40 protein-coding genes and 1 tRNA gene are annotated in these 41,551 nt (G+C 51.9%); 18 read left to right on the forward strand and 23 right to left on the reverse strand.

What is annotated here, in order from left to right; all coding sequences use genetic code 11:
* The 3 genes from P3X23_RS07140 to P3X23_RS07150 form a co-directional block, all read right to left on the reverse strand.
* Window positions 1-354: translation initiation factor IF-2 N-terminal domain-containing protein (locus tag P3X23_RS07140; protein ID WP_300874722.1), on the reverse strand; the 354-nt coding region annotated here is incomplete at its 3' end.
* A 194-nt stretch (window positions 355-548) separates the two neighbouring features.
* Window positions 549-1,100 (reverse strand): ribosome maturation factor RimM, encoded by a 552-nt coding sequence (rimM, locus tag P3X23_RS07145; protein WP_300874724.1) that lies wholly within the window; start codon window positions 1,098-1,100, stop codon window positions 549-551.
* Window positions 1,081-1,695 (reverse strand): precorrin-8X methylmutase, encoded by a 615-nt coding sequence (locus P3X23_RS07150; protein WP_300874726.1) that lies wholly within the window; start codon window positions 1,693-1,695, stop codon window positions 1,081-1,083. Before P3X23_RS07150 ends, rimM begins: the two co-directional genes overlap by 20 nt.
* A gap of 176 nt (window positions 1,696-1,871) precedes the next feature.
* Here P3X23_RS07150 and P3X23_RS07155 point away from each other — a divergent pair, with 176 nt between their 5' ends.
* The 3 genes from P3X23_RS07155 to mtnA all read left to right on the forward strand — a co-directional run bounded on the left by P3X23_RS07155 (window position 1,872) and on the right by mtnA (window position 4,510).
* Entirely contained in the window at window positions 1,872-2,363 is a 492-nt protein-coding gene (locus P3X23_RS07155) for a CGLD27 family protein (protein ID WP_300874728.1), read from the forward strand.
* 31 nt (window positions 2,364-2,394) lie between these two features.
* Window positions 2,395-3,354: an asparaginase gene (locus tag P3X23_RS07160; protein WP_367186548.1), complete on the forward strand. Its 960-nt coding sequence runs from the start codon at window positions 2,395-2,397 to the stop codon at window positions 3,352-3,354.
* Window positions 3,355-3,442: 88 nt separating this feature from the next.
* Window positions 3,443-4,510, forward strand: a complete 1,068-nt coding sequence (mtnA, locus tag P3X23_RS07165; protein WP_300874732.1) for an S-methyl-5-thioribose-1-phosphate isomerase — start codon at window positions 3,443-3,445, stop codon at window positions 4,508-4,510.
* Between the two features lie 91 nt (window positions 4,511-4,601).
* On the opposite strand, the gene P3X23_RS07170 is transcribed toward mtnA, so the two are convergent.
* Window positions 4,602-4,754 (reverse strand): hypothetical protein, encoded by a 153-nt coding sequence (locus P3X23_RS07170; RefSeq protein ID WP_300874734.1) that lies wholly within the window; start codon window positions 4,752-4,754, stop codon window positions 4,602-4,604.
* Window positions 4,755-4,870: 116 nt separating this feature from the next.
* Between P3X23_RS07170 and P3X23_RS07175 the strand changes: the two genes are divergently transcribed.
* The 3 genes from P3X23_RS07175 to ilvD are packed head-to-tail and all read left to right on the forward strand — an operon-like array spanning window position 4,871 to window position 7,867.
* Window positions 4,871-5,176 carry a hypothetical protein gene (locus P3X23_RS07175; RefSeq protein ID WP_300874736.1) on the forward strand — a complete coding sequence of 102 codons (306 nt, stop codon included), beginning with the start codon at window positions 4,871-4,873 and terminating at the stop codon, window positions 5,174-5,176.
* Window positions 5,166-6,143: a stage II sporulation protein M gene (locus tag P3X23_RS07180; protein ID WP_300874738.1), complete on the forward strand. Its 978-nt coding sequence runs from the start codon at window positions 5,166-5,168 to the stop codon at window positions 6,141-6,143. Before P3X23_RS07175 ends, P3X23_RS07180 begins: the two co-directional genes overlap by 11 nt.
* A gap of 41 nt (window positions 6,144-6,184) precedes the next feature.
* Window positions 6,185-7,867: a dihydroxy-acid dehydratase gene (gene ilvD / locus P3X23_RS07185; protein WP_300874740.1), complete on the forward strand. Its 1,683-nt coding sequence runs from the start codon at window positions 6,185-6,187 to the stop codon at window positions 7,865-7,867.
* Here ilvD and P3X23_RS07190 read toward each other — a convergent pair.
* The 8 genes from P3X23_RS07190 to P3X23_RS07225 all read right to left on the reverse strand — a co-directional run bounded on the left by P3X23_RS07190 (window position 7,848) and on the right by P3X23_RS07225 (window position 14,295).
* Window positions 7,848-8,621: a cobalt-precorrin-6A reductase gene (locus P3X23_RS07190; protein WP_300874742.1), complete on the reverse strand. Its 774-nt coding sequence runs from the start codon at window positions 8,619-8,621 to the stop codon at window positions 7,848-7,850. The two genes, ilvD and P3X23_RS07190, sit on opposite strands and share 20 nt — an antisense overlap.
* Window positions 8,622-8,798, reverse strand: a complete 177-nt coding sequence (locus P3X23_RS07195; protein WP_300874744.1) for a hypothetical protein — start codon at window positions 8,796-8,798, stop codon at window positions 8,622-8,624.
* Window positions 8,799-8,819: 21 nt separating this feature from the next.
* Window positions 8,820-9,782, reverse strand: a complete 963-nt coding sequence (locus P3X23_RS07200; RefSeq protein ID WP_300874746.1) for an aldo/keto reductase — start codon at window positions 9,780-9,782, stop codon at window positions 8,820-8,822.
* 226 nt (window positions 9,783-10,008) lie between these two features.
* Window positions 10,009-10,566 carry a 16S rRNA (guanine(966)-N(2))-methyltransferase RsmD gene (rsmD, locus tag P3X23_RS07205; RefSeq protein ID WP_300874750.1) on the reverse strand — a complete coding sequence of 186 codons (558 nt, stop codon included), beginning with the start codon at window positions 10,564-10,566 and terminating at the stop codon, window positions 10,009-10,011.
* 202 nt (window positions 10,567-10,768) lie between these two features.
* Window positions 10,769-11,305, reverse strand: a complete 537-nt coding sequence (ftnA, locus tag P3X23_RS07210; RefSeq protein WP_367186550.1) for a non-heme ferritin — start codon at window positions 11,303-11,305, stop codon at window positions 10,769-10,771.
* On the reverse strand, window positions 11,271-11,519 hold the full coding sequence (locus P3X23_RS07215) for a FeoC-like transcriptional regulator (protein WP_300874754.1): 249 nt from the start codon (window positions 11,517-11,519) through the stop codon (window positions 11,271-11,273). The genes ftnA and P3X23_RS07215 overlap by 35 nt, the downstream gene beginning before the upstream one ends.
* A 2-nt stretch (window positions 11,520-11,521) precedes the next feature.
* A complete protein-coding gene (gene feoB, locus P3X23_RS07220) occupies window positions 11,522-13,816 on the reverse strand; it encodes a Fe(2+) transporter permease subunit FeoB (protein ID WP_300874788.1) in 2,295 nt (764 codons plus the stop codon).
* 14 nt (window positions 13,817-13,830) lie between these two features.
* A complete protein-coding gene (locus tag P3X23_RS07225; protein ID WP_300874789.1) occupies window positions 13,831-14,295 on the reverse strand; it encodes a ferrous iron transport protein A in 465 nt (154 codons plus the stop codon).
* A 549-nt stretch (window positions 14,296-14,844) separates the two neighbouring features.
* On the opposite strand from P3X23_RS07225, the gene P3X23_RS07230 reads away from it, so the two are divergent.
* From P3X23_RS07230 to P3X23_RS07240, 3 genes are all read left to right on the forward strand, one after another.
* Window positions 14,845-14,918, forward strand: a tRNA-Pro gene (locus tag P3X23_RS07230).
* Window positions 14,919-14,975: 57 nt separating this feature from the next.
* A complete protein-coding gene (locus P3X23_RS07235; protein WP_300874790.1) occupies window positions 14,976-15,617 on the forward strand; it encodes a DUF3318 domain-containing protein in 642 nt (213 codons plus the stop codon).
* Window positions 15,618-15,630: 13 nt separating this feature from the next.
* On the forward strand, window positions 15,631-15,837 hold the full coding sequence (locus P3X23_RS07240; RefSeq protein ID WP_300874791.1) for a hypothetical protein: 207 nt from the start codon (window positions 15,631-15,633) through the stop codon (window positions 15,835-15,837).
* 82 nt (window positions 15,838-15,919) lie between these two features.
* On the opposite strand, the gene P3X23_RS07245 is transcribed toward P3X23_RS07240, so the two are convergent.
* Window positions 15,920-16,951: a chlorophyll a/b binding light-harvesting protein gene (locus P3X23_RS07245; protein WP_300874812.1), complete on the reverse strand. Its 1,032-nt coding sequence runs from the start codon at window positions 16,949-16,951 to the stop codon at window positions 15,920-15,922.
* 293 nt (window positions 16,952-17,244) lie between these two features.
* Here P3X23_RS07245 and P3X23_RS07250 point away from each other — a divergent pair, with 293 nt between their 5' ends.
* Together P3X23_RS07250 and P3X23_RS07255 are read left to right on the forward strand one after the other, a co-directional pair.
* Window positions 17,245-18,921: a diguanylate cyclase gene (locus P3X23_RS07250; RefSeq protein ID WP_300874792.1), complete on the forward strand. Its 1,677-nt coding sequence runs from the start codon at window positions 17,245-17,247 to the stop codon at window positions 18,919-18,921.
* Between the two features lie 87 nt (window positions 18,922-19,008).
* Entirely contained in the window at window positions 19,009-19,653 is a 645-nt protein-coding gene (locus tag P3X23_RS07255; protein ID WP_300874793.1) for a response regulator transcription factor, read from the forward strand.
* Window positions 19,654-20,125: 472 nt separating this feature from the next.
* Here P3X23_RS07255 and P3X23_RS07260 read toward each other — a convergent pair whose 3' ends face one another.
* The 3 genes from P3X23_RS07260 to P3X23_RS07270 form a co-directional block, all read right to left on the reverse strand.
* Window positions 20,126-20,641, reverse strand: coding sequence for a capsular polysaccharide synthesis protein (locus P3X23_RS07260; protein WP_300874794.1), 516 nt, complete (start codon window positions 20,639-20,641; stop codon window positions 20,126-20,128).
* Window positions 20,642-20,701: 60 nt separating this feature from the next.
* Entirely contained in the window at window positions 20,702-23,128 is a 2,427-nt protein-coding gene (locus P3X23_RS07265) for a sucrose synthase (RefSeq protein ID WP_300874795.1), read from the reverse strand.
* Window positions 23,129-23,735: 607 nt separating this feature from the next.
* A complete protein-coding gene (locus tag P3X23_RS07270) occupies window positions 23,736-24,632 on the reverse strand; it encodes an alpha/beta fold hydrolase (protein ID WP_300874796.1) in 897 nt (298 codons plus the stop codon).
* 92 nt (window positions 24,633-24,724) lie between these two features.
* Between P3X23_RS07270 and sat the strand changes: the two genes are divergently transcribed.
* Complete coding sequence (sat, locus tag P3X23_RS07275; protein WP_300874797.1) at window positions 24,725-25,921, forward strand: sulfate adenylyltransferase; 1,197 nt, start codon at window positions 24,725-24,727, stop codon at window positions 25,919-25,921.
* 750 nt (window positions 25,922-26,671) lie between these two features.
* Here sat and P3X23_RS07280 read toward each other — a convergent pair.
* A complete protein-coding gene (locus tag P3X23_RS07280; RefSeq protein ID WP_300874798.1) occupies window positions 26,672-26,815 on the reverse strand; it encodes a hypothetical protein in 144 nt (47 codons plus the stop codon).
* Between the two features lie 257 nt (window positions 26,816-27,072).
* Between P3X23_RS07280 and P3X23_RS07285 the strand changes: the two genes are divergently transcribed.
* From P3X23_RS07285 to rlmB, 3 genes are all read left to right on the forward strand, one after another.
* Window positions 27,073-28,635 carry a glycoside hydrolase family 3 N-terminal domain-containing protein gene (locus tag P3X23_RS07285; RefSeq protein WP_300874799.1) on the forward strand — a complete coding sequence of 521 codons (1,563 nt, stop codon included), beginning with the start codon at window positions 27,073-27,075 and terminating at the stop codon, window positions 28,633-28,635.
* A 97-nt stretch (window positions 28,636-28,732) separates the two neighbouring features.
* A complete protein-coding gene (locus tag P3X23_RS07290; RefSeq protein ID WP_300874800.1) occupies window positions 28,733-30,043 on the forward strand; it encodes an META domain-containing protein in 1,311 nt (436 codons plus the stop codon).
* Window positions 30,044-30,072: 29 nt separating this feature from the next.
* Window positions 30,073-30,960: a 23S rRNA (guanosine(2251)-2'-O)-methyltransferase RlmB gene (gene rlmB / locus P3X23_RS07295; RefSeq protein WP_300874801.1), complete on the forward strand. Its 888-nt coding sequence runs from the start codon at window positions 30,073-30,075 to the stop codon at window positions 30,958-30,960.
* Here the strand turns inward: rlmB and P3X23_RS07300 are convergent.
* Window positions 30,957-32,165 carry a 4-hydroxy-3-methylbut-2-enyl diphosphate reductase gene (locus P3X23_RS07300; protein WP_300874802.1) on the reverse strand — a complete coding sequence of 403 codons (1,209 nt, stop codon included), beginning with the start codon at window positions 32,163-32,165 and terminating at the stop codon, window positions 30,957-30,959. The two genes, rlmB and P3X23_RS07300, sit on opposite strands and share 4 nt — an antisense overlap.
* A 43-nt stretch (window positions 32,166-32,208) precedes the next feature.
* A complete protein-coding gene (locus tag P3X23_RS07305; RefSeq protein ID WP_300874814.1) occupies window positions 32,209-33,396 on the reverse strand; it encodes a 1-deoxy-D-xylulose-5-phosphate reductoisomerase in 1,188 nt (395 codons plus the stop codon).
* Between the two features lie 117 nt (window positions 33,397-33,513).
* Here P3X23_RS07305 and P3X23_RS07310 point away from each other — a divergent pair, with 117 nt between their 5' ends.
* Window positions 33,514-34,692, forward strand: a complete 1,179-nt coding sequence (locus tag P3X23_RS07310) for a DNA double-strand break repair nuclease NurA (protein ID WP_300874803.1) — start codon at window positions 33,514-33,516, stop codon at window positions 34,690-34,692.
* A 460-nt stretch (window positions 34,693-35,152) separates the two neighbouring features.
* Window positions 35,153-35,911 carry a YggS family pyridoxal phosphate-dependent enzyme gene (locus P3X23_RS07315; protein ID WP_300874804.1) on the forward strand — a complete coding sequence of 253 codons (759 nt, stop codon included), beginning with the start codon at window positions 35,153-35,155 and terminating at the stop codon, window positions 35,909-35,911.
* Between the two features lie 63 nt (window positions 35,912-35,974).
* On the opposite strand, the gene P3X23_RS07320 is transcribed toward P3X23_RS07315, so the two are convergent.
* The 3 genes from P3X23_RS07320 to eno form a co-directional block, all read right to left on the reverse strand.
* Window positions 35,975-36,235 carry a hypothetical protein gene (locus P3X23_RS07320; protein ID WP_300874805.1) on the reverse strand — a complete coding sequence of 87 codons (261 nt, stop codon included), beginning with the start codon at window positions 36,233-36,235 and terminating at the stop codon, window positions 35,975-35,977.
* Between the two features lie 115 nt (window positions 36,236-36,350).
* Window positions 36,351-37,160 (reverse strand): 16S rRNA (adenine(1518)-N(6)/adenine(1519)-N(6))-dimethyltransferase RsmA, encoded by an 810-nt coding sequence (rsmA, locus tag P3X23_RS07325; protein WP_300874806.1) that lies wholly within the window; start codon window positions 37,158-37,160, stop codon window positions 36,351-36,353.
* Window positions 37,161-38,441, reverse strand: a complete 1,281-nt coding sequence (eno, locus tag P3X23_RS07330; protein ID WP_300874807.1) for a phosphopyruvate hydratase — start codon at window positions 38,439-38,441, stop codon at window positions 37,161-37,163.
* A 275-nt stretch (window positions 38,442-38,716) separates the two neighbouring features.
* Between eno and P3X23_RS07335 the strand changes: the two genes are divergently transcribed.
* Window positions 38,717-41,035, forward strand: coding sequence for a heavy metal translocating P-type ATPase (locus P3X23_RS07335; RefSeq protein WP_300874808.1), 2,319 nt, complete (start codon window positions 38,717-38,719; stop codon window positions 41,033-41,035).
* Here P3X23_RS07335 and P3X23_RS07340 read toward each other — a convergent pair.
* A partial coding sequence (locus tag P3X23_RS07340) for a pseudouridine synthase (protein WP_300874810.1) occupies window positions 41,023-41,551 on the reverse strand: 529 nt, incomplete at its 5' end. The genes P3X23_RS07335 and P3X23_RS07340 overlap by 13 nt on opposite strands.

Consider the following 41,551-nt stretch of genomic DNA (forward strand, 5'->3'; position numbering starts at 1 on the left):
CTGTCTCGTGGGCTGGGATATGTGTATATGAGACTGGGGCTGTTGTAATTGAGGTTTGGGCGCTTCTGGCGTCTCAGAGCGGGGTTGGGTGTGCACAGCAAATATTTGCTGGGTTTTTGGCGGGGCTGGGGATTTTTTCAGTGGGGGAGGTGTTTTTGAGGCTTTACGGGGAGAGGGACTGTGGGGTTGGTAGGTTTTGGCAGCTTCGCGAATGCGATCAGCATCGGCCTCGGAAATGGTACTGCTATGGCTTTTGTAGGCAATCCCCAACTGCTCACAGATTGCCAATAAATCTCGATTGTCTAGGTTGAGTTCTTTTGATAGGTCATAAATGCGAACTTTACCAATGCTCATGCTCTCTCTCAAAGGCTCTGAAATCTCTACGAAAGGACAAACGGTAGGGCGATCGCGCGGGTAAAGACTACCGTCCAGGGGGAATTAACGGGTTTTAAGGGATGGGTTGGGGCAACTCACTCAACAACAATTTCCAGAGTCGGGGCTAAAAAAGTAGAAGTATCCCTATTATTAACGATTTTGGTAGGGATTGATCAGGGCAACAACCCCAACGGTGGATCGATTTCAATGCGTCGTGCTGTGAGATCAATTACCGGGACAATGGCCGGCACAAAGGGAATATAAACCAATGGGGGCGCTTCTTGGGCAGGGTCGAGTAACCGCACTTCCAGTAAGTCATTGCCTGCATTGACCAAGCCCACCACCTCGCCAACCGGCTTACCTTGGTGATACACCGCCAGTCCTATTAAATCCATAAGGTGGTATTCATTGACTGCAAGGGAGGGGCGATCGCTCGCAGGCACCAAAATTTCTGCACCTTTAAGCGCCTCCGCTGCGGTGCGATCGCTGACCTCAGCAAAGGCAACTACAAACTGTTCAGCACGGGGCAAAAATCGCCCGCGCACAAGGGTGACAGCATAGGGTTGTGGCTGCCGGGGCGATCGCAACCAACGGGAACCCGCCACCGTAAAGCGCTCGGGAAAGTCACTAAAGGGCTTGACCTTGACTTCCCCCCGCAGGCCATGGGCGCCGATAATTTGGCCAACACAGAGCCACTCACTCGGCTCAGGGCAGGGGGTCACCATAGGCTGTCCAAGCCAACTTCAGTAAACCGTTCATAATTGCTGTGGCAACGCTGACGCCCCCCTTACAACCCTTAATGGAGATGTGGGGCACCCAGGACTTTTGCAAGCGTTCCAAAATGGGGGAGAGAAAATTGGGGGCGGCGTCAATAATTAACGCGGGGCGAATTTCTTGAGCTTCCACTAAAGTCAGTAACGGTTCTAGGGCTGAATGATCGCTACTGAGGACAAAAATAGCCGTGGGATGGCGCCGCGCCAAGGTTTCAATGCCAAAGGCAATGCGGGACTTTTCTTGCTGCGGACGGGTAAAGGTTTCTGCCCCACAGTAAATGGGATTACCAAATGTGTTTTGGGTGCAGGAGAGGACGCCCACCTGTACCATCGTAACATCCACCACAATCGGGGTATGAGCGGCCAGAGCCGCCACACCGGATTGCAGAGCCTGCTCTGAATAAATAATTAAATTTAGGTATTCTAAATCCCCTGTTGCATAAATTACACGGCGCGTAATGTCGTATTGTGCTGGACTCAGGTTGTGTCCCGCCAGCAACTGGTCAATTGCCCGCAATTGCGCAACATCAGACTGGTGCCATTCCATCAACAGTGCCGCAAGGAAGTTAAAGAATGATTCATGTAGCAACAACTTGGCAACAATTAATATAGCAGCAAAAGTTTTGCACCACTCAGGGCAGCCCAATTTCCTGCCCCCTGTGGCGATCCATGACTTCAAGGAGACTGGTATGCTGGAAACAACGTCCTTGAACTTGTGCCACTGTGTCTCAGATTCTCTGTCCCGTCCCGGCAGATCAACGACCCATTAACGAATATCGTGACCTCAAAGCCTCTTGGTTTTTTGAGTGGTCAACTTGGCCGCATCCGCGTTTTCGACGGCGTTTGGCACTGCTGTGGGGAGTCGCTTGGTTAGTCAGTGAGCCGGTGGCGATCGCCAGCTTTTCTTTGAAAGAGGCACCTTTTCACACACTTTTAGCCGGTGCCCTAGGAGCAAATTTTTTGTTATTACTCATTCTCCTGCGCCTTGTGTTGGGTTGGGTTTACGTGGGCGATCGCCTGCAACGTCCCACCGTTGTTTATGAAGAAACAGGCTGGTATGACGGTCAAGAATGGCAAAAGCCTGAAGCTGAATTAGCCCAAGATCGCCTAATTTATACCTACGAGTTGCGCCCAGTTTTGCAACGGCTACAGGTGACCCTTTTGGCGCTAGTGATCTTTTCTGTGGGCCTTGCCCTTGTTTGGGCACTCCTGTAGCTGCTGCTGATATTGTTGCTCATTTACCTGCATGACCGAACCTATGTCCAAACGCACCCAAGCCCCTCCCCTCGATGTTTATTTACTGCGGGAAGGGATTGTTGAGTCGCGCCACCATGTCCATGCCGTTGTCTGTGATGCCCGGGGTCGCATCCTTGCCCTTGCAGGAAATGTAGAAACCGCTGCTTTTGTCCGCTCTGCTCTCAAGCCCTTTCAAGCCTTGGCAGTGACCACCACAGGAACGATGGAACGGTTTGATTTGAGCGATCGCGACCTTGCCATTATCTGTAGTTCCCACCAAGGCCGTATTGAGCAAGTCCGCCAAGTCTTTAACATTCTCTGGCGGGCTGATGTCGATCCCACGGCGTTGCAATGTCCCGTTCCTGCCGGCCGCCAAGGGGCACTCCAGCACAACTGTTCGGGGAAACACGCAGGAATGCTAGCAGTTTGTCAACAGCGCAATTGGCCATTGACAAGCTATCTCCACAAAAATCACCCGGTGCAGACTTTAATCCTTTCCAAGGTGGCGGAATTGCTAAGGATGCCCGCCGCAGAATTCATCTGTGCCCACGACGACTGTGGGGCGCCCACGTACTTGATGCAACTGGTGCAGATGGCCACCCTTTACGGCCAACTGGCCTCTGGCAATGACTGGGCAATGGAGCGCGTCGTTCGTGCCATGACCCACCATCCTGATTTTGTTGCCGGACCCGGTGCCTTTGATAGCGAGTTGATGCGCCTTACCGAGGGAGAAATCCTCAGTAAGTCTGGGGCTGAGGGAATTCAGTGCGTAGGTCGTGTGGGCGAGGGCATGGGATTAGCAATTAAGGTCAGCGATGGCGCCAAGCGGGCCAAATATGCCGTTGCCATTCAACTTTTGAAGCAACTGGGCTGGATTACCCCCAGTGTGGCGGAGACCTTGGGGGAGCAGTTTTTGATTCCTAACCAATTTACCCGTCTAGAGGTCAATGGTGAACTGACCTTTGCCTAGAGATTGACTTTGAACGGTTAAAGTAAATTTACCCCCTCAGCGATGATGAGGTATCTCTTTTAAGAACTAATTAGATACGGAGGCTGTTGTGGCTGTTACAGCAAATGTCGGAACCATCTTTCCTGTGGTGTGGGCGGGCGATCGCGTGCAGTTAATTGATCAAACCCGCTTGCCAGAACAGTATGAACTGAAGGACATCACCACTGTAGCGGACATGGCCACTGCCATTCGGACAATGGTTGTACGGGGTGCGCCGGCAATTGGTGTGGCAGCGGCCTTTGGCATGGTTTTGGGGGCAAGAGAGTACAAAGGGAGCGATCGCCAAGGGTTCTTGGCGCACCTTGAGAATGTTGCCTCGGAATTGCGCCAAACTCGCCCAACCGCAGTGAATTTATTTTGGGCGATTGACCGCATGTTAAGGGCAGCCCAGCAACCCACAGCCACTTTGGCGGAATTACAGCGGCACCTTCTTGAAACCGCCCAAACCATTGCCCGTGAAGATGTGCACACCTGTCAAGCCATTGGTGAAAACGGTCTTGGTGTCCTGCCGAAAACTCCCGAGAAGTTGCGCCTGCTCACCCACTGCAATGCCGGTGCCCTAGCGACAGCAGGTTATGGAACAGCGTTAGGGGTAGTTCGTGCGGCTTGGGCAGCGGGTCGCTTGGAGCGGCTCTATGCCGATGAAACTCGTCCTCGCCTTCAGGGAGCTAAATTAACCGCTTGGGAATGTGTGCAGGAGGGCATTCCCGTTACCCTTCTTGCCGATACGATGGCGGCTCACTGTATGCAGCGGGGGATGATTGACGCGGTGGTGGTGGGTGCCGACCGCATTGCCCTAAATGGGGACACCGCTAATAAAATTGGCACCTATAGCGTTGCCCTTGCCGCCAAAGCCCACAACATTCCCTTCTTTGTTGCGGCACCCCTTTCTACCATTGACACCCAAATTGCCACTGGGGCAGAAATTCCCATTGAAGAGCGACATCCCCAAGAAATCTATCAGGTGGGGTTTAGCCGCATTACGCCGGCTGGGGTGGATTTTTACAATCCTGCCTTTGATGTCACCCCTGCCCATTTAATTAGCGGCATCATCACTGAGCTAGGGGTCTTTCCCCCCGCTGACCTCGCACGGGGTATTGGCGCAACAGCAGATTAACGGCCGCAGACCGTACGGGCAATATCACCCGCTATCGTAGCGGGGGGATAGCTAATCCCAACCGTGATACTCGCTTTTAACGTTGTAGGGATTACAGGATGCCGGTGATCGTCTCCCCTCCACTTGGATAATGCCATTCCATATCTACGGTGTACACCCGACCCCTACTGTCGCGAGCCACTTCCATTTCTGCCAAGACAAAAGGGGCGATCGCCAGCCCTAGGCTCAAAGTTGCTGCCCCCACAAGGGCAACAGATGTTCAAAGCATTGTCCCAAAACCTCTTTCTCTAGTAGTGTTGCCATCCTAGCAACTGTGCTAGAAAATCGTTATTCCCAATTCAAAAAGCTTGATAGAAAAAGATGATTTCCTTGCCATCCCGTTTCAGTACAACCGACCTCAATGCCCTTGCTGAACGTATCCGCATGGCGGCTGAGCAAGCCAACGGGAATGTCCATGACCTGTTGGCACTGCTGCGTCTTTTGGAGCAATTGCACCGCGAAATTTGTGACAATCAGTTTCAGGCAGCGTTGCCCACCAATCGCCAAGCGCTCTATAAACTGCTGCGGGATATTGAAACCAATGGCGGCTGGCCCTACATTCCCCGCAAACGCCTAGAGTCCTTTTTGGGGGCGATTCAAGAGGAATCAATAGACCATGAATGTTGAACGCTGGCTAATACGGCAGGAGCCGCAGTGGCTCGAGTTTGAACAACTCCTCAACCGTGCTGAGATGGAGGGGATTCAAAGCCTGTCAGCAGCGGAAATTTGCCGCCTCAGTCGGTTGTACCGCTTAGTCAGTGCGGATCTGGCACGGGCAAAAACGCGCCGCCTAGGCAGTAACCTTGTCAACTATTTGCAGGGGTTGACGTTGCGGGGCTACAGCCAGATCTATCAGGGGCGGCGCTGCCAAGATTGGCGCAGGGTCTGGTGGTTTTTCCGGCTGGACTTCCCAGCGGTTGTTCAGCAAACATGGGGCTATACGGCCTTTGCCTTGGGGGTCTTTCTTGTGGCTGCTGCGATTGCTTGGTGGTATGCGTGGCGCGATCGCCAGTTTTTGGAACTGGTGGTGCCCTCAGATATTCTGTCCCTTGTGGAAGAGGAGGGCAAGCTGTGGATGGGGTCTATTGTGGGCGTCGAACCCTTGGCCTCCAGCGCCATTATGACCAACAACCTGAGTGTAGCCTTTGCAACATTGGCGGGGGGAATCCTAGGGGGACTGGGAACCCTTTATATCCTTTGGAACAATGGCTTGCATCTTGGGGCAATTGCTGCTCTTGTGGCGCAACATAACCTAGAGTATTCCTTCTGGGCCTTTGTCAGTCCCCATGGTGCCTTGGAGTTGCCCGCCATTTTTCTGGCGGGGGCTGCGGGTCTATTGCTAGGGCAAGCGATTCTCTTGCCGGGGCAATATCGTCGCCTTAGCGCCTTGAAGCGCAATGGTGCCTTAGCGGTGCAACTCATATTTGGAATTGTGCCGCTGTTGGTTATTGCGGGTATGATTGAGGGCTTTTGGTCGCCCAATCCATTGATTCCCAACGGTGTGAAGTATCTCTCTGGCTTAGGGTTGTTGACTGCCCTATGGTTTTATTTGGCTAGCCCTCTAGAGCGATCGCCCACAAGTGGGGGAAAATAGAAGGATGTTTTATTTATGTTTAGGCCGATCGCGAGAACACTATGGCAGACAACTGGCGCAGTCGCATCATTACACAAGGCGTTCAACGCACCCCCAACCGAGCCATGCTGCGAGCCGTGGGCTTTGGCGATGAGGATTTTAACAAACCAATTGTTGGCGTAGCCAGTGCCTACAGCACCATTACCCCTTGCAATATGGGGATTGCTACCTTAGCCAGTCGTGCCGAAGCGGGCATTCGCGCAGCAGGAGGGATGCCGCAGTTATTTGGCACGATTACCGTCAGCGATGGTATTTCCATGGGCACCGAGGGGATGAAATACTCCCTCGTTTCGCGGGATGTGATTGCCGATTCGATTGAGACTGCCTGTAATGCCCAAAGTATGGATGGGGTATTAGCGATCGGCGGCTGCGATAAAAATATGCCTGGGGCAATGATTGCCATGGCACGGATGAACATTCCTGCCATTTTTGTCTATGGGGGCACAATTAAGCCCGGTCACTGGCAGGGGCAAGACCTTACCATTGTCAGTGCTTTTGAAGCGGTGGGTCAGTTTAGTGCCGGCAAAATGGATGAGGCAACGCTCCACGCCATTGAACACCATGCCTGTCCAGGGGCGGGTTCCTGCGGTGGTATGTTTACGGCCAATACGATGTCCTCGGCCTTTGAAGCCATGGGCATGAGCTTGATGTACTCCTCAACCATGGCGGCGGAGGACGCCGAAAAGGCAGACAGCACGGAGCTGGCGGGCAAAGTGCTAGTGGAGGCAATCCGCAAAAATATCCGCCCCCGCGATATTATCACCCGTAAATCCATTGAAAATGCGCTCAGCGTGATCATGGCGATCGGTGGCTCTACAAATGCAGTGCTACACTTTTTGGCGATCGCCCACAGTGCCGAGGTTCCTTTGACCATTGATGACTTTGAAACCATTCGCCAACGGGTGCCTGTCCTGTGCGACCTCAAACCCTCAGGGAAATACGTCACCGCCGATCTACATCGGGCAGGCGGCATCCCCCAAGTCATGAAAATGCTCCTCAATGCCGGACTGCTCCACGGCGATTGCCTGACAATTACAGGAGAGACCATTGCCGAGCGGCTGCGCGATGTGCCCGATACCCCCAACCCCAACCAAACAGTGATTCGTCCCTTTGACCAGCCTCTTTACGCCACCGGCCACTTAACCATCCTCAAGGGGAATTTAGCCACTGAAGGAGCAGTTGCCAAAATCTCCGGGGTAAAAAATCCCCAGATCACCGGACCGGCGCGCGTCTTTGACTCCGAGGAAGCCTGTTTAGAAGCAATTCTTGCCGGTAAGATCAACCCTGGCGATGTCATTGTCATTCGCTACGAAGGTCCTGTGGGTGGTCCCGGGATGCGGGAAATGCTGGCTCCCACCTCTGCCATTATCGGTGCCGGTTTAGGGGATAGCGTTGGCCTCATTACCGATGGCCGCTTCTCCGGCGGTACCTATGGTATGGTGGTGGGTCACGTTGCTCCCGAGGCTGCTGTGGGGGGAACAATTGCCCTTGTGGAGGAGGGAGATTCTATTACCATTGATGCCCATCAGCGACTCCTGCAATTGAATGTCAGTGAGGAAGAACTGGCCGCCCGCCGCGCCAAGTGGCAGCCGCCGGCACCGCGCTATACCCGTGGCGTTTTAGCAAAGTATGCCAAACTTGTCTCTTCTAGTAGTCTGGGGGCGGTCACGGATCGTTTTGTCTAGGGGAGGCTAACTCCTGCAAAAAGGCCTCGACACCGGCGCGATCGCTCGTTTGGCGCGGGTAAATCAGAGGGGGGCGTTGCAGGGTAATCAGCTTCACCCCCAACGCTTGAGCAACTCGTTGCTTGATCCGCTCACTCTCGCTGCCCGAGGCCTTGGTCACCACCGCTGTAATCTGCCACTGTTGCCAAAGAGCGCGCTCTAGTTCTTGGGACACCGGTGGAAAAATGGCAATTAACCGCTGGCGATCAAACCCAGCCCCTAAGGCGGCTTCTAGGGCAGTAACTGTGGGCAAGATCCGTGCAAAGAGCGTTGCCTGACGCTGGAGGAGAGCAAAGGCTGCCAACGGTTTTACCCCCACGGTCAACAACACCCGCTCCCCCACCAAGAGATTACCTTGCAGCAGCGTCGCTAAATCTGTATAGATACCCGTTGCCTGGGGCAACTCCGGGCGTTCAAAGCGCAAGTAAGGTAGCCCCAGTTCTTGGCTAAGCTGAATGGCAAGGGCAGAGATCTCCGCTGCAAAGGGGTGGGAAGCATCCACAATCCCTTGAATAGAGTGTTGTTGAATTAACTCGCGGGCACGGTTAGAGGTCAAGCGCTCGACATGGCACGTGAGCAACGGATGAGCTGGATAGAGACCAGAGGCGGCTGCTGTGGTCACACTTACCCAGCAAGGAAACCCTTGAGATACGATTAAATCCGCAATCCAGCGACTCTCATGGGTGCCGCCAATCAGCCAAATTGCCCCCTCCACCTAGCCCAGTAACGCGCGACGAAAGTTTTCGCGATAGGACTTATTCATAAGGAGTGGTAGCCACAGCACGCTAAGAATAAAGCGCGATTGGGTGTAGTACGTGCGGTGAAATCCTTGCCAAAAGCGCAGGGCAATCAAGAGGTAGAGAACAATTGCACCAAGACCAAGGAGTTTCATAAAGACATGGCTAAATCTGAACTACCACTTCCACATTACTGGATTCTTTGGATCAACAGTGGCGATGACCGGCTGGCTAATGTCATCCAGCATGGCCAAAATAGATTCATCCAAGTGAAGGTCAGCCGCTTTGATGTTTTCTAATACCTGCTCTGGATGGCGAGCACCAACGATAGCACAGGTTTGCGGTTGATGCAAGACCCAAGCCAGCGCCAAATTCCCCACCGTTGTCCCCAAACTGGTGGCAATGGGTTTCATGAGTTCAATGGCCTCGAGGGCACGGGTATAGGTTTCCCCTTGAAAGAGCTGGTTTTTGGCGCGGTTATCGTCAGGATCGAACCGATGGTCAGGACCAAAGCGGCCCGTGAGTAACCCCTGAGCCAGGGGGGAGTAGGCCAAAATGGTAATATCGTGCTCAATGCAGAAGGGAATTAATTCTGTTTCTGCCCAACGCCAGAAGAGGGAATAGGGAGGCTGAACACTGTCAATGCGCCCGTACTGCATTGCCTCGGCCAGTTGGGCACGGGAGAAGTTGGAGACACCAATGGCACGGATTTTGCCGGCAACTTTCAACTCCACCATTGCCTGCATGGTTTCCTCAATGGGCACAACCTCTGAGTTAAAGGAACCCGCCGGCCAGTGAATTTGATACAGATCGATGTAGTCGGTGTTAAGGTTACGGAGCGATCGCTCGCAAGCGGCAATGACTTCTTTGTAGCGCAAATGGTTGGCAAACACCTTCGTTGCATAGACACAGCGATCGCGCAGCTCCCCTACGGCTGCGGCTATGATCCGCTCTGAGTGACCATCCCCATAAACCTCCGCCGTATCAATGGTGGTCATCCCCGCTGCCACCGCTGCACGAATCGTGCGAATGGACTCCTCATCTTCAATGCCGACCCACCAACGTTTACCGGCTTGCCAAGTGCCAAGAATGAGCGGCGTAATTTGAATCTCCGTGCGACCGAGGGGGCGAGTTTGCATAGAAAATCCCTGTTGAGGAACCACTAGCGAGACATTGGCAGAATAGGAAGAGCACCTAGCATCTAACTCCGTCCTTGGCGGTTGCTGGCGTCAAGAACCTGATTCACTGTAAACAGGTGCACTCCTTGGCTTGCTGCAGAATGCTATGGACACTGTACCGCGCGTACAGAGCCTCCTGCAACTGCCACACTGCCGATTGAATATTCCCAATTTTGGAAGGATGGAATTAAATTGGGTGGCCACAAAAGAAGAGCACCGTTGTACTGCCATAGATTTTAATTCGCTGCTGCTGCCAGCCGATTGCTAGAATGGCCTCTAAAGCCGGGGGGTTTTTGGTGTGACACTCAACGGCAATTTCCCCCGTTGGCTTCAGACACCTTTGTTGCCAAAGTAACCGCAGAACGGGGAGATATAAATCGCTCTTGTAGGGGGGATCAAAGTAGATCAAGTCAAACTGTGGCACAGGGAGTTGGAGGAGTTTCTGGCGGACATCCCCCCGCAACAGAAGCGTGTGCTGATGGGGTTGAGCCAAGGCTGACCAGTTTTGACGGATGGCTTGACAGGCTTGGGGAGATTGTTCAATCCCTACCACCCATTGAGCACCGCGAACAAGAGCTTCTGCTCCCATTGCACCCGTACCAGCACACAAATCAAGCCAATAACACCCTTCTAGGCGGCCTTGCCAGATATTAAAAATTGCTTGGCGAACCTTTGCACTTGTGGGTCGGGTATTGTGGCCGGGAAGCGTTTTGAGCGATCGCTGGCCAGAAATTCGCAACGGCATACTTTTAATGTATCTGCTTTAGACCCAAATAAAAAGTCCTGGGAGTCTTGCCGTGTTTCGACCCCAGGACTTTTGTTTGCGAATCACTCCTCACTAACTAAACCATACTTTAGGTTTGCAAAGACCTGTAGAGCGTCCTATGACACTTTCTCAAGCGACACCCAACTTTTCGGACGACGGGCATCGACCACATCTTTTAGGGTTAGTGGGCACCACATCTTTTAGGGTGAGGGTGAGTGGGCGACTTGGCTGAGGCAAGCTTGCCAATTTCTTGGTCAATAAAGAAGAGTCCCTGCCCCTCGGTGCCAATCAGTTCAATTTTGTCGAGGATGCTCTTGAATAAAAATTCCTCTTGGTGTTGTTCGGCAACGTACCACTGCAAGAATTCCAATGTTGCATAGTCAGGCTCCGTATCTGCCAAGCGTACTAGCTCATTGATTTTGCGGGTCACGAACTGTTCATGCTCATAGACTTTGGTGAACATCTCCTTCAGAGACTGAAAGGTATGTAGCGGCGCTTCCATACCCCCTAGAATGGCCAAAGCACCGGTTTCGTGCATGTAATTCAACAGGCGTCGCATGTGAGCCATCTCTTCGTCGGCATGCCGACTGAGGAATGTCGCACAACCTTCGAGAGCTTTGTGGGCACACCAAGAACTCATTTGCAAGTAGAGATGTGCTGAGTAGATTTCAAGGTTGATCTGTTCATTGAGTCGCTGGGTCATTGCTTCTGATAGCATTGCTGATTCTCCATTGGTAAAGTTCAAAGGTCTCTGAGCCGCATTGGTTACAACCGCTACAGTTGCTAGGGGCTACTTTTTGCACCCGGCCTTTGCGGATGAGTTGCTCCAAAATGGGCTTAATTGCTGCTGGCGGTGCCCGAAAATGGGTCGCCAATTCCCGCAAAGACACAATTTGACGGTTCTTGATATACTCTTGGAGTTGTAAGAGCACGATCACTGTCTCCCTAGTGTAGAAAACCGCTGGCGATCGCCCCAGTATTTCAAGCCCATGATCACCATCCCCATCACCACCCCTAAACCCAATAACCACAGGAATGAAAACAGCGGATGGGCTGCAAAGGTCATGAGTTGGTAGTAGGCCGTGGCCACCCAATAAGCCAAGCCTGTAGTCCAAGCCGTAACAAAAACTGTCCAGCCCAAATTCGTTTCCCGATAGACAGCAGCAGTGGCCGACACACAGGGAAAGTAGAGCAACACGAACAATAGAAAAGCAATGGCCGCCGTGGGTGTACCAAAGCGCTTGGCCATTTGACCAAAGGTAGTGTAGTGCACCTCCTGCACTTCAGCGGCTGCCTCGGGGTTATCAACGTTCTGCAGCACCTTCAATCCCAAGGGATCTAGCATTTGCTGCCCAATCTCACTGAGATTTTGGGGAATGCTTAACACTGCCTCCTTCAATCCTTCCCAGACTGAAAAAGGTGCTTCCGGTTCATCCTCCCCTTCAACCCCTTGGCTCTCTTGGCGGGCTAAATCGGTATAGAGGGCATCCATTGTTCCAACCATCACTTCCTTGGCAAAGATGCCTGTAAAGAGTCCTACCGTTGCTGGCCAGTTGTTGGCCTGAATTCCCATGGGCGCAAAGATAGGGGTAATCTGGCGACTAAAAGCACTCAAAATTGACTGGCTACTATCTTTTTGGCCAAAGCGGCCATCGGTGCCCACGGAGTTGAGCAGCCCAAGGATGACAACAAGAATAACAATCATCTTGCCTGCCCGCACAATAAAGGTCTTCAGCCGCTCCCAAGCCTGCAGGAGTACTCCCTGAAATGTGGGCAGATGGTATGGGGGCAATTCCATGACAAAAGGCGCAATCTCCCCCTGAAAAAGAGTGTGCTTCATTAAGAAACCCGTAAAGATGGCAGCCGCAATTCCCAATATGTAGAGTAAAAAAACTAGGTTTTGACCATTGCGCGGGAAGAAAGCCGCCACAAACAAGGCATAGACCGGTAGACGAGCGCCGCAGGACATAAAGGGATTCATAAGGATCGTCATCAGGCGATCGCGCCGATTTTCGAGCGTACGGGTAGCCATGATGCCGGGGATATTACAGCCAAAGGAAACCAGCATCGGCAAAAAAGATTTACCCGGCAAACCCATCCAGCGCATGAGTCGATCCATGACAAAGGCCGCTCGGGCGAGATAACCAGAGTCTTCAAGTAGGGTAAGAAAAATAAAAAGTAAACCAATTTGGGGAATAAATGTTGCCGTTGTTTGGATACCGCCCCCTACCCCTTCGGCCAAAAGACCAATCAGCCAACCGGGGGCATTTAGAGTTTCAAGGATCTGCGTTGGCCAGCCTACAACCAACGTGCCCACGCCAATATCAAAGAAGTCAATAAAGGCACCCCCCACGTTAATTGAGATAAGGAACACTAAGTACATGACGGCAAAGAAAATCGGAATGCCGAGCCAACGGTTGAGAACAAGGCGGTCAATGCGATCCGAGACGGTGGTTGTCAGGCGATCGCGTTGCTCAAGAATGTCGGCCATCAGGCTCTGAATCCAGCAATAGCGACTATCGGCAATGATGAGATCAATATCTTCCCCTAAGGTCTGGTGAATCCGCTGTCGCCATCGGCGCAAGGGGGGAACCACCTCTTGAGAAACGGATTCGGCATATTGCAGCCAAACCAAGGCTTGCATCCGATTTTGAGCACCTTGGGTCAGCAGATCAGCTATGGCCTCCTCAAGGACGGGAGGTTGGGGAATGCTCACTGGGGATAGGGGGGGAGCTTTCAAGGCAGTGCGAATTTCCTGCCGCAGTTGCTGAAAATACTGTTTTTGTTTGGCACAAAAGGGCACCACAGGAAGGCTTAAACGTTGGCTCAGCGTCTCTGTATGAATGTTGATTCTTGCGGCACGGGCTACATCCATCATGTTGAGGATAAGGAGGAGCGGTACCCCCAGATCGAGCAGCTGTGAAGTCAGGTAAAAGTTGCGCTCCAAGTTCGCCGCATCTAGGATATTGACGACCAAATCGTACTCGCGCGCCAATAGAAACTTGCGGGCAATCTGCTCATCTAGGCCGCTTTCCTCAGCATCGAGGGCATACACCCCCGGCAAATCCACCACCGTTACGGTGAGGTCGCGATCCCAATAGGAACCCTCCTTGCGCTCAACAGTTACTCCTGGCCAATTCCCCACCCGCTGGTTGGCTCCTGTGAGGCCATTAAAAATGGTTGTCTTACCGCAATTTGGGTTGCCAATCAGAACAATTGTTGCTGCCATAGAACATTCCTTACCTAGAGGGGAGACACCTTAAGGGCCTCGGCTTCATCCTTGCGCAAGGTCAAATGAAAGCCGCGCACTTTAATGTCTGTGGGATCGCCCAAGGGAGCATGGCGAATCACCTCCACTTCGGTGCCGGGGGTTAAGCCCATTGCTAATAGTTTGCGTTTGTAGCTAGGGTGAGTGGGAGCATAACCAATAATGCGCAGACGAGTACCAACCGGAGCAGTGCGCAGGTTCACCACTGGAAGCTCTGGCGCCTTGAGCAAAATGTGTTGGGCTAGCTCGTGGTTAAGACAAAATCGCTGGGAATCAAGACCTACCATTACTGAGCCGCTATCACTCCGGTGCAAAATGCTAATGACTGCCCCCGGTGCCAAACCCATCCCTAGAAGTTGTTGAGTATTGCTGCATATTAATTTCGCAATGGTGTAGCGATCGCCCACCTTGGCTTCCGCAAGGGAAATCAGTTTAGACATGCCTTTTCTCCAGCGCTGCCTTTGATGATGGGGGTCGGCAATGTAGGTAAAAGGCGACCATGAGGGTGATGACATATTGCATTTAACAACTTTTTGAAAGTAGCTTATTGCGGATAATTCTCAATTTATAGCACAGTCTTGCCCTAAGGACAAAACTTTATCAAGTCTTAACCTTGAAGAGAAAGTCCCCATCCCTGCGCAAGCGGGTGTATTTGCAACTTGTCATGAGTTTCATCTTAGATGAGATACTTAGACTTGTAATAAGGCTTTTGGTGAGATGTGCAATCTCACACGAGATATACAAAAAGCCAAGCCTGGCCAATGCGGCATAGCTTAGGTGAGCAGATGAACAAAACAGGCCGGGCAAACACTTGATCTCAGGTGATTGCGGGTGCCGCAATAGAGCGGTTTTCTCAAATCATTTCTCAGAAAGGGTTTTAGCTGCCCTAGTTTGAACAATGGACTAAATTTGGCCTAAATTTCTTGATGGCACAATCCCCACAGGTCAATTGAGAAAAGAGCCGGCAAATGTTATCTTAAATAAGTTATCGGGATGTAGCGCAGCTTGGTAGCGCACTTCGTTCGGGACGAAGGGGTCGCAGGTTCAAATCCTGTCATCCCGATTGCTCAGCCTTAAACTGTTAAGATAGGTAAGAAATACCCTAGGATTGTGTTGTGCTATGACCTCGGCTGCATCCTCAGTTGCCCGTTCTGACTTAGCAGAATTGCGCCGTCTTAAATCTCTTTTGCCACCAGAGCTGCAAAGCTGGGTGATGATTGAACCAGCCAGTGGGGTAAATCCTCCCCTCATCACCTGCGAAGAAATTGGCAAGGATGAGGTGGAAATTCAAATTGATTTGGCACGCTGGGATCAGTTGGCCAAGGATCAACGCAACCTCCTCTTTTGGCATGAAGTAGCTCGCATCCAAAATGACACGATTCCTCGTGATGGCTGGGAGATGGCTGCACTGGCCATTGGTCTGGGGGGTGCTGTGGGCGAACTTTGGGTACAGGACGGCCTGTTACTCACGCTTGCCCTTGGACTGTGTGTCTTTTCAGGTTGGCGACTCTACCAGCGCAACAATAGTGAAAAGGTTCTCAAAGAAGCCATTGCTGCTGATGAACGAGCGATCGCCTTGGCGACTCGCTTTGGCTATGAACTTCCCAACGCCTACAAAAGTCTGGGCAGTGCCCTCAAATTCTTAATTGAGCAAGCGCCCAACCGCCGCCAACGCAAGCGCTATGAACTGCGTCTGCAAGCCCTGAAAAAGAGTGCCGCCAAAGCCAAAGCCCGCATGCAGGCCATGCAAAACGAAACCTAAGCAAAATCTGAATATGGCATACCCAAAGCAGAAGCTGCTATTGCCAGCAGTGATCCTCCTGTGGACAGTGGCCAGTTTAGGGTTCATGGCACAGTGGGATTTGCATCCCCTCCTGCGGTACTATGGCTGGATCTTTACGGTTCAAATTGCTTTTTTGATGTTCTTTGCGCCCGCGATCGCGCGACAGCTTAGGGGTACCAAATCTTCCCAAAAGCAATGAAAGCTTTCCTTCAATGCATAAAAAACCCTCGATCTCTTAGATCGAGGGCAGCACCCATGGCTCAAGAGGCGAATTAATGCGATTAATTTTCAACAACTGGATTGAGAAAAGCTTCTAGTTGCTTGAAATTGAATCCCATGGCTCGGAGCGCGTGCCAGAGATGTCCCTGGAGGAAGAAAAAGGCAAGGAAGAAGTGGGCATTGGCTAACCAAGCACGGGGAGTATGCTGCCCCAGAGGCAAGTCAACTGTATCTGCAAAGTAGGGAGCAATTCCCAATTTGACTTCTAGAGGTGGACCATAAAACTCTACGGGGTAGGCGAGCGTATTCACTGCACAGAAGTAGGCCGCCACAAACCCCGCTAGGGCAATGCCGCCTAAAGAATAGGAGAGAATGGCTTCAGCATTAAACATCAACACTTTCCGTGCCCAACTCAGCGGCGGCACAAGAATATGCCAAATCCCACCTGCAATGAGCAAAATGGCAACGTAGATATGCCCACCCACTAAGTCTTCCAGATTGTCAATGCTGGCAAAGTGGGTTTGGTAGCCATAGATAACAAAGGGATCTAATGTGGGTTCAGTAACAAGGCGTACTGTTTGCAAATTTGCGTCATACAGCCCACCCCAAATCGTTGCCTTCAACACGAACAGCAGGGCACCCAATCCCAAAAAGAGCAGATGGTGCCCCAGAATGATTCCCAGTTGTTTCGGATCGTCCCAGCGGAAATGGAAGCGCCGCGCCCGCCCTGTGGCAGTACTGAGATCGTGGGGGGCACGAAACGTATGGAAGAGGGCACCTGCCCCCAGCACTGCCGAAGAAATGAGATGCACCGCTCCAATGACAAAGTAGGGGTACAGATCCACCACTTTACCCCCTTCACCAATGCCCAAGCCCAATGTGGCCAGATGGGGCAATAAAATTAGCCCCTGTTCCCCCATGGGTAGATCAGGTTTGTACTGAGAAATTTCATAGAGCGTAAAGGCGCCAGCCCAAAATACGGTCAGCGCTGCTTGTGCCACGTGGGCAGCGATAAATAACCCTGAAAGGCCGACAAATCGGGCATTGCCTGCCCACCAATCGTACTTGACGTTGGCTTGGCCGTAGGTTTGCAAGCCTGCACCTGCTGGCGATGGTGGAGTTACAGAAGTCGGGGGTTCACTAGCGATTGCCATAAATATTCCTCCTTGGATAAACGAATAGCATGAACAGGGCAGCTTATTGAGACTAATACTCAATAATGCCTAGGCCTACTATAGCATCACTGTTGAGAATTAATAGCATTTAGCAGCGGTGAAAACGTAAAGATATGTAACTTATCTGGGGGCAGTCTGTATCCCTAAGAACTTGAGGAAGATCGAGACAAAGCAGTAGGGTAGTGGATAGTAACAGGGGCTAACACTTACGTATGGCCATTTTGCTCTATCACGATGATGTGGCAGCGGCGGCAACGCTGGTCTCTATTCTCACGACTGCTAATCATCGCGTGGATGTAGTAGCACGCCCTGAAGATCTCTGGGGACTATTGGCCAGTCGTCGCTATCACCTGTTGATTGTGGATGAATCCCATTTGGGCACCGCAGTTGAGGTCTTTTGCCAGCAGGTGCGCGATCGCGGGTTTCAGGAGCCAATCTTGGTGCTCACCGCTATTGATTTAGCTACCCAGCCGGAAACCCAAGTCATTTACTGCTCCTACCCCTGTGCCCCAGAAGCCCTGCTGGAAATTGTCCAGCAACTTTTAAGCGCGATCGCCCCCGCCAAGCCAAAAAATAACAACAATTCAGGACTGCCCTTGGTTTTCCACATTGACAACGATGCTGAGTTAATTCACTCCCTTGAAAAACACTCCGCTGATGGTGGGTTTCGCTACGTCGCCATCGATAGCTGGCCGCTGGTCAACACCTTTCTTGAGGACTGCTGGCCCAATGCAGTCATCCTCAATCCTGAAGTGATGCCCGATGAAGTCACCACCCGCGAGTTTTTGCAGCAATTACGGCAACAGCGTCCGCCGATCCCCGCCCTCGTGTTTACCGCCCACGACACATGGCGCGATCGCCTTGCCGCCATTCGTCTTGGCTCACGGATGACCCTCAGTAAGCCTGTGGATGTCGAGCGGCTGTTGCAGGCTCTCGAACAGTTACTTCAACCTCAAGAAATGACCTCCGCCAGTATCCTGACGGTTGACGATGATGCCATTACTCTGGCCATTTTGAAACGGCTCTTAGAGCCTTGGGGGATGAGTGTTACCTCACTTCAGGATCCCGACCAATTTTGGGATGTCCTAGAGGCTACCCATCCTGAACTGGTGATTCTCGATGTCCAAATGCCCGGCATCAATGGCATAGAACTTTGTCAAGTTGTCCGCAATGATCCTCGCTGGAGCCAGCTCCCCATTCTCTTTCTCACCGCCACGACCGATCCAGCTCTTGTCACTCAACTCTTTGCCGCTGGTGCCGATGATTTTGTCAGTAAGCCAATTGTAGGACCTGAGTTAGTGACTCGCATTATCAATCGCTTGGAGCGTACTCGCCTCCTAAAACGCTTGGCAGAGGTGGATCCCCTCACAGGACTGAGCAACCGCCGTAAAGCCACAGAGGATATTGAACGCTTTTTGACCCTTGCTGGCCGCCAACAGCGAAGTCTCTGTATTGTCGTTTTAGATTTAGACCATTTCAAACGCATCAATGATACCTACGGTCATGATGTTGGTGATCAGGTATTGGTGACCACAGCCCGCATACTGAAACAGTCCCTGCGGATGGAAGATGTTGTGGCCCGCTGGGGAGGAGAAGAATTTTTAATTGCCCTCTATGATATTTCCCTTGAAGTTGCCAAGCACCGTCTTGCCATCTGTTTACACCGCTTGCGGAATCACACATTCCACGCCCCGAACCATAACAGCTTTAAGGTGAGTTTTAGCGCCGGTATCAGTCAATTTCCCACCCATGGGCAGACTCTCCTCCAACTGGTGAAAACCGCAGACGACGCCCTCTACGCCGCTAAGGCAGCAGGGCGCTCTCAAATTGTGACAGCCTCCAAAGAGACTGCTTCAGAGTTTACTCATGCTTTCTCCCCAGAGGAATAAGCTATCCTAAAGAAGCAGCAGATTTCAACTCAAACTTTGTACCAGCACTGTCAATGTTGTAGGTAGTCCTAGCAATCGTTTCAATATATGCACCTTGAGGCATCCTCTGCGCAAAATGCCACCATTCTCTTGGTTGATGATGACCCCAACTTGGTTCTTTTGGTGAAAGATTACCTTGAGATGCAGGGGTATCGAGTGCTAACTGCAGGCCATGGCCAAGAAGGTCTGGCAATTCTTCAGCAGCAAACCCCCGACTTAATTATTTGTGATGTGATGATGCCGCAGATGGATGGTTATAGCTTTGTCAGTGCGGTGCGACAACAAACCCACCTCAGTTGGTTGCCGGTGCTCTTTCTTTCGGCCAAAGGACAAACCCACGATCGCATTAAGGGGTTGCAAACTGGTGGTGATGTTTACTTGGTCAAACCCTTTGAACCGGATGAACTCCTAGCCCAAATCCAAGCCCTCCTCAACCAGACTGCTCGCCTGCGGGAAGCCCAAGGACGGCAACTACTTCCTAGATCCACTTCGCCCTGCGGTGTCGAACTCACCCCCACAGAAACGCGGATTCTTCAATACGTTGCCAGAGGCCTGTCAAACCGTGAAATTGCTGCAGAGTTACACATCAGTCAGCGCACTGTGGAAAGCCATGTCAGCAATATGCTGGGCAAAACAGGTTGCCATAATCGCACTGAACTCGCTCGCTGGGCAATTGATTACCACTACGTCTAAAGTTTTTCTTGAAGGCGATCGCCACAGCAAGACCAATATAGAGAACTGCCAAACTAGTTCTAACCCAGTGGGCATCCCTGTTCAGGCTGCTAGAGTATATTTCCTGCCAAAATCGATTTGGCATGAATCTGATTGACCGATGCTGTTTCAACGTTGCTGATTCTAAAAAAATGTTAACAGATAATGCAAAGTTGAAAATGTAAACTTTTCTGGATTTGAAAAATATTGAGATAGCTTTGGGTGTTTCCATGTCAACTTGTATAGAGGTGCAGGGTTTTCTTCCAGTTCCTTTTTGAGATCAGAACTAAGTGGTCGAAATCATCCTCGCCGTACTAATTTTAGAGGCACGTTAGCCGACAGATAGGGTATAGACTGCCAAAGCTCTTTTGCTCTTGAATCCCGATGAATCAAGGAAAAGAAAGCATAATGCAGACTGTAGTAAGGGTAAACTTTTAGAAATTTTGTGATTACGTCAGAAAACACAATTGAATGTTAGGAAAATATAGAGGATATTCACCAATTGCTGTTGCCAAAAATTTAAGGGTTCAAAAGTATTATCCAGCCAGTAATGAGCAAGAAAATCGTGCCAAGAATGTATCAAGTAATGGTTGGGGTATGCAGCAATAAACCAGCTGGCAATCAGTCGGTCTTTTCCCGGCCTGCTAAACAGAAAGCATCCGCTATTGATCAGTGATGACAACCATTCATTCAAGGGAGTGATGCAGAAAGTTGTCGCATCTGCCCAAACCCCACCTTGCTGCATCAACAGTGTCAGACGAATCAAATCCGATTGTTGCTGAGGAGTCAACTTAGAAAATAGGTGATTGGGTAGCTTTAAGTCCAGAAATTCATGCAGGTTTTGTCGATCCAAAACAATAACTTGCCAAGTGGGATTTTTTTGGCGCCATTGCTCAATACAACGCTCAACGATAGGTGGTGCATTTTTTTCTCCTTGTAACCAAAGTAACCAAACTTTTTGCGGCAGCATTCCTCTATTCTTAACAGTGGCAACTCCATTGTTTATCTTGGGATAGGGATTTACTGTTCCTTATCGCTGCATGTGCTCTGCCAACAGGGCTTGGGCGCGGGGTTTATAGAGGAGGTAGAAGAGTGCCTCCATGTAGCGCATCATATCTTCGCGGTTTTCTTGGGAAGAGAAGTTCCAAAAGCCATAAATCTTGGCGAGGGAGAGCAGGCGGGTACAGTGAATTTTCCAGGTGTAGGTGCTATAGACCCGCTCAATACCCGCTTTGGAAATCTGCTGCCACTGGTTAGGATCGCGATCGCAAGCCTCCAGAAAGCGGACAATGGTTTCAGCCATTTCTTCTAAGTGGGTTGGGTTAATATAAAAACCATTCACCCCATCTTGGATAATTTCTAAAGGACCGCCAAAGCGAGTGCCAAATGTGGGCAGCCCACTAATCATTGCCTCCAAAATCGTCAAGCCAAAGGCTTCAAACAAAGCCGGCTGAACAAAAATCCCTTGGCGATCGGCAATGATGCGATAAATTTCCCCAGAGTCTGCTTTCGGCAAGCGAATCCCTAGCCAGCGAATCTTACCGTGGAGGTTGTACTCGTGGATGATTTGGTAAAGCTTCTCAATTTCGGCAATTTCCTCGCGATCGCTAGAGTCTTCGGTGCGCAACTTCCCCGCCACCAAAATTAAATTACAGCGCTCTTGCAGTTCTTTGCTACGGCCAAAAGCTTCTGCTAGCCCCGTGAGGTTTTTGATTCGATCTAGCCGCGCCATGGAAAAGAGAGGACGCTTTTCAGGATCCTCTAAATGCCCGTAGATCTGCTGTGGGTCTTCAAGGGTAAAGAGTAATTCCTCCAACCGCTGGCGATCGCCCTGCAGCCGCTCTGTATAGCGGTAATAGGGAAAGTACACCTGCTCATTGACCCCCGGTGGCACAACATTAAATTTGGGACTAAAAAGTTCAATCCCATTAACCACATGGTAGAGGTCAGGCATAGTAAAGGACTGGTACGATTCATATTGGCCGATGCTATCAGGTGTTCCCACAATCTCTTGATAGGTACTGCTAATAATAAAGTTGGCGGCATTCATGGCAATCAAATCTGCCGTAAATTGCAGTGAGAAGTGATACTTATCCTCTAAGTCCTGCCAGTAGAGGTTACTAAAGAGGTATTTAGACTTCTCTAAAGCGTGGGCAATGTTGCACTGGGTTACCTTGAGTCGCCGCGCCAGCAAAAAGGCCACCAAATTGCCATCGGAATAGTTACCAATAATCAAATCGGGGACATGGCCAAATTCTGCTCGCAACTCTCGCTCGGCATCAATGGCAAAGGTTTCCAAATAGGGCCAGATTTCAAAACGAGAAATCCAGTTTTGCGTCACCTTGGGATTAAATTCCCGGAAGGGTACCCGCAAAATCCATGCATCATTGGTGCCATAAATTTTTTCAAGGCGTTGGTTGCACAGCGTCCCTTCCGCATTGGGAATCAGGCGAGTCAGGACAATAATTTTAGGCCGTGCCTGTAGTACTCCCAGCCCTGCCAGTTCCAAATCCTCGCGCATTTGTTTTTCCAAGCTTTTCACTTGGTCGAGGATATAGACCACCTGCCCACCGGTGTCGGGTCGCCCCAGTACGCCTTCTTGGCCAAACCAGCCGTGGGGAGAAATCAGGGCAATGCGAAAGAGCATTGGGATCCGCGAGACAAAGGCCTCTAGGACTTGGTGATCCGGAGAGTCCAAGAGTTGATCGAGAATTTCTAGGGTGTCCCGCACTCGCGCAGCGGTATTGCCCCAACCCGGTTCAAAGCCGAGATTTTGCAGTTCAAAGCGAAAGTCACTATAGGCCTCGTCGGCGGCGCGATCGCTAAGAGCCACTAAGGCCTGTTTCACTCCCTCTGAGAGCTGCTGCGGAGAGTGAATACGCTCATTGATTAAAAGTTGATAGCCGTTGTAGCGATGAATTCGCAGAAAGTTAAAGAGGTTTTGCTGCCACTGCCGTGGATCTTGGAAGAGCTTACTGGATAAATAACGGTTAAGAAACTCTACCCCCTTGCCAATGTTTTTGGCATCGCGGATGATGGGCGAGTAGTCGTAGAAGGGTTGAACGTCAATCTCAAAAATATCCCCTTCGTTGGGGTGATAGCGATTCACTAGGCGATCGCGCAGATCCAGTAATTCTGGAATCGTCATGGGCACGATCGTCAAATCCTCCACCAACAGCCGACACACCTCCTGCTGGGCAATCCGTGGCCGAATAATCCAACACAGACTTTCGTTGTCAACAATGATCTCTTGGGTATAGAACACCAGCTTGCTGAGGCCTGACTCTGAGGGCGTGGGCACAGGGCGATCGCGGTTGCGGCAGTAATCTGCAAAGGCACCCAAAATATCATTGCGCAGGAGATAGCGTTTTTCCCCTAGTTGCAGGATGCGTGAAAACTGACGCAGATCGGTGCGTTCATCACTCTCAACAACGGATTGGAGGAGTACAGAGGTCATCGGCAAACTCAAAACACGGCTTTTACCTGAGACGGCACAGCGGCTCAGGTCGTTTCCATTCTAGGTTTCCCCTTAGATAGGGTCAATTTTGCACAAGGGATTGCTGGATTTAGCCATAGTTCCAGAAGCCAAATCACAACCACAGCAGCAACAGCCCACCTGTTAGTGCCAGCACAGAAAGAGAATTTGCTTGTAGGCAAAACCTTCTAGTGCCCCTGATGGGTTATACAAATCAGCAATAGACCGGTGGAGGTGACGCCGATGGATTAATACCCGCTCAAACCAGAACGTGGGCAAAATTCGCGGCGCTAAATAGAGCATAACAAAGAGATGCCAACCAATCCCCCCAGACTCAGGAGAATAAGGGGGTTGAAATTTTCGCCAATGGCGGCCAAGGCACTAATAATCGCTAGAGGCCAGTAAGGGTTTGACCTGCAAGTGTCTCTCCAGCAGCCACAGCGGAGACGAAGCCCAAGGCCATGTCAGCAGCGGCGGTAAAGTTTAAGTCCTTAAACGTGTCGGCCATCCCAGCAGCAGTGCCCTGTTCCCCCTCAAACGCGCCAACTTCTAAAGATTGCCGTGCTCATAGAACCTGCCACAGCAGGACTCAACCCCTCAAAAGTGGGTGGTTGCGCAACCAATCCAAAACCAGTGTATTCACGCGATCGGGCTGCTCATCGTGGGGGCAGTGACCCGTGTGATCCAACTCCACCACCTGCATTCTCGGTTGTACCTGTTGAAACTGCTGACTGAGCATCGAGGGGATGAAGCGATCCTGCTTGCCCCAGATCAGCAATAGGGGTTGGGACACCTGTTTGAGCATTGTTTTGGCACTGGGGCCAAAGTTTGTACGACTCATAGCGCGGGTAATTTGTACAAAGGCGCGATCGCTATTACGGTCATAGGCAGGGGTGAGCAGGATTTCCAACAATTCATCATCCACACAGGTGGGGTTGGCATAGGCCAATTGTGCCCAGCGTTTGACAATGAAGGGGCGGCGGAGTATGTAAAAAAGGGTGCGCAGCAACCAAGGAGCCGTAAAAATCTGTTCAATTCCACTCACAAGAGGAGCGATCGCCCTTGGAATCAACTCTTCGCGCACCGCTGGATCCGGCAGACTCAGCATCACCACCCCCGCTGCCATCTGGGGATAGCGATAGGCACAGGTGAGGGCAATCAAGGCGCCAATGGAATTGCCAACAATCACCGCTGGTTGGCCAACAATTCCTTGCCAAAAGGCATGAACCTGAGCCGCCCAAAATTCAGCACTGTAGTCAGCAATTGGCTTTTCCGCTGCCCCCAACCCTATCAAATCAAGGGCATAGGTCGGCTGATGATCTCCTAAGACCCGCAGATTGTATCGCCAGTGCCGCAGAGATGCCCCAAAGCCGTGGAGCAAGATCACTGGAGCCCCCCCATGGGAAGCGGGTCGCCAAAAACTGTAGCGACTCTGCCACCCTCGCCAGCACCAATCTCGTTGCACACCGTAACGATAGACATCCACCCGTTGTCTCCTGCACCTATTCATCCAATAATGACTTCATATCTTATGAAGTTTTGCAACAAGTCCATCCAGTTCCAAAAAGGAGTTGCCCATTGAGTCCATTACCAACGGTTCAGTCCAAGGATGCGATCGCCCCCCACGGCGGTAGTCTCGTCAATCGCATTCTCTCCCCTGAACAAAAACAAGCTTGGCTTGCCCGCGCCGATCAATTGCCCCGCCTTACCCTTGATGAGCGAGCTGTTTCTGACTTAGAACTTATTGCCGTTGGTGGGTTTAGTCCCCTAACCGGATTTATGGGACAGGCCGACTACGAGCGAGTTGTCGAAGAAATGTACCTTGCCAATGGGTTGCCTTGGTCTGTTCCCATTACTCTCTCTGTCAGCGCTGAAGTGGCTGCCCCCTTGGAAATTGGCCAAACCATTCGTCTGGATAATGCAGCAGGTCAGTTTTTGGGGATTCTCGAACTCACCGAAAAATACACCTATGACAAACGCCGTGAGGCTCGCTGTGTCTATCGCACTGAAGATGAGAAACACCCCGGCGTCAAGGTGCTCTATGAACAGGGAGAAGTCAACCTTGCAGGCCCCATTTGGCTCCTAGAGCGGCATCCCCATCCCCAATTCCCTAACTATTGCATTGATCCAGTGGATTCCCGTGCCCTCTTCCGCCAAAAAGGCTGGCGGACAATTGTTGGTTTCCAAACCCGCAACCCTATCCACCGCGCCCATGAATATATCCAAAAATGTGCCCTTGAAATTGTGGATGGCCTTTTTTTGCATCCCCTTGTGGGTGCCACCAAGGAAGATGACATTCCTGCTGATGTGCGCATGCGCTGCTATGAGATTATGCTGGAGCATTATTTCCCAAAAGATCGGGTAATTCTCGCCATTAATCCGGCAGCAATGCGCTATGCAGGACCACGGGAGGCAATTTTCCATGCCCTAGTGCGCAAAAACTACGGCTGCACCCACTTTATTGTCGGTCGCGATCATGCTGGCGTAGGAGACTACTATGGCACCTACGATGCTCAGCATATTTTTGATGAATTTGATCCGGCAGCCTTAGGCATTATTCCTTTGAAGTTTGAACATGCTTTCTACTGCACCCGTACCCAGTCCATGGCCACCAGTAAAACCAGTCCCAGCAAACCTGAAGAACGGATTCACCTCTCAGGCACCAAAGTACGGGAAATGCTGCGCCGGGGAGAATTGCCACCCCCAGAGTTTTCGCGCCCAGAAGTGGCGGCGGAACTGGCACGAGCAATGCGACAACCGCAACTAACCCCATAACCTAAAACGAGGGGGTCAAGCTGACGGCAGCAAGACCCCTTTAAAAGTTAGCAACGACGATATTTAACTCAACAACTAACGTGGACAAAACGTGGTTTTAGCTGGCGATCCAACCCCCTTCGACGATCTCAACCGATCAAGCTTGGAGCATGGACACTAGGTAATAAATTGCTGTCAACGTTGACGACCTTGGAGACTAGAGGGCTACCTAGTATTGCCTTAACTCCCATGGACGACAGGATGGGGACTTCGGCAGTAACCACACCAACGATAAGGCTGGATAAAGCAAGAAGATAAAGGTACAAAGGTGAAGCTCAAGGGATTGATTTTAATGTTACCCACAAGACAGAAGTGAGTTTTATCTTGGAGTAACTTTGCTTTATCCCGAACTCAAGGACTGGGAGGCACAAGCCTTAAGTTCACTCTTATCGTTAACCTTTCTTTCTGTGCCTACTTTTAAGTTAGCATAGGGGTTCGAGAATGCTCAAATGTTAACTGAAAATTCAATATCTGAAACATTCCTTAACTAATTTTGCAATATGCTGTTAAATTTAGCAGTTGTACCCTTTTGGCAGTACTTTCAGTACTGAGGATTATCTCTGGATTTTGACAGTTTGGATGCTTGCCCCAAGCTCATAAAAAAATTGCATCAGCCCTCTCGGCGCCAATATGGCAGAGCTGATGCTGAACGACCGTCCTTGACTTGACCTGTAACCTGTCTAGGGGGATTTTTCTTGCAGGAGAAAGTAACTAACCCTTACGGGAGGGCGTCCCCGTGAAGGGCTGTGCCCCTGTGGAAGGATAGTGATCGTTGCGAGGGGTGAAGATGCGCCCAAATGCCTCCATCAAAAAGACCATCATACTTTGTAGTTGCTCACGTAGTGCTTTTAACATAGGTCAACTCCTAAAGTCCTAAAGAAAGCGATTTAGGCTCCAGCCTTTGGCTTAATGATTGAACACCGCAGAAAAGACTGGAAACTTGCTCTACCGGAGCAACGGAATCGGACTTCACCTCAACATCATTAGGTAAAGGCTGTACTTTTAGTATAAAAAATCAGACAAGTTACCTGAGAGAGTTTGAGACAATTTTTTATATGCTGAATAAGGAAATTATTGATTTATGAAATTTTGTTCTGAATGAGATTACACTCATGACATTTCTTCCCCCTCTTGCTGATCTTTCCCTACGGGCACAGGTGGCGCAAATGGTGGTTGTACGAGCCAGTGGCCACCTCTACGATCGCCAGATTCAGTATCCTGTTTGGGAACCGTCCCAAGACACCTTAAAACACTGGATTAAAGACTGGGGAGTCGGCGGCGTGATTCTCTTGGGGGGCAGTGCCGTCGAAGTGGCAGAGCGCTGTCGACAACTCCAATCTTGGGCAACAATTCCCCTACTGTTGGCAGCTGACATTGAGGAGGGGGTTGGTCAACGCTTTAGCGGCGCAACACAATTTCCACCCCCTGCAGCTTTAGGAGCGATAGCCCAAAAGAATCAACAGCGGGCAGTGGATCTTGCAAGGGCAATGGGAGCGTCCACGGCAGCAGAGGCCTTGGCCATCGGCTTAAACTGGGTTTTAGCTCCCGTGGTGGATGTAAATAATAATCCCGCCAACCCGGTGATTAATGTGCGTGCCTTTGGTGAGGAGCCAGACATTGTCAGTGCCCTCGCAACGGCGTTTATTCAAGGGGCAAAAACCTATCCAGTGCTAACAACAGCAAAGCACTTTCCCGGCCATGGGGATACAACAACCGATTCCCACTTGGAACTACCCGTGATTCCCCACAATCGCGATCGCCTACAAGCCATTGAATGGCCGCCCTTTGTTGCTGCAATTCAAACAGGCGTGGATGCAGTGATGAGTGCCCATGTGCACCTCCCTGCCTTGGATGCCGAGCAACCCGCAACCCTGTCGCCCCAAATTCTCACGGGCATCCTCCGGCAAGAGATGGGGTTTAGGGGTCTGATTGTGACTGATGCTTTGGTCATGGGGGCGATCGCCCACACCTACGGTACCGCAGAAGCTGCCGTCAAAGCCGTAGAAGCGGGTGCCGATATTTTACTCATGCCCTTGGATCCCCCCGCAGCCATTGAAGCGGTGGTTGCTGCTGTTGAGTCGGGGCGGATTCCCTACGAGCGGATTCAGGCCTCTGTGGCTCGAATTCAAGCAGCAAAGGCGCGTTTACTGCCCCTTTTGTTACAGTTGGACTATTTCCAAACCACCCCAGCTATTGAAGTGGCCACCGCTATTGCTCAAGAAAGTATCAAGCGGGCTGGCCAAGCTTTGCAACCCGTGACCTCAGGGGTAAATTGTCTAGTGGTGGATGATGCACTCGACGCCAGCTTTTTGAACCGCACCTGTCCAGCATTGAGACTGCCTCCCACTTGGGGGTTTGACCAACGGGTAGTGATTGATCAGCAAACGGCGCTGACAATGATTGCGGGCTTCCCCAAGGCACCGACCTTAGTGCAGGTATTTAGCCGTGGCAACCCCTTCCGCGGCAAAGCAGGGTTAAGTGTGCCGGCGATCGCTACCCTAGAATGGCTCCAAGCCCACAATCAATTGATGGGTTTGGTGGTCTATGGCAGTCCCTATGCCTACCGCGAGATTGCCCAACAGCTTCACCCCAATTTGCCCCATGTCTTTAGCTATGGCCACGACAGTACTGCCCAAGATTTAGCTCTGGCGTGCTTGCTGCAGGCGACATCCTAAAGGTTTCCTGATCTTTATAGAAAACGCTATAGGGAACCCCTATCCTCCCTAGTACGTCCTTAACTGCTAAGAAATCCCCCTATTACCTTCTCTTACCATGCTTAGGTTTCCCACTGCCGCTGGCTTGGCAACTTTCTATACAGTTGCAACAATGCTGGCGATCGCCCCTAGAAGTTTTGCTGCACCCCAATCTTGGCTCGATCAACCCCTGCGCAACTGGAATCCCACCCTCCCGCTCCTCGACCTCCCACCCCAGGGCAATCCCAATCCAAGTGAGTTAAACCGCTGTCGCAGCACCCTGCGATCGCCCCAGTCCACAGCGGATCGCCTAATTCAACAGCGGGGCTGGTATTTGGTGGGTACACCCATTCGCCATCAGAACGTGGAAATTATTCTTGGCAATAGTGGTTTTGATGGCATGTGTCGCCCGATGGGGTATCAGGCCTTTGTCTTTTCTAGAGGGCGCTACTTGGGAACCCTATCTCCGAATCTGATGGATTCCCGCGCTGATGGCTCGTTTCTGGGTGAGGTCAAGTTCCAAAACGATGGTACATTCACGGCAGAGTTTGCCCGCTATGACCCTAATGATCCCCTCTGCTGCCCTAGCCGCATTAGCACCGTGACCTATCGCCTCGAAGGGGGACTTCTGCCTTTGCCACGCTTGGTACCCGTGGCTGTTGCCACCCAACCCACGGCGAATAACACTCCCCCCCAAGCTTCGGGACTGAGCCTCAGCGGTCAGCGGTGGCATCTCAGACGCATTGGTAATCAAGCCTTTCCAGTGGATACCGCCTTTATTGAGTTTGATAGTGCCAACCGCCGTGCCAATGGCTTTACCGGCTGTAATAGCTTTAATGGTAGCTACACCGCCAACGGCCCGCGCCTCCTTTTTGCCCCCTTAGCAACCACCCGACGCCTATGTCGTCAAGAGCTGCTTCAGAGTGTGGAAACTCAGATGCTACAGGGGCTCAACCGTACTAACCGCTACCGCATTCAAGGAAATACCCTACAGCTCTTTGAGGGCAATCGCCTCCTGTTGACCTTTGAAGCGGGTGCGACTGAAAGTCCCCTCAGTGGCCGCTGGCAACTTCAGCGCCTGGCCAATATGCCGATGCCACCGCGCAATCCGATGAATGCTGTGTTTATTGAATTTGATGGCAATGGCCAACGAGCAACAGGCTTCAGTGGCTGTAATAACTTTAACGGTGGCTACAGCGTCAATGGCCAGCAATTGCAGTTTTCGGCAGTTGCGACAACACGGCGAACCTGCATCGGTCAGCGGGCTCAAAGGATAGAGATGTCATTTTTGCAGACTCTTGAGCAAACCAACCGCTACCGCATTGAGGGAAATACATTGACGTTTTATGATGGCGATCGCCCCCTTGCGATGTTTCAGCGAACACCCTAGGGGAGAGTTGCTACTCTAACAACCCTTCAATGACCGAGAAACCTCGTCCCCGCAAAAAAAATCGCCTGACTGCGACCCGTCCTCCTCGCGCTTCACGGCAGACATCGGCCAAACCCGTTAGGAAATCCCCCCCAGTGGCTCCGAGTGAGGAGATCCCTGAACTCCTCTATGGTCGCCATGCGGTGCTCTCAGCCCTTGAGAGTGGCCGCCCCTGCAACCGTATTTGGGTTATTCCCAGTCTGCGCTACGATCCCCGCTTTCATCAGCGCTTGAATGAAGCCAAACAGCAGGGCGCCGTTATTGATACAGTGACACCCGAACGCCTCGACCAACTGTGCCAACGGGGGCGACATCAGGGGATTGCCATGCAGGTGGCTGCCTATAACTACTGGTCTCTTGAGGATTTGTTAACAAAAACGGCAGCCGTCAATCAACCTGTGCTCTTGGCGGCCGATGGGATTACCGATCCACAAAACTTGGGCGCCATGATCCGCACAGCAGAGGCGCTGGGGATGCAGGGAGTGATTATTCCTCAACGGCGCGCCGTCGGTATTACGGCAACCGTAGCTAAAGCAGCCGCAGGGGCCTTGGAGTATCTGCCTGTGGCAAGGGTAACTAACCTCAACCAAGCCCTTGAAAGGCTGAAGGAAGCAGGCTATTGGATCTACGGTCTTTCGGAGCGAGGAGCTGTACCCTTGCCCAAAATTCAATTTAATCGCCCCACGGTCTTTGTGGTTGGCAGTGAGGGGGAAGGCATTAGTCTGCAAACCCAGAAGCATTGCGATGAAATGGTTGCTATTCCCTTAGCGGGACGCACCAATAGCCTAAATGCCTCAGTGGCGGTGGGCATTGCCCTCTATGAGGTGAGTTGCCAGCGATCGCCCGCTTGGGATTTGACTCAGGAATCTCCAACCTAGGAAACAGCAGCCAGTGACCGCAGGGCAAAAATTTTATTGAGCACTTCCTCAACCACCTTGTCGGGGGTGGAAGCCCCGGAGGTAATGCCAATGGTGAGGGGGCGATTGGGTAGCCAGTTTTCAGTGACAGTGACATTCTGATGCAGAGGCTTGTGCTGAATACGATTCCCTGGCCCAATGCGATCTGCAGAGTCAATGTGATAGGAAGGAATGCCATGCTCAATGGCAATTTCTTGAAGGTGGGTGGTATTTGAGGAGTTGTAGCCCCCAATTACGACCATTAAATCTAGCGGTTCCTTGACCAAATTCAGCATTGCATCTTGGCGCTCTTGGGTGGCATCACAAATCGTGTTGAAGCTCATGAAGTGCTCATTGAGGCGATCGGGGCCGTATTTTTGGATCATCGTGCGCTCAAATAATTTGCCGATTTGTTCGGTTTCCCCTTTGAGCATAGTTGTTTGATTGGCAATGCCGACCCGCACCAGATCGCGCTCGGGATCAAAGCCCGTAGAACAGGCCTTAGCAAACTTGGCCATGAAGGCCTCGCGATCGCCCCCCTTGAGGATGTAATCACACACATAGCGAGCTTCCTCTAGGTTGAGCACAATCAAATAGGTGCCCGCAAAGGAACTGGTGGCAATTGTCTCTTCGTGGTTATACTTGCCGTGAATAATCGAGGTGAAGCTCACCTTTTTATGCTTTTCGACACTGTGCCACACCTTCGAGACCCAAGGGCAGGTGGTGTCCACAATCGTACAGCCGCGCTCATTCAGTAGTTGCATTTCTTGGACACTAGCCCCAAAGGCGGGCAAAATCACCACATCCCCTTGGCGCACCTCACTAAAGTCCTTTGCCCCATTGACCACCGGAATAAACTCCACAGCCATTTGCCGCAGGCGCTCATTCACCGAGGGATTATGGATAATTTCATTTGTAATCCAGATGCGTTCCGTGGGAAAGTGGGTACGAGTTTCATAGGCAAGAGCAACGGCACGCTCCACCCCCCAACAAAAGCCAAAGGCCTCCGCCAAGCGAATCGTCACATCCCCCTCTTGCCAACGATAGCCATTGGCACGGATTTGCTGAATCAGAGAACTTTGATACTCCCCTTGGAGTTGCTGGTTCACTGCCTCACCGTGGCCAAAGCCTTTGCGGTGGTAGTTTTCTGAACTGTGTAGCGATCGCTTGAATGCGCGGGTATCCATTGGCTCTCCTTTGAAGCAGTCTGATGGTATTTTGACACAACTCCTAGAGAGCAACCATCGGGCTAGCCCCCCGTTGCGCCAATTCCTGTACCGTTTGCCGTGCCCAGCGATCAGCGGCCAAAATGTCCTCTAAGTTGGGGTTGCGAATGTTTTGGCCAGAGTAGCGATCGCAGGTCTTCTCAATCAGCCGCGGAATCTCTAGGAATGAAATCGCCTCGGCGATAAAGAGGGCCACTGCCTCCTCATTGGCTGCATTGAGCACCGCAGGCATAGCCCCGCCGGCACGACCCGCAGCATAGGCCAGTCCCATACAGGGATACTTCTGGTGATCCGGCGATCGAAACGTCAAATTCCCTGCCTTCACCAGATCCAACGCTGACCAATTCGTAGGAATACGCTCTGGCCACGAGAGGGCATACAATAACGGCAACCGCATATCTGGCCAGCCCAACTGCGCTAATACCGACGTATCTTGCAACTCAATTAGCGAGTGAATAATGCTTTGGGGATGGATGACAATCTCAATGTTGTCGTAGTCCACACCAAAGAGGTAATGTGCCTCAATCACCTCTAGACCTTTGTTCATCAGGGTCGCCGAGTCCACGGTAATTTTTGGCCCCATCGACCAGTTGGGGTGTTTGAGGGCATCCGCCACCGTGACTTGGCAGAGTTTCTCCACCGGCCAATCCCGAAAAGCGCCCCCCGAGGCAGTAAGAATAATTTTCCGCAGTCCGCCTTCCGGTACCCCCTGTAAACACTGAAAAATAGCCGAATGCTCAGAATCGGCGGGCAAGAGCTTGACACCGTACTCTTGAAGTAGCGGCAAAACCACCGGACCACCGGCAATGAGTGTTTCCTTATTGGCCAAGGCAATATCCTTGCCCGCTTTAATAGCGGCAATTGTGGGCACCAGACCCGCACAGCCGACAATCCCTGTCACCACCACATCGGCATCCCCATAGGCCGCCACCGCTGCAATCCCTGCCTCACCAGCTACCAGCTGCGGTTTTTGGGGCAGATCTGCCAATGCCGCCTCTAGTTCGGGCAGTTGATTAGGATCGGCAATACTGACAATCTCCGGCTGAAATTGGCGAATTTGTGGAATGAGTCGCTCTAGGTTGCGCCCGGCAGCAAGGCCAACAATCCGAAAGCGATCGGGATATTGGGCAACAATGTCAAGGGTTTGGGTACCAATGGAGCCAGTGGAGCCAAGGAGATTAAGTGCCTTCACAGTTTTTGGAGGAGGGTCAGTGGACACCTTAATATTTACTGCAGGAGGGGACACAAGGCAAACCCATATTTATTCCGATAAGAATAGCAACAGGCGTTTCTCGACTTTTTCTTAGTCATGGTGTTACCCCTTTCCCAACTGGTGCAGCAACTAAATCACAAAAAGGCCGAATTTCTCAGCTATGACACAGCGCTTGCTCAAGTGCGACAGGCCTATCAACAGGCTCTAAGGATATGGCAACAACAAACGATTTCCGACATCACCGCTGCTATTGATCCGCAGATTGCGGAGTGGGGGGCACGTCCCGTTGAACCGTGGGATGGGGGGTGGCGCATCCCGTTGGGGGTAGAGTGGCCCCATCGTCAGGCCGCCTTGGATTGGGCAAGAACTCAACTGATGAGTGTCACCACTGTGGCAGTGGATGGCTCCCAGATTCTGCCCAGTGAAGAGCTGCTCTTGCCCGTAGCAGTAGTGCAGGCAGGTTGGTTTATCAATCCCCACCGGAGCAATGGCTGCTATGCCAAAGAAATTGCCCTTGAGCTGATTACGCCGGTGGAACTGCGCCAAGCGGAAGAACAGTTGCAACAACCCCAGACCTACCGCTTTCAGGAACGCTATGTGCACCTCCGCCGCTTTGAACTGGAATTAAAAACCCTACGGGAGCGCATGGTTGAAGTAGCTACACCGGCACTGCTGTTGTTTGACGGCTCCTTTGTGGCGACCTTTGCTGAATCCTATGCCCCAGAATGGCAAACACGATATGTTGCGGCTCTTTGCCAAACCCTAGAGGCTAGCCTGAAACACCGGATTCCCTTGGTGTCCTACATTGATAGCTCCCAGGCGCGGGATCTAGTGACCCTATTGAGGCATCTAGCGAATCTGCCGCCTAACCCGTACCTCTCAGATGCCCAACTATTAAATACTGTTTTGACCCAGTGGGGCGATCGCTCGCCGTTTTTTGTCTGCGATCGCGGCGGCATCCTTGGAAAATATAACTCTTGGGTCAAGGATATTGGCTTTTGCTATCTCAAGGCCCATCAAGGGTGCCCTGTGCGCCTAGAACTGCCCTTGTGGATCTACAAAGCCGGTCTACTGGATCAGGTGATTCGCTGGCTCTGTGGGGAACTAATTACTGGTCAAGGCTATCCCTATGCCCTCGAAGTTGCCGATCAATTGGCCGTTCTCCAAGGGAGCGATCGCCAAGACTTCCTCAAGCAATTGCAGGTGTGGGCAGAGGGCGTGGGTATGGAACTGCGCTTTAGCCGTAAATGGGTAAGTAAACAGCAGCGGCGTTAGACAGCCCCTCTTACTGAGATGAATGGGCAGAAGTGTTAAACAATAGCTTGAGAGACAAGAAAAAAAGGAAGAAGTGCTGTATTTTTCTCTGGAAGAATAGAAAAACAACCAAATTATCATGGTATCCTTTGAAAAGATTGTCAAGTCTATCTTCAAACACCTCAGCCCTTGTCACTCTCCTGTGTTGAACTCACAACTGCTGTTGAAAATCTGATTGACCTATGTTCTAGACCCCAGCTTGAACAGCATGAGCGCCTTGTTTTATCGCTTGAATCGGTCAGGAATACAGGTGTTCAATAGTGCATTGCAGCTTTGGTTGGCCGCCAGAACTACTTGTGGCCTCTCGCATCCGCTCGACGCAGGCTGAGAGTGTTAAGTTTTGTTACAGGATTCAATACTTCTGCTTTGATTCAACAGGGGTAGTTCACGATCAAAAAGCATCCTTTGCCGCAAATTGCCTGTGTTATCCGCTGCTGAAATTCGCGATCGCGCCACCCACCTCAAATCAACACTGCCGCCCCACGTTCGCCTCATTGCTGTGAGCAAGTTTGTGCCAGCGGCTGCCATCCGTGCTGCCTACGAAGCCGGCATTCGTGATTTTGGGGAAAGCCGCGTACAGGAAGCTGCCAAGAAACGAGCTGAATTGGCAGACCTGCCAGACATCACGTGGCACCTGATTGGCCACCTGCAAACCAATAAAGTACGGCAGGCGCTGCAACTTTTTGACTGGATTCACTCCCTTGATCGCTGGCAGTTGGCGGAGCGAATAAACACCGTTCTCAGGGAAACAGGCATCCCCAGTCCCCGCTGTCTGTTGCAAGTGAAACTACGCCCTGATCCACAAAAGTACGGCTGGGAAAGGTGGGAACTGGAAGCAGTTCTGCCCCAACTGGATGCCCTCTCCCACTTGCACTGCTGTGGCCTAATGACGATTCTGCCCTTGGGATTGCCCCCCGCAGAGCAATTGCAGGTGTTTCAAGAATTGCGAGCTTGGGGAGAAACCCTCAGTACCCAACCATGGCAACATCTCCAGTGGCAGGAGTATTCCATGGGCATGACCCAAGACTACCCCCTTGCAGTACAAGCCGGAGCAACGATGGTGCGCATTGGCACCGCTATTTTTGGCGATCGCTTGTCGCCATTTCCTTCAACTCAGCCAAATGCTGCAGAGGAGACTAGGGTTACTATTCCGCAATACCTACGCCAATCTAGCCATTAATCGCTAAATCTGCTGCTTGCTTCCTGCTTCGTCGCGGTGGTTTCACCACCACCGAAGTGGTGGTCAGCGCCCTTGGCAAAATAGGTCGCCTGCACGTTGTCTGGGGCGAGGATCATGCGCTTGCCACTTCAGGTGGTCTTTCTGAACGTGGCTGGAAATACGGGCGTTGGCCATCTGCTTGCGCACGGAAATCTCCGGCTTGAGCTTGGCGAGGTCATAGCGACGAAAGCCGCCCGCCGTGGGTTTGCCAACTAATTTTCCCGATGACTGCCAACGGCGCAGCGTCGTGACCGACCCACTTAACGCTGAAGCAGCTTCACTCATGGTTACCCATCTCTCGATATTGGAGCGTATTGTATAGTCTTGGTGATACTTCAACCAAACTGTTCAAGCCCTCGTTGAGCAGTGCAATACCCTTGGAACCGCCACCACTGGGGGGCTAGGAGGCCTGCTGCTCCTGCTGGCGTTGCTGGAGAACCTCACTGAGAGCCAACCAATCCTCTAAACTAAGGGCTTCGGCACGGCTATTGGCATCCCGCCCCAACTGGAGAAGCGCTTGGCGCACCTGCTGCGGTGGCACCAGAGACTGCAGAGCATTGGCAAGCATCTTGCGGCGGGTGGCAAAGCCCTGTTTAAGGAGAATTTCCAGCCATTGGGGCGATTGCACCTTTGGAAGTACAGCGCGGGGCCACAAACGGATCACGACCGACTCCACTTTGGGGGGCGGCTGAAAGGCGCGGGGGGGTACTGCACACACCTTCTCGCACGTGGCCAAAAATTGCACGCGTACCGAAAGGGCGCCGTAGGTTTTACTACCGGGAGCCGCCATCAAGCGATCGCCAATCTCCTTTTGCACAAGTAGAATTAACCGCTCAAAGGGGGGGCGCCGCGGTTGGGCAATACTGCCGAGCAGATGCCCCAGCAATGGCCCTGTAATGTTGTAGGGGATATTGGCCACCACTTTGTTACATCCCAAGGGCGCTAAGTCCAGCCGCAGAATATCTTCCTCAATCAACTGCAACCGCTCACCCCTAAACTGCTGCCGCAGTCGTGGGCAGAGATCCCGATCCAGTTCGACGGCAACCACTTCAGCCCCACTGGCGAGGAGGGGGCGAGTGAGGGCGCCCCGACCCGGACCAATTTCAAGCACGCGATCGCTTTCCTGCAGCTCAGCCGCTGCAATGATCTGGGCTAAAACCGATTCACTGCGCAGCCAGTGCTGGCCAAAGCGTTTGCGGACACGACTCACCTAGCGCGGCCCCAAGCCCACCGTGGGCGCATACACCGCCTGATCTCCCAATTCAGCTTCAATGCGCAGGAGGCGATTGTACTTAGCCACACGTTCACTGCGGCAGAGGGAACCCGTCTTAATTTGCCCAGCACGGGTCGCCACAGCCAGATCCGCAATCGTCGTATCCTCTGTTTCCCCAGAGCGGTGGCTAATGACTGAGCGGTAGCCCTTGCGCGTGGCTAGATCAATGGTTTGCAGCGTTTCTGTCAGAGAACCAATCTGGTTCAGTTTAATCAAGATGGCATTGGCCACGCCATTGTCAATTCCCCGTTGCAAGCGCTTGGGATTGGTGACAAACAGGTCATCCCCGACCAGTTGAATGCGTCCGCCAAGGGTCTGCGTCAGAAGTGCCCAGTGATCCCAGTCCTCCTCCTGCAATCCGTCCTCAATGGAGACAATGGGATAGTTGCTTACCAAGTCTTCGTAGTAGCGGATTAACTCTGCAGCCGTGCGGCTGGTCTTCTCAAACACATATTTGCCATCTTCATAAAATTCATTGGCAGCCACATCGAGGGCAAGGGCAATATCGCTGCCGGGGGTGTAGCCCGCCGTTTCAATGGCCTGCAGCAGAATATCCAAGGCCGCTTGGTTAGAGTCTAAATTGGGAGCAAAGCCCCCCTCATCTCCTACCCCTGTCAGTAAGCCCTTGTCCGCCAGCACTTTACTCAGGGCAGCGAAAACTTCTGCCCCCCAGCGCAGCCCCTCCCGAAAACTGGGAGCACCAATGGGCATGATCATGAATTCCTGAAAGTCAATGTTGTTGGCCGCATGGGCGCCGCCATTAATGACATTCATCATCGGCACAGGGAGCACATTGGCTAGCGGTCCCCCCAAGTAGCGGTAGAGGGGTAAACCGAGGTATTCGGCTGCTGCTTTGGCTGTCGCTAAGGAAACTGCAAGAATGGCATTGGCACCAAGGTTGGATTTGTTCTCACTGCCATCGAGTTCTAACAAACATTGGTCAATGAAGGCTTGATCAAGGGCATTGAGATCCACGAGGGCACTGAGAATTGTTGTTTCAATGTTTTCAACCGCGCTGAGTACCCCTTTGCCGCCGTAGCGCTTCGGATCACCGTCGCGCAGTTCATGGGCTTCAAAACTTCCCGTTGAGGCACCACTGGGAACTTGGGCAAGTCCGACAATGCCGCAATCTAGTTCGACTTCTGCTTCAACGGTGGGACGCCCCCGCGAGTCGAGAATTTCGCGGGCACGAATCGTTGCGATCGCCGTATCCATCATTTGTTTATCCTCTATATGCAGCTAGATTGTACGATAGATGCCCAAGAAAAACCCCACTCTTTAAGGATGACCTAAGCAAACAGCCTCCCAAACTGGATAGCCTTTTTTGTTCCAGAGTAGGTTAGTCTCTATTAAGGGTTACGATATTAACGTTGCCGACGGAGGATTCACTTAAAATTAATAAATTTTTGAAGGTTTACTAAATTAATGTCATTACTGTGCACATCAACTCATTCAGTGTCCCTACAGCGAACTTCTATCTTTAGGAATTAGTTATGACCACTATTGCTCGCAGTCGTTCCCCAAAGTCTGAGAGACCCGCTGGTCGTATCACTACAGAAACCGTTCATTATCAAGTTGTGCATTGGATTACGGGTCGCTTTCGGATTCGCATTCCTCGGTTGGGCTTTGATGCAGAATATGGGGCACGGCTGCTCTACGTTGTTGGCAGTTTACCTGCCGTGACAACAGTACGCATTAACCCCCCAGCGTGCTCCCTAGTGGTGGAATATAGCCCCAAACTCTTTGGGGAAGCCTTAGCAACGGTGCAGGGGCAGATTTTTGAATCGATTCAAGTGGCGGCCAATCCAAAGATTCCTGCCCTTAGTAACGAGAAAGTGGCTCCTGCGGCTGCAACTCACCAAATTAATTATTGGGAACGCTTGGGCTTACCGGCTCTTGGCTTGGGGTTGAGCGTGGCCTCCCTGATGGGTGTTCCTGTGCCGAGTTATGTGATTGCCAGTGTGGTGATTGCCGGGGCAATGCCAGTGTTTCAGCGGGCATGGGAAGCGATTCAAGAGGAGAAACAGTTAACAATTGACTTCCTCGATGGGCTGGCGATCGCTCTGCACACAATGCAGGGAAACTACTTTGCCCCCTCCTTTATGTTGGGGCTGATTGAGGGGGGTGAAGTGATTCGCGACCTTACCGCACGGAGATCGGAGCGGGCGAACCTTGATTTACTCGACTGTTTGGGCAAAACTGCCTTTGTGGAACGGGACGGCATTGAGGTGGAGGTGGAAGTTAAGGATATTGTGGAGGGCGATCGCGTCGTCGTCTATCCGGGGGATCAAATTCCCGTTGATGGCATTATTTTGCGGGGCACCGGCCTTATTGATCAGTGCAAACTCACGGGTGAGTCAGTACCAGTAACCCGCACCGAGGGGATGGAGGTTTTTGCTTCGACCCTTCTAGTGGATGGCCAATTGGTAGTCTTAGCAGAGCGGGTGGGCAACAATACCCGCGCGGGCGTGATTGTCGGCCTAATGCAGTCGGCACCCGTGCATGACACTCGCATTGAAAACTATGCGGCTGTTGTTGCCAATCAGATGGTAGTTCCCACCTTGGCCATTGGTACAGGTGTGGGTTTACTCTCTGGAGATTTGAACCGGGCGATCGCCCTACTGACCCTTGATCTGGGTACGGGAATTCGGGTCTCTGTGCCCACCACAATTTTGTCGGCGCTGACCTATGCCGCTCAACATGGCGTTCTTATTCGCAGTGGGCGAGCCATTGAAAAACTAGCTCAAATTGATACAATTGTTTTTGATAAAACAGGCACCCTTACCCAAGGCCATGCCGGCGTGACGGATATTAAAGTCCTAGATCCGCACTTCAGCGCCGACGATATCCTCAGTCTGGCCGCCAGTGCCGAGCAGGGACTCACTCACCCTGTAGCTGAAGCCATTGTCCGCCATGCCCGGGAGACCCATCAGCCCCTCTTTGACTGCGAAGACTGGGAATACCGCGTTGGTCTCGGTGTGGCTACAAAAGTGCGGGGTGTGGATCTGCGCGTAGGCAGCCGCCGCATGATGGAGCAGGAAAACATTTGCCTGATTGAGCTAAATGAACGCTTCCCCGATCTCGATTGCGGACGGGCGTCAATTGTCTATGTGGCCGGAAATGGTCGTTTGATTGGGGTGATTCTCTACAGCGATCCAATCCGCAATGAAAGCTGCGAAGTCATCCGTGAACTCAAGGAAGCAGGCATTACCCCGCACATGCTCACTGGCGACATTGGCCGTGTTGCCCGGGCGGTAGCCAAAGATTTAGGGATTGCTCCCAACAATATCTACGCCGAAGCCTTCCCGGAAAAAAAAGTGGAGGTGGTGCGATCCCTCCATGACAGTGGTAAAGTGGTGGCCTTCTGTGGGGATGGTATCAATGACTCTGCGGCTCTTGCCTATGCCGATGTCTCTATTTCCTTTGCTGGAGCAACGGATATTGCCCGTGAAACCGCAGATGTGGTGCTCATGGAGGACGATCTACGGGGACTGACCCTTGCCATTCGCATTGCCAAGCAAGCGATGGAGATTGTCTGGCAAAATACGGCGATCGTTGCTATCCCCAATATTGGTGCACTGCTGTCGGGGGTCTTCTTTGCCCTTGACCCGATTTTGGCAGTGGTCATTAACAACGGCACAGCCATCTTGGCGGAGTTGAATGGATTGCGCCCTTTGGCCGGTCCCGGTGGCTCTTTGCCCTTACCCTCGGTCAAAGACACGCAGGAATTTCTTGCTGAATGGGAAGCTACCCACCCGCAACATCCAGTGCAGCATCTTCCGCCCAAGGTCACTGCCTCTCAGGCTGAGTAGGAGAGGGCAGCTAATTCACGGCGGCTGAGGGGACGAACGGCTCTAGGGCGAAGACTACCCAGGTGAATCGGACCAATCGCAATCCGTTGTAAAGCAAGAACAGGATGCCCAAGCTGATCGGCTACCCGCCGAATTTGACGATTGCGGCCTTCGTGCAGAATGATTTCCAAGAGGGTGCGATCGCCCTCACTGCGCAGGAGCTTAACCGTTGCGGGCAATGTCATCACTCCCTCCAAGGGAATGCCCTGTCGCCATCTTTGCAACACCCTTTCTGTCGGCTCTCCCTGCACCCAAACGCGGTAGGTTTTGGGGATGTGATGGCGGGGATGACTGAGATAGTAGGTGAAAGCCCCATCATTTGTGAGCAGGAGGGCACCACTGGAGTCGGCATCTAAACGACCCACGGGATGCAGCCCCCCTACGCGCTGATACATGGGCGGCAATAGATCGAGAACTGTGGTTCGACCTTGGGGATCATGACAGGTACAGAGAACCCCCTTGGGTTTGTGGAGGAGC

The organism is Thermosynechococcus sp. Uc, assembly GCF_029335995.1.
GTDB lineage: Bacteria > Cyanobacteriota > Cyanobacteriia > Thermosynechococcales > Thermosynechococcaceae > Thermosynechococcus.

Bases quoted from the DNA above. Each gene is read 5' to 3' on its own strand.
- P3X23_RS07200 (WP_300874746.1), bottom strand. From the start codon at position 9,782: ATGCAAACTCGCCCCCTCGGTCGCACGGAGATTCAAATTACGCCGCTC.
- P3X23_RS07265 (WP_300874795.1), bottom strand. From the start codon at position 23,128: ATGACCTCTGTACTCCTCCAATCCGTTGTTGAGAGTGATGAACGCACC.
- P3X23_RS07250 (WP_300874792.1), top strand. From the start codon at position 17,245: ATGGCCATTTTGCTCTATCACGATGATGTGGCAGCGGCGGCAACGCTG.
- P3X23_RS07280 (WP_300874798.1), bottom strand. From the start codon at position 26,815: ATGTTAAAAGCACTACGTGAGCAACTACAAAGTATGATGGTCTTTTTG.
- eno (WP_300874807.1), bottom strand. From the start codon at position 38,441: ATGATGGATACGGCGATCGCAACGATTCGTGCCCGCGAAATTCTCGAC.
- P3X23_RS07180 (WP_300874738.1), top strand. From the start codon at position 5,166: ATGAATGTTGAACGCTGGCTAATACGGCAGGAGCCGCAGTGGCTCGAG.
- feoB (WP_300874788.1), bottom strand. From the start codon at position 13,816: ATGGCAGCAACAATTGTTCTGATTGGCAACCCAAATTGCGGTAAGACA.
- P3X23_RS07310 (WP_300874803.1), top strand. From the start codon at position 33,514: ATGGTGTTACCCCTTTCCCAACTGGTGCAGCAACTAAATCACAAAAAG.
- ftnA (WP_367186550.1), bottom strand. From the start codon at position 11,305: ATGCTATCAGAAGCAATGACCCAGCGACTCAATGAACAGATCAACCTT.
- P3X23_RS07260 (WP_300874794.1), bottom strand. From the start codon at position 20,641: ATGCTGCCGCAAAAAGTTTGGTTACTTTGGTTACAAGGAGAAAAAAAT.
- P3X23_RS07320 (WP_300874805.1), bottom strand. From the start codon at position 36,235: ATGAGTGAAGCTGCTTCAGCGTTAAGTGGGTCGGTCACGACGCTGCGC.
- P3X23_RS07195 (WP_300874744.1), bottom strand. From the start codon at position 8,798: ATGAAACTCCTTGGTCTTGGTGCAATTGTTCTCTACCTCTTGATTGCC.
- P3X23_RS07300 (WP_300874802.1), bottom strand. From the start codon at position 32,165: ATGGATACCCGCGCATTCAAGCGATCGCTACACAGTTCAGAAAACTAC.
- rsmD (WP_300874750.1), bottom strand. From the start codon at position 10,566: ATGCCGTTGCGAATTTCTGGCCAGCGATCGCTCAAAACGCTTCCCGGC.
- P3X23_RS07255 (WP_300874793.1), top strand. From the start codon at position 19,009: ATGCACCTTGAGGCATCCTCTGCGCAAAATGCCACCATTCTCTTGGTT.
- P3X23_RS07225 (WP_300874789.1), bottom strand. From the start codon at position 14,295: ATGTCTAAACTGATTTCCCTTGCGGAAGCCAAGGTGGGCGATCGCTAC.
- P3X23_RS07175 (WP_300874736.1), top strand. From the start codon at position 4,871: ATGATTTCCTTGCCATCCCGTTTCAGTACAACCGACCTCAATGCCCTT.
- P3X23_RS07160 (WP_367186548.1), top strand. From the start codon at position 2,395: ATGACCGAACCTATGTCCAAACGCACCCAAGCCCCTCCCCTCGATGTT.
- ilvD (WP_300874740.1), top strand. From the start codon at position 6,185: ATGGCAGACAACTGGCGCAGTCGCATCATTACACAAGGCGTTCAACGC.
- P3X23_RS07235 (WP_300874790.1), top strand. From the start codon at position 14,976: ATGACCTCGGCTGCATCCTCAGTTGCCCGTTCTGACTTAGCAGAATTG.
- P3X23_RS07150 (WP_300874726.1), bottom strand. From the start codon at position 1,695: ATGGAATGGCACCAGTCTGATGTTGCGCAATTGCGGGCAATTGACCAG.
- P3X23_RS07285 (WP_300874799.1), top strand. From the start codon at position 27,073: ATGACATTTCTTCCCCCTCTTGCTGATCTTTCCCTACGGGCACAGGTG.
- P3X23_RS07240 (WP_300874791.1), top strand. From the start codon at position 15,631: ATGGCATACCCAAAGCAGAAGCTGCTATTGCCAGCAGTGATCCTCCTG.
- P3X23_RS07290 (WP_300874800.1), top strand. From the start codon at position 28,733: ATGCTTAGGTTTCCCACTGCCGCTGGCTTGGCAACTTTCTATACAGTT.
- rlmB (WP_300874801.1), top strand. From the start codon at position 30,073: ATGACCGAGAAACCTCGTCCCCGCAAAAAAAATCGCCTGACTGCGACC.
- P3X23_RS07335 (WP_300874808.1), top strand. From the start codon at position 38,717: ATGACCACTATTGCTCGCAGTCGTTCCCCAAAGTCTGAGAGACCCGCT.
- rimM (WP_300874724.1), bottom strand. From the start codon at position 1,100: ATGGTGACCCCCTGCCCTGAGCCGAGTGAGTGGCTCTGTGTTGGCCAA.